Raw genomic sequence first — 57,671 nt, forward strand, 5'->3', positions numbered from 1 at the left:
AGTGTTTGCTTTCAGGATTAATGAATACCCCACAGGAACTTTTACTTCCTGTGGGGTATCAGATTGCGCAAAGCATGTTGCTGCACCGAGCAGCAACATACTAAACGTAAGACTTGTTTTCCTGTTAAACATTTGTATTAATGACCTATTAGTTAGCTACAAGTACTGGACTGATTATCGGAGCAGTTGGAGTATTCTTGATTGTAACTGTAAATGCACTAGATTTAACTACACCACTATCATCACTTGCTGAAATCAATGTGTTGGCTGGTAGATTGTATTTCGCGGTTGCTACATAGTAATGGGCACCAACTACAACCTCAGTAAGCAGGTAAGTTTCGCCAGTGCTTACTTTTGTCAGGCTAGTGATAATATTATCATTAACTATTGGCTTGAACCATTCAATTTTTGTTAGATCAGGTATTACGGTTGGAGGAGCAGTTTCCGAGCCGTAACTGATTGCTGCAGTTAGTGTTGACCTGTCATCTGCTTCAACGTTTTTACAGTAGGCATTGGTTCCAGTGATGGTTACGGTAAATGCCGGGAGTACATAAATAGTTATATCCTGAGCAAAATCCGGGTCTGACCAACAACCATCTACTACATCTTGCACACTTACTCTTACTTTGTATTCTCCGGGAGCAGTGAATGGATGAGTAAAGGCACTGGTTGTTTGACCCGTAATTACTGAAGCACTATTTGAAGGGTCAACTACTGTCCATTTGTATCCAGCAAGATTAGTGGTGGCAGCATTAATTGTTACATTTTTGTTTAAATAAGCATAATAAGTTGTCGCCGCATAGGAAAAATGCGCTAATAAAGTAAACACGATTAAAAGGGCTACTTTTCTGAAAATTGTAATTGTTGTTTTCATAACTTTTTTATTTAAAATTTATAAGTTTATTAGTTTGGTACTTGAGGGCTTATTGGAACTGAGTGTGGCTTGGGTAAAACCGTTACGATCACCGGAACACGTTCAGATTCAGCAGTACATCCAGATTTCGCCGTAGCAACATAGTATGTTGTTGTTTGTGATAAGGAAGGGGTAACATATGTGTTTTCTGTAGCAGGGGTTAGAGCTGTGCCACCAAAAACAGTTTCATACCACCTTAATTCATTTCCAGTTGATGGAAGAGTCGCCGTTAATGTAGCCTTGTTTCCTGCGCAAATAGTTACATTTTGTGAAGCAGGTGAAGGGAATTCAGGTTTATGGGGCGTACGTTGTATTTCGTGGATATTAAAAGCGGTTAAAAGGCTCAGGACGGCACTAGTCGAAACCTCGATTCTGTCAAAAATGGCAGATGGAACAACTGATACTGTATATGGTTTTCCAGCTTTTATTAGTGACAACAGGTCTAATCTAAGTAATGAGCTTAATCCGACAGTGGGTTCTATTTTAGTTGTGCCATTATAAAATGTTAACCTTAAATCACTAAGAAGATCTAAATTTACTAATGCGGCCGGGGATATTGAGAAGGTTACTGTTGCTGCATCACCGGGATTTGATAAGGAGGAAAAATAGGCTGTTTGTTTAAATGAGGTTAAAAGTGATACTGCAAAATCGAATGTAGAATATGTGCTGAGATCTCCATCAATTGCTTCTTTGGGCCTTAAAATTCCACCTCCCAAACTTACTCCTGGTGTAGCTACGGTTGTATAGTTTGCCGGGCTACAAGTCGGGTTAAGCATGTAGGCATAATAAAGATTAGCAGAGTTTGTTGATGTAATTCCAAGCAAACCAGTATCATCGGTGTCAACTGTGATTCTTATAGAACTGCAAGCAAGAGTGGGCGTAAATACATAGTCTCCGGAAGATGTGATGGGAAGGGTGGAAAATAATGAGGCAAGACCAACGGCTACTCCTGTACTATTGTATCCTTGAACTTTTATTTTGGTTAAGTTAGCTCCGGTTAGTTTAATAATAATAGGTGTTTGAGCTATTGGTGTATTGGCACCAGTAAAAAACAGATTTATAAAAGCATAAGAGGCGGCACCTTTGCCTCCACCAACTCCTGTTCCAGATGTGCCACTTGCTGCTGCAAGGGCCGCAGAATTTGTGAGATCAGCATCACTAGCGAATGCCGGGGATGTAACGGAAAAAGTTCCTTTGGTACCAGCACTTCCCAAGGCACCTTTAACTCCACCTTCTCCACCAAAACCGTCAGCATTCAATAATGCTGGCCCAACATATTGTGCATATACCTGCTGCCCTTTCACATCTCCTCCCCAGGTCACTATTAACGTTATAGTTAACAGTAACAAAAAACAATTTCTACCTATGTTTTTCAAACTGAACAGCGACATTTTATGAGAGGTTTCAGTTATTTTATTACCCTGCGGATAAATAAAACAACTTTTTATTTATGTTGCCTCAAACTTAATAGAGATTACGGGTTTAATAGCCGTTCAGTTTGTTCATTAATTCCCTAATATTTTAGCGATTTATTCCTGTTTGAAGTAGAGAAGTTTTAATATTCTCTTTTGGAGGTGTTTTTTGTGATTTATTTCTCTTTAAATGAAAAGTATTGAAATTTATTTTGCTTAGTTCTCAAAAATAGCAATAACTCTATTCAGGTTTTTTAATTCTGGAACGTGGATAATTCCTTAAAACCCCAGCCAAATAACTAGTTTTTGGGGAAAGATGTCCTCAAAAGACCACACAGTAAAAAAAAAGGAACAATATGCTGCAGTTAAGGAAAATAAACCGCTGAACACAGAGATACCGGATGAGTAAAACAAGAAAGGCCGGCAGCCATAAAATGACTGCCGGCCTTTCCATACCGTTAACTACAAAACCTTAATGGTCTAACAATGCTGCGGCAGCATCATCCAGGAACCAGGTTACGCTACCGTCAACTGGATTAATCAACTGTGTAGGATATAATTTAGGGTTTTTCTTTTGATCTTCAATCACATGTTTCACCGCTTTGGCTTTATTCTCACCAAACACTAAAAACGCGATGTTTTTCGCTTTATTGATCAGTGGAGCCGTAAAGCTAATGCGGTACGTAGAAAGTTTTTCAACGAATACAGAATCCACTTCTACTTCTTTACTGTTCAGGATAGAGGTGCCTGGAAACAGGGAAGCGGTATGTGCATCATCACCCATACCTAATAAAATCAGATCGAAACAAAGGTCTGCACCTTCGAAATGCGCATTAATTGCCTTCGTGTACTCAATTGCTGCCTTTTCAGGAGCAAGTGTAGTATCCACATAGAAAATCTGGTTTGCAGGAATCTCTAACAGGTCAAGCATTGCTCTTTTTGCCATTAAGCCATTATAGCTCTCATGATCAGGCATTACATTTCGTTCATCGCCGAAGAAGAAATATACTTTAGTCCAGTCGATTTTATCTTTATAGGTTGTAGCCAGCGAATGGTACAATTCTTTTGGAGAGTTACCCCCGGTCAATACAAAATTGAAATAGCCTTGTTCCTCAATCGCTTTATTGGCGATCGCAACAATATAATCTACTAAATCCTGTTGTAATTCCTCCTGGGTTTTATAAATCAATAAGTTCATTGGTAATGGTTTTATTCGCTAAAAGGCTAATTCCGAATCGGTGTAGACCGTATCAGAATTAGCCTCTTGAACAATGTTTATTTTATATTTTTTATTCGTCTTTCAAAGGTAGTGTGAACCAGTGGAAGCCATCTCTGGCAATCAGTGCTTCTGCATCTTCAGGACCCCATGAATCTGCCGCGTAATTAGGGAAGCTCAATGATTTTTTAGTCTCCCATGCATTCACGATTGGCATTAACAATTCCCATGCGCTTTCCACCTGATCTGCACGCATAAACTGCGTTTGATCACCAGTCATTACATCTAATAACAAGGTTTCATAAGCTTCCGGTGCTTGAGAAGAATAAGTACCTTTATAGTCGAACACCATGTCTACAGGGTTTAAAACCATGTCTAAACCTGGTCTTTTTGCCTGTACCTGTAAGCGGATACTCATTTCCGGCTGGATGCTAATGATCAACCTGTTCTGCTGCCAATGTTCCGTAACTGCTGAAGGGAATACCTGATGAGGCACATCCTTAAACTGAATGGTAATCAGCGAAGAAGTCTGGTATAAACGCTTTCCTGTACGCACATAGAAAGGAATTCCCTGCCATCTCCAGTTGTCCACAAAGAACTTAATTGCGGCAAAAGTTTCGGTATTAGAATCTGCAGCAACACCAGTTTCATGTCGGTAACCCGGCACTTCTTTTCCTTCAACCCAACCTTTAGTATACTGTCCGCGGACCGTACTAAACCTGATGTCTTCCGGACTAAAAGGACGCATTGCTTTCAACACATCTACTTTTTTATTTCTGATCTCGTCGGCGTCAAAGTTAATTGGCGTCTCCATACCGATCAGGCAAAGCAACTGTAAAAGGTGATTCTGGATCATGTCTCTTAACGCACCAGCACTCTCATAGTAACCACCTCTTTCACCAACACCCAATTGCTCTGTTACAGAAATCTGTACATGGTCAATATAAGTACGGTTCCATAGCGGCTCTAAAAACGAGTTCGCGAAGCGGAAAGCCATGATATTTTGAACCGTTTCCTTACCAAGGTAATGATCTATACGATAAATCTGTTTTTCGGTAAAGATGCCGGTAAGAATGGCATTCAGTTCTCTTGCAGTTTCTAAATCTCTTCCAAAAGGTTTTTCAATTACGATTCTGCAATTGTCCTCATCACCTGCCAGTTCAAAATCAGAAAGGCATTTAGCGATTAATGGGAAAAGGTTAGGGGCTACAGCCAGGTAATAAAGAACCTGCGTAGTAGGGCCAAATTTCTCTTGAAAATTCTGGATATTAGCTTTTAAAACACCGAAAGTTTCCGGAGCTTCCACATCTACAGGACTATAAGAAATATGTTCTGCAAATTTGCTCCACTTTTCTTCCTTCACCTTACCGGATCTAGAAAAGCTGTTTACACCGCCCATTAGTGTTTTTCTGAAGTCATCATCCGTAAGCTTCTTTCGGGCTGTACCAATAATCTCAAATTTTGAGGGCATAAAACCATCAGAATATAGATTGTAAAGTGCAGGCGCAAGTTTGCGCAAATTTAAATCACCGGTACCACCAAAAATGACGATTATGGTTGGATTGACGTTGATGCTTGTTTTCATTTGTGAAATTGTTGTATTAGTTCACTGGGTTATTTATAAGTTATTCTCGTTCCAGTTGGCATGGAAAATACCTTCGCTGTCTGTACGTTCAAAAGTATGCGCGCCAAAAAAGTCTCTTTGCGCCTGTGTTAAATTCAACGGCGAATTTGCTGTTCTTAACGAGTCATAATAGGTAAGGGCAGAGGCGAAACAAGGTACTGCAATACCATGGTTGATTGCCGTAACCACCACATTCCTGGTTCCCGGTAAAATATCTTTTAACTGTTTCTGGATACTTTCATCGGAGTATAAATGAGGAAGTTCAGGTTGTTTTTTATAGGCCTGATAAATATCTTCTAACAATACCGCTCTGATGATACATCCACCACGCCAGATCTGTGAGATCTCTTGCAGGTTCAGTTCATATTTAAATTCTATAGAAGCTTGCGCTAATAAGTGTAAACCTTGTGCATAAGAAGTGATCATTGCAAAATAAAGTGCTTGCTCTAAATGCGCTTCAAACTCTTCCGTGTTCTCTACTTTTTGCGAAGGATGAGGCAAAGCCGCGCCCAGGGCAACACGTAAAGACTTGAACTTAGATAAATCTCTGGCACTTACTGACTCATTAATTGTCGGAATCGGCAATTGTAAGTCCATAGAAACCTGAGAAGTCCATTTACCGGTACCTTTAGATTTCGCCTGATCTTTGATCACATCAATCAGGTAACCACCAGATTTCACATCTTTAACTTTGAAAATGTCTTTCGTCACTTCCAGTAAAAACGACTTCAATCTGCCGTTATTCCATTTGTCAAAAGTAGCATAAATCTGCTCATTGTTATAACCAAGGCTGTTTTTTAACAAGTCATAAGTCTCGGCAAGGATTTGCATAACACTGTACTCAATACCGTTATGCACCATTTTCACGAAATGACCGGAAGCACCAGGGCCGATATAAGCCACACAAGGATCACCGTTTACTTTCGCAGAAACCGCCTCAAGAATCGGTTTAACCGCATTGTAAGCTGCTTTATCACCACCAGGCATCATACTTGGACCAAATCTTGCACCTTCTTCACCACCAGAAATACCCATGCCGAAGAAATGTAGACCCTGCGCTGCAAGTTCTTCTGCTCTTCTGCTTGTGTCTGTGAAATGAGAATTTCCACTATCAATGATCATATCACCTTTATCCAATAATGGAACAAGCTCTTGAATTACACTGTCTACAATTGCACCTGCTGGTACCAAAAGAACAATTCTTCTTGGCAATTCCAGACTTTGGATAAAGTCTTCCAGCACGGCAAAACCTTTCAATTGATGTGCTTTTCCGTCCTCTTCCAGCTTCTTTAACATGTCAGGACTCTTGTCATAACCGGTTACAGAATAGCCATTGTCGGCCATGTTAAGCAATAAATTGCGGCCCATCGTGCCCAGGCCAATCATTCCTAAAGTGTACTTGTTCATTATTTGTTGTTGATTTTAGGGTGAGTAGTAAATACATGAAATTTCTCTTCCAGGTCCCATAACTTAGCACCACCCTTGATTCCGTCTTTATTGGAAACCAGTTTGATGTTAGGGTCTAAAGTAAAAGTAATCTCTTTTGAATTGCCACCACCGATATATAGGGTGTCGTAATTAAATACGGTTTTATAAATTTCTATAATGCGCTGCAAACGCTCATTCCAATCCTTCCTGCCGACTTTATTAAAGGCCTTATCGCCGATATAATCATCGTAATCCTTGTTTTTGCTGATTGGGAAGTGTGCCAGTTCCAGGTGAGGAAGGAGGTCGCCATCGTATAACAGGGCAGTACCGAAACCGGTGCCCACTGTAAATACAATCTCAAAACCTTTTCCGGCTGCTATGCCTAAAGCTTGTTGATCGGCATCATTTACCATACGCACAGGTTTGCCAAAGGTATTGCTGATCTGTTGAGCAAGATCTACGTTTTTCCATTTGTTCTTTGCCAGATTAGGCGCAGTCAATACCACACCACACTTCACATAACCAGGGAAACCAATAGAAATTTTAACAAAAGACTGGTCCAGCTTCGAAGACAGCTCTTTGATACATTTGATCACCACCTCAGGGGTAGCGTTTTTTGGGGTAGGAACTTTTGTATATTCAGAAAGGAGTTCCCCTTTAAGATCTAAAATACATGCCTTAATGCTGGTTCCACCGATATCAATGGATAAAATTTGACTGTTTTTCTCTGCTGCAGGCATGTGTAATTGATGTAAAAATAACCCGGGTGTATTAATAACACTCAAAATAACAAAAAATCGACCATTTAAAGATGCTAAACATCAATATAAAACAATAAAAAAACATTACCCTTGATTCAGGCCCTGCTGAATCTCTGTAAAAAGTAAGCCGCTTCCGCCTCCAAAGTGGTAGACCACAGGGGTTTCAGGCTTGATTTTCTTCAGATCGCCCTCAAGTTCCTTTTCAGCTTCCGGAGCCAGTCCTGCACCCAATAAAACGAGGTCAAAACTTCCGGCGCTAAAGCGGTTTACAGTTTCCTCCGCAGTAGCGGTTGCAGTAACTGTAAATTCTCCGCTTTTCTCTATCAAACGAGTCAGTGTTGCCAGGATACCCGGATGACAACACATGACCAATATTTCTTTCTTTTTCATGGATTTAGTAGTTCATAGGTACTTCCATCAACAATACTTCAGCTTCCGTTAAGGTCGTTATGTCCAGGGAATCGATTTCCCATAACCCGAAACCATCACGTTCCTCTAAATCCTGACCGTTCACGCGGATAGATCCTTTGATCACAAAAACATAAATTCCGTCCGCTGCATTTTTCAAAGGATGATCAATTTGCAATCCTGCCTCAAATTTTCCGATGTGAAACCAGGCATCCTGATAAATCCATACGCCGGCATCATCTTTATCGGGGGATAAGATCTGAATAAACTGATTCGGCATCAAAGTGGTGTCATAACGTTCCTGCTGATACCTTGGCGTTACATTCCGTTGATTTGGAAAAAGCCAGATCTGTAAGAATTTCGCAGGAACCTGATCTTCCTTATTGTATTCCTGATGGTAGATTCCGGTTCCGGCACTCATCACCTGGACTTCTCCGGGTTCGATAACCGCCACATTGTGCATGCTATCCTCGTGCTTTAAACCACCTTCCAATACAATGGAAATGATCTCCATATTGTCGTGAGGATGCTCACCAAATCCTGTTCCTCCATCTATAGCATCATCATTTAATACCCTTAAGGCGCCAAACTGAATGCGTTCCGGATTGTAATTCCCTCCAAAACTGAAGGTCTGAAAACTCTTTAACCAGCCATGATCTGCAATGCTGCGGGTGTCGGCTTTATGTAATACGCTCTTTGCCATAGTGCTATGTTTAAGTCAATTGAAAAACCAAAGTTCTGGCCAGTTCAATTTCTGCTTTACTAATTGTGTGTGCTCTGCCTGGATAAATGTTAACGGTCACCTGAGCATTCATTTCTTCCAGTATTTTTTTACTTTCATTTACTCTGGATACCGGAACATGCGGATCCGGATTACCAGTACTGATAAATACCGGCATCTGCTTAAAATCCCCCTGATAATGGTCTAATTGTTCACCAGGTAATCCACCTGTAAATGCAACCGCACCTCCATACCTCGCTGCATTTCTACTGATGAACTCTAAAGTCAGACATGCACCTTGTGAAAACCCCACAAAGTAGATTTTGTTTTGAGGAATTCCTTGTGCCTCAATCTCTTCTGTCAACTCTTTAATAACCGCTAACGCACTGGATAGTGCCGGCTCGTTTTCTGAAACCGGGGCCATAAAACTATAGGGATACCAGCTGTGATTTGTTGCCTGAGGAGCAAATAACGCTGCATCATTCACCTGTAAATGTTGATTTAAGGAAATGATATCTGATGCTGATGCCCCGCGGCCATGTAAAAAGATGATCGCTTTATCTGCCGACCCAACAGGTAATCCGGCAGTAATGATGTTTTTTTTATGGATATACATTTTAATCTAGTTTTGGTAAAATACCTTCAATGATGGTACGGTTGCTTTCATATTGAGCAGGTAGTTTCAAATGACTACCTAATTCTTCCAAAGGCTCATCGATAGTGAATCCCGGATTATCGGTGGCCAGTTCAAAAAGTACCCCTCCCGGTTCGCGGAAATACAGCGAATAGAAATAATTACGGTCGATTTTCTCCGTGATATTCAAGCCCAGTTTCACAATCTGATCTCTGAAATACATCAAAGTCGCCTCGTCTTTTACCCTGAATGCCACATGGTGTACAGAACCACCTGCCAGATGTCCAATGGTTTCACCTGGTGCTTCTACCAAATCAACAATTGCTGCATGAGCCACCGCATCTGTGATGAAACGGGAACGATTTACTTCTGTTGTCAATAAACGGTAACCTAATACACCCGTCAAAATTGCTGCCGTAGCCTCCATTTTATTGGTCGTAATGGTGATGTGATGAAAACCATGTGTAGCATGCGCTTTAGTTATAGCTGCGGTTTCCCATTGCGGCCTGCTGTCTGGCGTTTGTGCTTCCGTTAATTCGAACTTCAAGCCATCTGGATCTAAGAAGGTCAGGTATCTTTCTCCGAATTTCACTGCTGGTTTATTATAGATCACATTGTTCTCCTCTAGTCTCTTTTGCCAGAAATCAAGACTGCCGGCTGGAACGCTATAACCAATTTCCGTTACCTGTCTGGTACCTCTGCGGCCAGCGCCAATTCCTTCCCATGGGAAGAAAGTTAAAATGCTGCCGGGATTGCCATGTTCATCACCATAATAAAAGTGATAGGTATTCGGATCATCAAAATTAACGGTTTTTTTAACCAACCTTAACCCCAATACCCTGGTATAAAAATCATAATTTTTCTTTGCATTGCCTGCGATTGCAGTAATGTGGTGGATACCTAAAATTTCATTTTTCATAGCTCAATTATTAATTACACAACAAATTTACGGACTGGGATTTCCCTGGCTCTTACCATATCGTAAGAAATACTTTTTTTGATTACTTTAGAAAAGGAAAAACATAAGCAGCGCATTAACGGTTATTTAATGTCATGAAAGTTTCATAACTCTTGAGGCGGATTCCTATTTTAAAGATTCCTCCCTAAGTTTGTCGCTTGCAAAAAAAGACAGTACGATACGATGAAAAAGAATTTTATATCCAATTCTCCAGAATCAATACGGATGTTTAAGAGTCCGCTTTTAGAAGGTTTATCGAAAATCCCTTATTTCGTGCCACTAATCGTGTACGTCCCTGTAATCTTATATTTCTGCTGGCAAGCGGTAGTGCTGAACAATGCCCTTACTGCAATTGGTCATATCTTATTCGGACTTTTCATCTGGACTTTAACTGAGTATGTGCTGCACCGTTTTGTGTTTCATTTTTATCCGAAATCCGAATGGGGCAGAAGGATTCATTTTATCTTCCATGGCGTACACCATGATTATCCTAATGATGCCCAAAGGTTGGTGATGCCACCATCTGCCAGTATCCCCTTAGCTGCCGCTTTTTACTTTTTATTCCGTGCGATATTTCCTGTAAATATGCTTGATGGTTTCTTTGCCGGATTTATCATGGGCTACCTGTTTTATGACATGACACATTATATGTTACATCATGCTAAATTCAGCAACCCTTTCTGGAAAAAGTTAAAGCAACACCATATGTTGCACCATTACGATGATTCTACAAAAGGTTATGGCGTAACTTCCGATATGTGGGACAAAGTATTTGGTTCTGAGCTTCCAAAACGCTCCTAAAGACCCTAATGCCAAAAAAGCTTAACGTTTTGGCAATTAACACAAACTTTATATTTCAAATTCCTGCGTTCTTTGAATTGGCCACCATCTTTTATACGGCTGAACCAAATTATAAACGCATATAATGAAAACAAAAGTTTTAAGGGGCAAAGCAATGAGCAGCCTGATCGGCCTTGTTGCCTGTGGAATCCTTGCTGGTTTACCACAAGAATCAGTCGCACAAATTTTTACTGATAAGAATTATGTGAAGGTCAGTCCAAACGATACGGAAGCTGATATCATTAGAAAAGCAGCGAATGTAACGCCTTCTCCGAGACAACTGAGATGGCAACAATTGGAGCTCACCGCTTTTATTCATTTTGGGATCAATACTTTCACCAATAAAGAGTGGGGAGATGGTACCGAAGATCCTAAGATTTTTAATCCTGAAAAACTGGATACCCGTCAATGGGTGAAAGTATGTAAAGATGCCGGTTTCAAACAGGTAATCTTAACAGCGAAACACCATGATGGTTTCTGCTTATGGCCAAGTAAATACACGGAACATTCTGTAAAAAATAGCCCATGGAAAGATGGTCAGGGTGATATCGTTAAAGAAATGGCTGCCGCCTGTAAAGAGTTTGGAATCGGTTTCGGAATTTACCTCTCCCCATGGGATCGTAACTCCCCGTATTTCGGAAGCATGGAATACAACGATTATTTCATCAACCAGCTTACTGAACTCCTTACGCAGTATGGTCAGATCGATGAAGTATGGTTTGATGGTGCCAATGGCGAAGGCCCAACCGGAAAAAAACAAGTCTATGAATATAACAGGTGGTATAACCTGATCCGTAAATTACAACCAAAAGCAACGATTGCCGTTTCCGGACCGGATGTAAGGTGGGTAGGAACAGAAACAGGTTATGGCAGGGAAACAGAATGGAGTGTGGTTCCGGGAGATCAAATGATTCCGGAAGCCATTGCTGCAAACTCCCAGAAAGCAGATGGTTTTGCACCACGAGATATGATGGCTAACGACCTTGGCAGCAGAAAGGCGATTGCCAAAGCGAAAAGCCTGGTCTGGTACCCTGCGGAAATCGATGTGTCTATCCGTCCGGGATGGTTTCATCATCCGGCAGAAAATAATAAAGTGAAAACTCCTGAAAAATTAATGGACATCTATTACAGCTCTGTTGGCCGTAACGGCGTGTTGCTGTTGAATATTCCACCAGATATAGAAGGACTGATCAATGAAAGTGATGTAAATGCATTAAAAGGTTTCAAAAAACAACTCGATGAAACCTTTGCCAATAATGTATTGAAATTTGCCAAATTGAACGGAAGTAACGCTACGAAAACGGCCGCTTTATTTGATGGCAAAGACAGTTCTTACTGGAAAATGACGAGTAAAACTGAGCCATATGTGATGGAGTTTAAAATGGATAAACCTCAGAAATTTGATGTGTTGCTGTTGCAGGAAAATCTGGCAATAGGGCAAAGGGTAGAATCGTTTGTATTAGAATATAAAGAAGGAGATACCTGGAAAAAAATCATTGATGGAACAACGATAGGTTACAAACGTCTGCTGCGTTTCCCTGCGGTTACCGCTGAGGAAGTCAGATTACGAATTCTTTCTTCGAGATTGCAACCCGCAATTGCTGAAGTAGGGCTGTACCTGCGTCCGTCATCAACTGCTAAGTGATTTTAAAGGAGCATTATTGAAAAATTGAAGACCTTTTAATAAACGCAATATCCTTTTGAAAAGAGGGGTGTTCCGCTTATAGGTTATTATTTGTCTCTTGGGTTGGCGGGGCCTTGCTCCGGCCTTGTCCGGTACTTGCTCCGCTTTTGAAGGGCTTTGTGCCTTAGCAGCCCCTGATCAGGCTTTTGTCAGGTTTCCTGCAGCTTCGGGCAGTCCAGCAGTTGAATATAAGGTTTTTAGGAATTGCAGACGATTTTCAGGATAAGCCAGACACCTTTAGGAAAAACCGGCCATAAAGGATATTATATGAAACACAAAATAAACCAAAATAAACCAAATGAAGAGAACGATTTTTTCTGCTTTAAAAATTTCAGCCTGCTCGTTAATCCTATTTAATGTCATTGCTGTAAAAGCGCAAACTGTTGGGCAAGGGCCTAAAGTCTGGACAACCGCAATTAACAGCCTTGCGAAAAAAGATTGGCTGCTGAATAACTCCGCCTACCCGGCAAAAATATATGCTGTTCCGGAGAAAAAGGAGTTGGTGCTCGACAATGGGCTCCTAAAAAGAACATTCAGAATCAGTCCTGATGTAGCCTGCGTAGATTTCCTCAACCAGATCACCGGGCAGCAGTTGCTTAGAGCCGTAAAACCAGAAGCACGTTTAGTAATTGACGGCCGCAATTATAATGTAGGAGGTTTGTATGGCCAAAAAGAAAACGCTTACCTACTGCCTTCCTGGATTGATGATTTTAAGCCTGGCGACAGTAGTTTCCATTACGTTTCCCATCAGATTACGGAACTTAAACCTTTCCTGAACTGGAAAACAAAAATGTGGGCCGGGAATAAACAACAGGCCGCCGGAAAAGTACTATCCTTTTCCTACAAATCAGATTTACCGGCATTGAAAAATATTCAGGTACAGGTAAATTATGCCATTTATGATGGTCTGCCTTTAATCAGTAAATGGTTAACTGTTAAAAATACTTCCGGTAAAACAGTGCAGCTGGACCAGGTCGTAAATGAGGTGCTGGCTGTGGTAGAGGAGGAGAGTGCTGTTGTTGGAGCCGCTTCGCCGGACAATAAAACTGCCCGTGGGATGAAAGTTCCACAAGGGATTTACCTGGAAAGTAATTTCGCTTTTAACAATGCGATGCGTTACCCGATCAGCGACCAGAGTACCCACTGGAAAGTCGATAAGTCGTATACCTCACAAGTGAATTATGATTATCAAACCCCTTGTTTATTAGAAGTCCACCCGACCAGAAATATCGGAGTTCAGTTAAAGGACGGAGACACTTTTCAATCTATCCGTACCAACGAGTTATTGATGGACAGCTATGACAGGGAAAGAAGGGGACTTGCGATCCGGAAAATGTACCGTACCACCATGCCATGGACTACCGCAAACCCGATTTTTATGCACCTGGTGAGTAAAAATGATGCGCAGGTGCGTACTGCAATTGATCAATGTGCGGCAACAGGTTATGAAGCCCTTATTCTGAGCTTCGGGAGCCATTGCAATATGGAAGATACCACTGCTACTAATATCAATAAATGGAAAACACTGAGCGATTATGCCCATAGTAAAGGAATATTTATAGGAAGTTATTCCTTGTTCAGTTCCCGGAAAATTAGTGATGCCGATGATGTGATCGACCCTAAAACCGGTAAACCAGGTGGTGCTTTTTTTGGAAATGCACCTTGCTTTGGTAGCAACTGGGGACTGGGATACCTGAAAAGTTTGAAAACTTTCATGACTAAAACCGGCTTCGATATCTTCGAAAATGATGGTCCTTATCCGGGAGATGTTTGCGCCTCTACCACGCACCCTGGTCATGAAGGCCTGGAGGATTCTCAGTGGAAACAGATGGAATTGCAAAAAAGCCTGTACCATTGGTGTAATGAGCAAGGGATTTATGTAAATGCACCCGATTGGTATTTCATGGATGGCGTTAATAAAATCGGGATCGGTTATAGAGAGGTGAATTTCTCGCTATCGCGTGAACAACAAATGATCCTGAATCGCCAGAATATTTTTGATGGTACCTGGGATGAGATTCCTTCCATGGTATGGGGATTTGTTCCCTTAACAAAATACCAGGGTGGTGGACCGGAAGCTGTATTAGAACCTTTAAAAGATCACCTCAAGGATTACGAACAATTGATGATGCAGTATTATGGTGCCGGAATTCAGGCCTGTTACCGTGGTCCAAGGTTATATGATACCGAAGAAACCAAACAAACGGTGATCAAAGTGATTGATTGGTATAAAGGTAACCGCGAGATTTTGAACTCTGATATTATTCATTTGAGAAGAGCAGACGGCAGAGATTGGGATGGACTAATGCACGTGAATCCGAAGCTGAAAACCAAAGGGATGATCTTATTGTACAATCCGCTGAAAGAAGAAATTCGCAGAGAGATAAAAATTCCAATGTATTATACCGGTTTGAAGAACTCAGCTACTTTACGCGTTCAAAATGAGACATCCAGGAAATACACCCTGGACAGGGATTATAATATTACACTTCCAGTTGTCATGAAACCAGAAAGTTATACCTGGATCGCAATTAACGAATAAAGTCTAAACGACCTGCACGAATGAAAAAGAAAGCAATTGCCATCAGGGTAATTGCTTTCTTTTTTTCTATTATAACCATCAGATTGTGATATCAATTGCTGGTTTTATACTGTTATGGTTAACACATCCTTTCGATACTAGAGATTTTTGGCAACATAAAGCAATTGGAAAGTTGAAAAAATTGAAAACTGCTGTCTTAGCTCAGGAAAATAAAGTGTTTCGGTTAAAAAAGATAAACTAAAATTTACATACCCTCCTTCGTCAATTTCATATTGACAAATCATCCTGCGTTTTGCAAGACGATCTATAAGCGAAAGTCAAGATATTCACCTGGTGATTTAGGCTTTTGTTCTTTTTAGTTCATTTAATTTTGCAATACCCATAAATAGGTAAAATTAAAACGCATTGACTCACAGTGTATTAGGTAAAGTTTTTGCAATGAACATCAATTATTTTACTATCGTTACAATAATATTCCATTTATCTATATTAGCTTTGCTCTCAAACTGATATTTTTTGTATGGTGTTGACTTTCCAATATATACAAAAACGCAATCGCCTTTTTATTTAATATTGTTGTATTCGATATGTTTCCAGTAAAGAAAAGAGAACCACAGCGCTATAAAAATGACTATAGTCCAGGAGATTTCCTGCTACACAAATGGCAGGTTATTCCAGGGTACCCATAAAAATTTATAATTAATCCAGAATGAATAAACCCCAAGGCCTGTAAAGAGGCCCAAACTGGGTTGAAATCTATATTATCACGATCTACATTAACAATACCGTAATCTCATGAATAAAACAGTTAAGCAATACTCCATGCTTATTGGGTTGCTATTTGCATTTGGTGCTGCAAAAGCTCAGGTAGGAATAGGTACTAACGCTCCGGATGCCAGTGCGCAGCTTGAAGTGCTCTCCACTTCTAAGGGTTTACTTATTCCAAGACTATCCCTTATTCAACGTGAAGGTATCAATAATCCTGCCAATGGTTTGTTGATCTATCAAACAAATAATCTTCCTGGTTTCTATTTTTTCAATAACGGACAGTGGCAACGGTTGGTAAATAGCTCTGAATTAGGGACTGGTGGTACCGGAACTAGCGGGAATACCATTTTAAGTGGCAATGCAACTCCTTCAGCAACTATTGGTACCAATGGTGATTTTTACCTGAATTTGGGTAATAATAGTCTATATGGACCGAAAACTTCTGGTACCTGGCCTAATAACGGGGTTTTATTAGTGGGTCCAAAAGGCGACAAAGGGGATAGAGGCGACAAAGGGGATAGAGGCGACAATGGGGAAAAAGGAGATAAAGGGGACAAAGGAGAACCGGGGAATTCTTTACCTGGTACGGGAAAAACAGTCAGCTCTTCTGGTACAATCGACATTACCAATGGAACAGGTGCGGTGTTAACGGATCTTAAGCTTGATCTGGCTGATAACGCAGTAACTTCTGCAAAGATTGCCAATGGTTCCATTGCAAACATCGATTTAAATAAAATTAACATTCCTTTAAGTGGATTCGGTGCTGCGGCAAAGAACGTTTCTATGGGTGGTTTCAAACTGACAAATCTGTCAGATCCAACTAATAATCAGGATGCCGCAACTAAAAAATATGTAGATGATAAATTGGCTGCGGGTGGGATTTTACCCGTATTGAGTTTCGATAATTTGTATAACCTGTCTATTATAGGCAGTAATACCGTGAGTTTATCCGATTTAAACCAAAGTTTAAGTCTGGAAGGTACGGTGCTTTCCATCTCTGGACCAAGAAATAGTCGGGTAGACTTAAGTGGTTTAGTAGGTAGTGGAGGTGGTACCGGCGGTGGCGGAGGAACGGGCACCGTTAAATCAGTAGCTGTAGTTTCTGCAAATGGTTTAACAGGTTCAGTATTAAATCCTTCTACTACACCATCCATTACTTTAGGGACTTCTATCGCTGCTCCTGTATTAAAAGGGGCAAATGGAGCGATAGAGGCGGCAACAACCACAGGAACAGGTGGTATGGTAGTGCTTAATGATGGTCCGACTTTAAAAAACCCAATCATTAGTGGTGTAATTACCGGTAACCTGAATGGTACTGCAACCAATGTAACTGGTGTAGTTGACATTGCCAATGGCGGAACAGGTGGAAAAACAGCTGCCGAAGCCATCACAAATCTGGGTTTGGATGGCGTTCTAATTGGCAATGCGCCGATTACCGGGAGTACCAAAACCAAAATCACGTATGATGCTAAAGGTTTGGTAACTAAAGGAGAAGATGCAACTACTGCAGATATTAAAGAATCTGCGGATAAAAAATATGTGACTGATGCGCAGTTAAGTATACTGAATAATACATCGAATATAAATTCAGGTGACCAAATTGCTATTGATGTTCCGGTAACGCCAAATGGCGGTTTATCGGCTAGTAATGTGCAGTCTGCATTGGAAGAATTACAGGCAAAGATCAGCACTTCTGCAGGCGGTGGTTTAACTGCTGTGAAGCATGATGCGACCTTAACCGGTGATGGTAATGCCACTAATTTAGGTCTAGCAGATAAGGCAGTTAGCCTGACTAAGATGGCGGATATGGCCAGCAACTCCTTATTAGGTAGAACATCAGCAGGGCCAGGTAGTCCGGAAGTGATCACGATGGGCCCGGGACTTACGCTAAATGGAGGAGTGATTTCAGCGGATAATCCGGATGCGACTGCCACTGCTAAAGGTAAAGTTAAACTAGCCGGTGATTTAGCCGGTACAGCGGATTTACCTCGCGTAGCTGACAATGCAATCACTTCTTCGAAGATTAAAGATGGTGCAGTACTAGATGATAAAATTGCCAGTGTGAGCGGTTCTAAAGTAACGGGTAATATTACTGGAAGTGCAGCAAATGTGACCGGAATTGTTGGTGTTGTAAATGGCGGAACAGGTGCAAATACACCAGATGGTGCCAGAAAAAATCTTGACTTAGATAAAGTAACTAATACCAGTGACGTTGATAAACCAGTAAGTACGGCCCAGGCACTGGCATTGGGATTAAAAGAAGATAAATCAAATAAAAGTACAGATATCGTAGCTGATGCCACCTCAGATATTTTATATCCAAGTGTAAGAGCGACAAAAGATTATGTGGACGATAAAGTAAGAGACGCCGTAATTGGAGCAGGTGGTGTGCCTGATGCTTCTACTATAGTGCTGGGTAAAATTCAGCTAGCCGGTGATTTAACAGGTACAGCTTCTAATCCAGCTATTGCAGTCAATGCGATTGTGACTGCGAAAATTAAAGATGCAAACGTGACAGATCCTAAAATTGTTTCGGTAAGCGGGACTAAGGTAACAGGTGATATTTCTGGAAACGCATCTAATGTAACAGGAGTGGTTAAAGTTGTTAATGGTGGTACAGGTGCCAGTACTCCGACAGATGCTAGAATTGCATTAGGATTAGGTAATGTTGACAATACAAGTGATCTCAATAAGCCATTAACTCAAGCCACAAAAGACGAACTTGTTAAAAAAATCAACCTGACCGAAAAAGCAACAGCGAACGGTGTGGCTACATTGGACGGAACAGGTAAAGTTCCCGTTTCTCAAATGCCTGCAATGCCTTCTGGTACTGTGGATGTAGTCGATTCTGAGGCGAAAATGTTGGCATTAAGTAATGCGGATGTAGGTAGTACGGCGATCAATACAGTGGAAAGTAAAAGTTATGTGTTGAGGGCAAAGCCAGCTTCAACGTTATCCAATTGGGTAGAAATTCTAACGCCTTCTTCTGCTGCTTTAGTGAAATCGGTGAATGGACAAGTTGGAGTGGTAGATATTACCAGAGCAAGTCTGGGATTAGGAAATGTGGACAATACCAGCGATGCTGCTAAACCAATCAGCACATTAACTGCCGCAGCCTTAGCATTAAAACAAGATGTAGCGAAGATCAGTAATACTTTCACTGCGGATGGGACTTCCACCGTTAAATACCCAAGTGTAAAAGCAGTTAAAGATTACATCGATGCTGCCGTGGTAACTGGGGGAGTAGCTGCAGCGACTCCAACTGTAAGAGGTATTTTGAGATTGAACAATGACTTAGGAGGTGATGCTGATAATCCTGCAGTACTTTCAGTTGGTGGTGCTACTGCTTTGAATATTGCCAGTTCAACCGCAGCTGTAATAGGCGCCAGTTCTTCGGCCTCACCAAATGCGCTGGTTAAAAGAGATGCTACAGGAAACCTTGTAGGTAATATAACAGGAAATGCTGCTACAGCAACAACAGCTACAACGGCCAGCAAACTGGCTCCAGGGAGTAAAATCAATGGGGTGCTCTTTACTGGTGCAACTGATATTAATCTTCCTGTAACGGCGGATCCTTTGAAACAAGATAAAGATCCAAATTTGACTGCTTTGGCAGGTGTAAGTGGTACCGGGATCCTGGTCAAAACAGCTTCAGGTGCAGCAACTACGCGCACGATTACTGGTAATGGTATAACAGTAGCGAATGGTGATGGTGTAAATGGTAATCCAACGATTTCATTACCAAACTCAGGTGTTGCTGCCGGAAATTATACTGCAGCAAATATTTCAGTAGATGCACTAGGTAGGATCACTGCCGCGGCAAATGGCTCTGGAGGTGGTGCAGCTTATACCTTACCTGTGGCAACTACTTCGGTTTTAGGTGGTGTTAAAGCAGGTGGAGGTGTAGCTATTGACGCAACTGGTGTGATCTCGACTAAAACTGATTTGAGTTATCTAGCCGATCCGACAAATGGAACGATTAAAAGTACAATCGGTGCCATTAATGGTACCTCTGCGGTAATTCCTGCAGGCTCGATTTCAACAGCAAGTTTAATGTTGCCTGGCGATAAAAGTAAACTGGATAAAATTCCGGTTATTACTACGGCTGATAAAGACAAAGTATTAACGGTAAATGCAGCTGGAACAGCCGCAACATGGGCTCCCAGCGCTGCACTCCCGGTAATTACTGCCGCCGATAAAGATAAAATATTAACAGTGAATGCAGCTGGAACGGCCGCAACATGGGTGCCTGCACCAACAGGTGGTGGTACTGGTGGTGGTGGTGCTGGGCTACCTAAAATATATTCTCCACAAGGTGCTCCCTATGCGATGGTAAAATCGATCGGTGACGGACAGGTTACCATAGAACAAAGCGAGGGGCCAACCCCTGGAGTCAGAAATGTATTCACGGTTACTATTCCTGCCGGGGTATCCCTAAATACGCTAAGATTTAATATTGATAATCCATTGATGGGGAGAACTGCTGCTGAAGGCCCCCCTGTAGTGCTGGTTAGAATTAAGGATTTGGGTAATACGGTCAATACTTCTGATAATGATCTTTGGGCACCTTCTTCACATGGGATAATCATTAGACCTAGTCCAGGACTTGCTTACCCATACAGGGCTTTGAGTAATCTGAACCCCTCAAACGTTCTCCTGGTTGTTGAAAGTGCTACAGGTGGAGTATTGAGTTTGAAGTTACAGACTGACGCCATTAAGATTTACACCTTTATTTTAGGTTATTAATAGATGTTTAGAAACCTACTTAAAGAATTGAATATGAACATAAATAAATGCTTCGTTGTTACATTTTTTCTGGTATTTACGGCATTACTTAGTCATGCACAAACACCATTTTTTGGCAGGTTTTATTTAAGTGGTGCGTCTGAAGTAACTTCCACTCCAAGCTCGGATTATTCTATTGAGGGTACATTTACCGATCCTGGTTATGTTTTAACTATTGAGGATATTTTGGTAGGAGATATCATAGTTGATAACAGTGGATTAACTTATAGGATTGATAAAATAACCAGTAAAAAGGGAGATCAGGTTACTGTAGATGTAACTTATCTTCGGGGAGCGGCTAATGAATGGGCTAAAGATCCAGCGATTTATAATACTGGCGCTATATACCGTCCGACCAGCAAAGGATATGCATTAGATTTTATAGACCAGGAGTTTGTCAATGACAGGATAAGAGTCAGTCTGCAAAACTCAGCAATTCAGGATATTGACAGAGACATTCGGGCATTCAAATCAGGTACTGATGCCGAAATCCCTAAAGACCCTAAATTCGGTGATATTTTTTATAACGTTACCGACAAGAAACTTTATGCTTTTACCGAAAAAGGCTGGGTAACTTTAGGTGGCGGCGTTATCGCCAGTGGTGCTAAATCCGAGTTCCCTACTCCTGCAAAAGCAGGAGAAATGTTCTTCAATAAAGACGATAACAATACCTATATCTATAACGGGACGCTTTGGTTTAAAATATCCACCAATGGTTCTACTCCAACCGGAAATACCAATCCGGATCCTTCGGTCGTAAGTGTTAGAGAAGGAGATTTATTTTATAACGATGCCGACAAAAAACTTTACGTATACAACAAGACCGCCTGGGTTTCTCTGGACAATGTACTCGATGAAGGCCATATCTTTGTTGGTAATGCTTCAAGCGAAGCGGTTTCTGTTCCTTTATCAGGTGATGCAGCCATTACCAGCGCAGGTAAACTAACCATTAACAATTTAGCCATTACCAACGAAAAACTGGATAAAACCAATATCCCTTTGAGTGGTTTTGGTTTCCCTAATGCGGATATCCGCATGGGTAATGGAGCAACCACTTTTGCAATCAAGAATCTTAAAAGTCCGTCGGTAGCAACAGATGCGGCAACGAAAGGCTATATCGATGATTTGTTTAAAAACCCATCGGCATTGGTACTCGAAAATAATAACTTATTTGTAGGTAATACGGCTAACATCGCGACAGCAGTACCAAAAATCATGATCCCTATTTCCGGATTTGCAAATGCCATGGCGGACGTACATATGGGCTTGCCAGGACAGGGAGCCAAATATAAAATCGTCAATATGGCTGAGCCTGTAGATCCACAGGATGCAGTAACTAAAAATTATGTGGATACGAGGCCAATCAACCCAACTAAAATTACCCTTACAAAAGGAAGTTTCTTAATCGGTGGCGATCTGAATCTGGCAGTGCCGATACTTAAAAGCGGGATTTCAATCACCGGATTTGCAGCGCCTACTGCTGAGCTTTCAATGGCCGGTTTTAAATTAACCAACCTGAAAGCGCCTGAACTTGATTTGGATGCAGTAACTAAAAAATATGTAGATGAAAAGGTGATCACACCTTCCGGTTTATCTCTTACTGCCGGCAACCTTTTTGTAGGTGATGCTAATGGAAAGGCTGCGGATGTATTAAAAAGTACAATTCCATTAAGCGGATTTGCAGTTCCGAAGGCTGATGTGTCTTTCGGTGGTTTTTTACTGACTAACCTTGCGGAGCCTAAAGTAGAGACTGACGCCGTAACAAAGAAATATGTAGATGGTCTTTTTAAAGTGCCGGAAACATTATTGGCACTTCCGGAAGATAATATGTTTGTAGGAAATGCAACAGGGAAAGCAGCAGCCATACCTAAAGTACAAATTCCTTTGAGTGGTTTTGCCCCGCCAATCGAGCATATCGCAATGGGAGATGCCATTACGCAGTTTCAGATCAATTTTATGGCCGATCCGAAACAACCACAGGATGCCGCAACAAAAAAATATGTAGATGCAAAAGTGGCTAATCCTTCAACTATGGTATTGCCAGCCGATCATATCCTGGTAGGAAATGGAGTAAGTATAGCAGAGGCCGTAAGAAAATCAGACATTCCTTTAAGTGATCTTGGAGCTCCGAAAAAAAATATCTCTTTCGGTGATGGGACAACCAATTTCAAACTGATTAACCTTGCCGATCCGGAAACAGATCAGGAGGCGGCTACAAAAGCCTATGTAGATTCAAAAACTGCTGGAACTGGCCTTCCTGCTTTATCATTAGGGAACTTCTTTATTGGTGATGCCAATGGTAAAGCCTCAGAAATAGCTAAAACGGCCATCCCATTAAGTGGATTTGGCGCAGCAATAAAGGATGTAGAATTGGGTGGTTTTAAACTAAGCGGACTTTCTGACCCGGCACTGGCACAAGATGCGGCCACTAAAGCTTATGTAGATTCCAAAACGGCTAAAACACCGCAAGAGCCAACAGCACCAATAACAGCAGTTGCCGGAGATACTTATTACAATACCACAGACCAACATTTATATGTGTACAATGGAACCGAATGGATTCCGATGGACAACAAACTGGACGACGGAAATCTATACCTGGGAAACGCAAAAGGCATTGCGACCTCAACGCTAAAAACAGCAATTCCATTAAGTGGGTTTGGCGCAGCAATAAAGGATGTAGAATTGGGTGGTTTCAAACTAACCGGACTTTCTGACCCGGCACTGGCACAAGATGCGGCGACTAAAGCCTATGTAGATTCCAAAACTTCGAAAACACCACAAGAGCCAACAGCACCAACAACAGCAGTTGCCGGAGATACGTATTACAACACCACAGATCAGCACTTATATGTGTACAATGGAACCGAATGGATTCCGATGGACAATAAACTGGATGATGGAAATCTATATGTAGGAAACGCAAAAGGCATTGCGACCTCAACCCTTAAAACCGCAGTTCCATTGAGTGGATTCGGTGCAGCAGTAAAGGATGTAGAAATGGGTGCTTTTAAAATCAGCAACCTTGCTGATCCTATCGCAGAACTGGATGCGGTCAACAAAAAAACACTGGATGCAGGATTAACCGCTGCGGTAGCTGCTGCAAAAGACAACCTTGGTAACCATACTGCAGTAGAAAACATCAAGCTTGGCGCAAACGCAATTAGCGGGGACGGCGGCGCAAATAAAGGGATAACTTTTGAAGCAGACGGAAGTGCAATTTTTGCGCAGAGTATGACGATACGCCAGAATTTCTACACCCCATCAGATCGCAGGTTGAAAGACCATATCGAAACCCTGAGCTCCACACTTCAAAAGATCGATCAGATCAGGGGAGTAAGGTTCGTCTATAAAGATCAAACCAAATATGCAACAGGTCCGAAAATCGGTGTAATCGCTCAGGAACTGCAAAAAGTATATCCGGAAATGGTGACTCAAGGCAAAGATGGCTTTCTGAAAGTAGACTATACGCAACTTACAGGAATCCTGATTCAAGCCGTAAAAGAACAACAAGTAGAAATTGAGGAATTGAAAACGCGAATGAATAAACAACAGGAGCAGATCGATCAGATCCTTAAAAGATTGAAATAATAAAGAATTGAAGCGATAATGATGACCATAAATCCATTTAAAAGTGTAATCCTGATTGCAGCCTTATCGGGCATGATGTCTCTTACCGCAGGAGCCCAGGATGTCAGCTTAAAAATACATTTATCGGGCGTAGCCAAAAGTAAGATCAGCTTGCTTTCTTTAACTGGTACGTCCATTAAAACGGTACTGGAGCACCCATCAATTGACAAAGGACAAACGGCAACACTGACCATTCCAAAAGTACTGTTACCCGCAGAATTTGTCTTGCGTTTTGATTTTCAGGAATTGGAAAGCAGCAACCCTTATCCTTCGGAAAAACACATTTTCATTAATGATCAAAACCTGGAATTGTGGGTAAAACCAAAAGCCCTGAACAATCCGGATAGCACCTATTTCCAAAAGGACGAAAAGGAAAATACCTTGATGACCCGCTTCGCCATGGAGAACTTCAAGAAAAGAGAACAGCTGGGATTACTGCAGAACTTTCTGATGAATTATGACCAGCCGGCTTCTCCATTTTTCCTGCAGGGTACTACAGAATATGACAGTAGACGCGGGCAATACAACAAATGGATTGCCGACCAAACCGAAAAATATAAAACCAGCTTTGTAAGCAACACCTTCGTCTTTCAGCACATTCCACCAATCGTTTGGAAAGGCACAGCAACCGACCGCCTGAACAGCGTGATTGCGCATTACTTTGATGGAATGAATTTCAAAAATCCAGCCATCCTCAAAACAAATGAGATCAAGGAATGGATGAATAAATACGTGAACATCTACGGATCAATGTCCACAACAATGGAACTTCGTGACTCTCTGTTTACCCTTGCCGGAAAACGAGCCATTGAAAAAGCAAAACCGGGAAACCCTCAGGTTTACGGCTGGATGGTAGATTACTTCTATAACGGATTTGAAAGTTTCAACATGACTGCCGGTATTAAAATGCTGGAGCCCTACCTGAATGATCCAACCTGCCTGACGAGTAAAAGAAAAGCAATTGAGCAACGCCTGAAAGGGATCGGGACCTTAACCGTTGGTTCCATTGCCCCGGACTTCAACTGGAAATCAGGCTCCGGTAAAACCATTCCTTTCCATGATTTCAAAACAGAAGCCAAATATAAACTGGTGCTGTTCTGGTCGGCCGACTGCCAGCATTGCAAGGAGCTCATGGAGCAATTACATCCCTGGTATCAGGGCGCTGAAAAAACAGAAATGATGGACGTTTTTGCCATCAGTCTGGATGAAACAGAAACAGAGATTCCTGCCTGGGAAAAGGCAAAAGTTAAACTGAGTTCCTTCAAACATAAAAGAGCAGAACAGGGAATCAGAAGCCCTGAGGCTGCGGCTTATTTTGTGCTCTCCACGCCAACGATGGTATTGGTAGATGCCAAAACAAACAAAATTGTAGGCTTGCCGGAAACAGTAGCACAGCTGGAAGCAGAAATGAAATAATAAACCCTAAACAGGGAATAAATTACAAAATAATGAAAATAATCGCATCACTTGTTATCGGATTTCTGCTCTTGCTAAGCGCAGAATTGAAGGCGCAGTTAAAGGTGAATTCAGAAGGTCTTTTTATTCAGAATGGTACCGTATTCAGTACGGAAGGATTAACGCTGGTCCCAACCAACGACTGGTTCCTGAATAACCTGAGCCTGAGTAAACAACCTGGCGTAGTGATTTTTCCGAAATTCAACAGCATTCAACGGATGTACAGATTCAGCAGGGCGGTAAATTTTGAAGGAGAACTGGCACTCGCCTATGAAGATGTGGAACTGAATGGCAATGAAGGCAAAAACCTGGTGTTAACCTATTCGCCGCTAACCAGCAACAATGCTAAAGATTTCATCCAGGTGAAGGAAAGTGTGGTGAACACGGACGAGCGATATATTGGTCAGCTGTTTGCCAAAGCAATTCTCCTTTCGGATTTAACCGCGGTAAGTATGACGGCTTCGGAAGCCAAACCTTATGCCGATCTGGAAGGAAACAATATGATCAGCCCCAATGGGGATGGTAAAAACGATACCTGGATCGTTAAAAATATCGAGCTCTATCCAAACAACGAATTGAGGGTTTTCGACCGTGAGGGTAGAATTGTATTCAACATGTTTGGCTATGATAATTCCTGGGATGGGTTGTTTAACGGGATTCCACTACAAGAGGATACCTATTATTATATCCTGACCATAGATTCCGGAAAACATAAAAAAACAGGGTTTATTTCTATAGTAAGAGACAAATAATCAGATAAAATTGATCATGATAAAATTAGTAGTGCGGAGGATTTTAGTAAGCGGAGGTATAATGATTGGGCTTTTAACAGCAGGGCAGGATGCCGCTGCTCAAATCAGACCTTTGGGTGCCCAGTATTATGAAAATCAATACCTCAGCAACCCGGCATTTGCAGGGATGACGGAGGGGTTAAATGTAAATATGAGTTACCGAAATCAATGGAGGTCCATCCCGGGATCACCGGTAACCATGGCCGTAACCGGTGATTATCGCTATGAAAAAGTAGGACTGGGTCTTTCCATTTACAATGACAATGCCGGATTAATCGGACGTACCCGCGTGATGGGAACTTATGCCTATCACTTGTCTTTAAATGGCGATAACAGAAGTCTGCATTTCGGGGTTTCCCTGGGTATGATGAAAGAAAAGCTGGACAACAATAACATTGTCGCATCACCAGATGACATTTCTGCACAGAACTTCAATCAGCGTAAAGGGTTTATTGATGGTGATTTTGGGATCGCCTTCACCAACGAGAGGTTTACCCTGCAAGGTGCCTTACCCAACCTTAAAAAATTCATGCAAAAGGACGATCAGAATACCGTAGATGGCTCTACTTATTTTGTGGCCGCTTCCTATAAAATCGGGACCACCCTGGATGTGATTTCTATAGAACCAAAGATCAGTTTCAGAGGGGCAAAAGACATCGATAACATCTGGGACCTGGGTACAAATGTGAAATTGGAAAACAACATTCTTTCTTTTCTGGGCATGTACCATAGCGATAAGAGTTCTACGTTTGGCGTAGGTGTAGCTTACGACAGGTACCTTATTCAAGGCTATTACACCTCTCAGCTGGCCGGCGAACGTCAACGTACCGGTGGCGATTTTGAAATCAACATTAAGATTAAACTATTCAACGAAGGAAAATAAACCATACTTCATTTAAAAAATACTTATAGCGCGCTCCTTGAACAAGAAACTGTATTCCGTATTCCTATTTTTACTTTTTCTTGGAAACGCGGCCTTTGCGCAATCCTATTTCCGCGTTCTAAACGGTATCCCTCATTTAGCTGTGCTGGATCAGCAAACGATCCTTCCGGCTAAACAAGGGATGCTGATTTTCAGTAGCGTTCAGGCAAAACCTTTAATCTATAACGGCAGCAGCTGGGAAACTTTGTGTACCAATACCATGGACACGGTTAGTCCGGAAGATTATTTTATGGTTAAAGAAGGGATTTCCTATTTACCGGTATTGAGCAAAGACCCGGCAAACAGCAATACACAGGGTACCATCTATTTTTCTTCCATCCATAAATCGGCCATGATCTATAATGGCCTGACCTGGGTCAGGATTCAGGACCTGAGCAAAAGTATATTTACACCAAACAGTGGTTTCACTGCAGGAGCAGAAGCTCAGCCTTTTAAGCTTCCCATCTTAGCAGATGATCCATTGAAAAGCAGCGTAATTGCAGGCGCTTTTTACCTCAATGCAACTTCCACTGCGCTTCGGTATTTTGATGGCGTTGCCTGGCAGGACCTGAAATGTATGGCCGAAGTCCTGACCCTTGCAGTAACCGATATCAAAGGAATCAGTGCTCTTGGTCAGGGAGAAGTGATCAGTAATGGAGGCGCAGAGATCACTATAAGAGGGTTTTGCTGGAGTACAAATCCAAACCCTGACATTTCTCTAAGCACCAAAACAGTAAGCAATATAACCGGCAGCGGATTAGGTGTTTTTACCGGCGAGCTGAGCAATCTGCTTCAAAATACCACTTACCATCTGCGCGCTTATGCTACCAATAGCCAGGGGACAGTTTATGGGAAAGATAAAGTTTTCACCACCCTTTACGACCTGCCAACGATCATTACTTTACCTGTAAACACCATTACCAGTATCGATGCCCGGAGTGGTGGCGATATCAGTGACGATGGAGGGAGCCCGGTTTCTGCCCGTGGTATCCGTTGGAGCATCAAAGGAGATCCTATGAATGACCCGGATGCCATCCTAACCAACGATGGTTCCGGAGTAGGGGTTTTCCCTGGTTCTATGGTGGGCTTGTTAGGCAATACAACCTATTATGTCAGGGCCTACGCTGTCAATGTAATGGGCACTGCCTATGGTAATTTACTGAGCTTTACGACCCCGCCACCAGTACCACCGGCATTGAGTTCGGCAACGGTAAGTGTGACGGATATCACCGATCAATCTGCCAAAGGAAAAGTTAATATTTTAAACAATGGTGGGGCCATTGTATCTGAAAGAGGATTCGCCTGGAGTACCGACCGCATCACCTGGATTCATGGTACTTCGGAAACCATTAACCCGACAGATATCGGAGTCTTTATCGGAAACTTAACCAATCTGATTTCCGGAACTACGTATTACGCCAAAGGCTACGCCAGCAATTCTGCGGGAAGGTCTTATACTTCTGAAACCAGTTTTGTAACGAGTGGAAAGGCCTTGATTACAACCACCAGGCCAAATGGAATCACCGGCGTATCAGCTTACAGCGGAGGTTTAATCAGCACCAATGGCGGAGCACAGATTACCGCAAGAGGGATTTGCTGGAGCACCAATACGCTGCCAACTATCGACCTGCCTACTAAAACGGAACAGTCGGTCACAGGTGATGGTAGTGGAACCTTTACCAGCCAGATTAAAGATTTAACTCCGGCAACTATTTATTATGTTCGTGCTTATGCCGTGAATGAAGTGGGCGTTGCTTATGGTAATGAAGAGGTATTCCATACGCCAGACTATCCGGTTGTAAATACACTTACGGCGGGCTCTTTCTTTAACAATACGGCTAAAGGTAGCGGCCAGGTGATGTCAGATGGTGGAGCAGCAGTACTTTCCCGTGGCGTGGTTTGGAGTATAGCAGAAAACCCTACACTAAACAACAGTGCAGGCAGCAGCAATGGTAATGGTTTAGGAGTGTTTAGTAGTACGATCACTGGTTTGGGAGTCAATGTGATTTACCACTTTCGGGCCTATGCAACCAATGTGGTCGGTACGGTTTATGGCGCGGATAAGACTTTTATCCTCCTTCCCGGAATTCCTGAATTGAGTACGCAGCCAATTTCTGCCATTACCAACAGAACGGCAACAGGGGGTGGAATAATCACCAGCAATGGAGATGCTGACATTACTTCCAGAGGAGTTTCCCGGAGCAAAACAGGAGATCCCGGAGATCCCCAAAATCAACAGACAACAGTAACGACCAATGATGGCCCCGGCACCGGAACTTTTCAAAGTTTCCTAAGCAACCTTATGGGGAATACCACTTATTATGTTCGTGCTTATGCAGAAAACAGATTTGGAAAGGCTTATGGGGATTTGCTGACTTTCGTTTCCGCGCCCGCACAAGCACCTGTTTTAACAAATAACACCATTAGCGTCACAGACATTACAGATACCAAAGCCATGGCCCGTGCATCGATTCAGGACCATGGTGGGGCCGCCATACTTTCCAAAGGAATTGCTTTTAGTACCGATAGGATTAATTTCCAACACCAGGAATCGACAACAGTTATCCCTGATGATATCGGTGGATTTAATGTGCAACTCACCGGGTTATTGCCTGGCACAGTGTATTATGCGAAAGGGTATGCGAGCAATAGCGCGGGGACAACTTATACCAGGGAATTGACTTTCAGCACGCCGCTCTATATCAGCTTAACCACTTTGCCGGTTACTCAGGTAAGCAGTGTAAGCGCGACAACAGGTGGTCAGATTGTAAATCCCGGCAGTTCAGGAATCACTTTCCGTGGCATCGCCTGGGGAACCGCACCAAACCCGGGTATCGCTGATCAGGTGGTTGGTAATAATGGTAGCGGCGAACAGTTTGTGAGTCAGCTGAACGGATTAACCGGTAGCACTACTTATTTCGTTCGTGCCTATGCAGGGAATAGTGGCGCAGTAGTTTATGGAAATCAGGAAAGCTTTAAGACAGCTCCGGCAATATTACCGGAAATCAATACCCTGAAAATAGAAAATATTGGAGGGATAACTGCCTCAGCCAGCGCAGAAATCGTTAATGATGGAGGAAGTATAATAACCTCAAGAGGGATTTGCTGGAACACCACGGGCGATCCTGAAATCACAGATGGCAGCCAGGAGAATGGTTCAGGTAAAGGAATTTTCTCTACACCAATTACAGGATTAAGTCCGTTAACCAAATACTATGTGCGCGCTTATGCCATCAATGATATAGGCCTGGTATATGGAAACGAATTGACCTTTACCACTGCCACAACATCTACTTTGAGCACCTTACCCGCGAGTTTAATTACAGCCAACTCGGCCAGCAGCGGGGGTAATATCATTGCCGATGGTGGAACGCCGGTATGGCAAAGGGGTATTTGCTGGAGCACCGAAGCGTTGCCAACTATAGCAGATGCACATACAACCAGCGATGCTGGAACAGGAGATTTTGTGCAGGTTTTAACCGGCCTGACCGGAAATACCAATTATTATATCCGTGCCTATGCCATCAATAGCGCAGGTATTGCCTATGGCGATGTACAACAATTTGTAACGGCGCCTCCGGTATTGGCTACCCTTACTACAAATACGGTGACCAGCGGGCCACAAGGAACTACAGCGATCAGTGGCGGGAAGATTCTGAGCAATGGAGGCGCTGTCATCAGCGACCGTGGTTTGGTATGGAGTACGCTTAAAGGATTTGATCCGGAAGCTTCCGCTACCAATAGGCTCAATACCTCCGGATCTGCTGATTTCCAGATGACCATGACCGGTTTATTGCCTGGCACAGTTTACTATGTGAGGGCATATGCAACCAATAGTGCCGGCATCGCCTATGCAGCCAATGAAGAAGCATGCAGGACTTTCGGTTTACCGGAATTGACTACCGATGAAACGGCATTAAATACCATTACCAGCATGACGGCTACCGCCGGGGGAACGATTTCCAGCAATGGAGGTAGCGAGGTAACTGCCAGTGGAATCTGCTGGAGCACATCAGCACAGCCAACGGTTGATCATGACCATAGCGGTTCCGGGCCAGGGATAGGTACTTTTAAAATACCTATCAGTGACTTATTGGGTAATACAACCTATTACATTAGCGCTTATGCGGTCAATAGTGTAGGAATCGCTTATGGCACAGTGAAAACTTTCAAAACTTTGCCAGCAATTTTGGCCACACTAAGTACCAGTCCAACCGTGTTGACTTCAGCAACTACCGCTACTGCCGGTGGTCAGATTTTAACCAATGGAGGGGCAGTAGTAACCACTGCCGGGGTAATTTGGAGTACTGATGCAAACTTTAACCCTGATACTGTCAGGGTAAATAAAACCTCAGAAACTGGTCGTTTTGCCGGCAGCTTTACCGCGAATTTAACCGGATTAGCAGAACACACGGTTTATTATATACGTGCCTATGTGATCAATAGCGTGGGTATTACCTATGGTAATGTGCTCAGTTTTATCACCCCGCAAAAACCAGTATTAACCACCACTTATGCCATAGCTACCGGAAGTACAACTGCAAAGACCGGAGCAGAAATCAGCAATGACGGCGGCTCAGCTATTACTGCCCGTGGAATGGTATGGAGCTTAAACCCGGTGTTTAACCCGGACACCATCACCGTAAATAAAATTGATCATGGAACTGGCAATACTGCTTTTGAAAGTCTGCTTAAAAACTTAAAAGCGAATACCACTTATTACGTGCAGGCCTATGCTATAAATGCAGCAGGCAGCAGTTACGGCAATCTGCTTAGCTTTAAGACAGATCCACCGGTATTGGCCACACTAAGTACCAATGCTGCCATCGGAACTACCGGAACTTCAACAGTTACCGGAGGAAATATATCAGACGATGGTGGGGCAGAAACCACCACCCGAGGGATGGTGTGGAGTACCCGGTCCGGCTTCAGACCAGATACGGTAACTCATCAAAAAACGGTTCAACCAGGTAGCGGAACAGGAAGTTTTCCGGCTACCATCAGTGGTTTGAAACCAGGGATTACTTATTATATCCGCGCTTATGTCGACAATAGTGTAGGTACTGCTTATGGAAATGAATTGAGCTTTACCACATTGATCATCCCTGCATTAACCACCAATCCGGTTAGCGTTTCTTCTGCCGGGGGGACGGCTATCAGTGGGGGTACGGTGATTTCAGATGGAGCTACTACCATCACCAACCAGGGAGTTGTATGGAGTACCACAGCTAACCCTACGTTGGGAACGGCTAATGAAACCAGATATGATACCGGTTCCGGAAGCACGTTTAGAAGTGCACTGACTGGATTGACACCTGTTACAACGTATTATGTGCGCGCTTATGCCAGCAATAGCGAGGGTACTGCTTATGGAAATGAGCTGACTTTTACAACACCAGCTATTTTAGCTACACTAACAACGAGTTACATTACTGCTTCCTCTAAAACCAGCGCTACTACAGGTGGCCGGATCAGTAATGATGGTGGCGCAGCAATCACCGATCGTGGGGTAGTCTGGAGTACCGACAAGAGCTTTAATCCGGATACGGAATTATTAAACAGAACCAAAGATGGCCAGGGAACGGGAACCTTCAACAGTGAAGTTACCGGTTTGAAAATGAGCATCACTTATTTTGTCCGGGCCTATGCGGTGAATGCTGCAGGTACGGCTTATGGTAATCAGGTGAAGATTACCTTATTCCCAACGGCACCGGTATTAAATACGACAGAAGTGACTGGATTGGGTGGTTTTTCTGCCATTAGTGGCGGAACAATTACCAGTGATGGTGGTGCAGATGTGATCCAGAAAGGACTGGTTTGGAGTACCAAAACCAATCCAACGATTTATGATAAGATCTCTTACCATTGGTATGGGCCAGAATCCTTTACTTCTACCATGACAGGGTTAACCCCTAACACTTTATACTATGTGCGTGCTTATGCCCAGAATAATATCGGCGTTGCTTATGGGATAGAGCGGAGTTTCCTGACCAATGCTTTCCCTACTTTGTCGGTCAGCACCGCAGTTACGAATATCAACGCTACCACTGCCACCAGTGGTGGTGACATTACCGATGATGGCAGGTCGCCGATTTTGACAAGAGGGGTAACCTGGAATACAACCGGAAATCCAACCCTGGAATTGAATGCTAAAACAGTTGACAATACCAGTACCGGAATCGGAAAATTCATCGCTCATATCAGCGGACTAACCGAAAGCAGCACTTATTATATCCGTGCATATGCCAGCAATGCAGTAGGAACTACCTACGGAAGTCAGGTTTCTGCGACCACCTTAGCGGTGAGCTTGCCAACGATTCAGACGAGCAGTGCAACTGAAATTAAGAGTAGTTCTGCGCTTTCCGGCGGTCACATTACAGACGATGGAGGCATGCCGGTTACGGAACGTGGCATTTGCTGGAGTACCAGTCCGGACCCAACCACAGCTCTGGTTACCAAATTGAAAGATACAACCGCAGGTACGGGCAGTTTTACCCTTAAAATTGCCGGCCTGACTTCAGGTACCACCTATTATTTACGCGCTTATGCAATCAATATAAAGGGAACTGCTTACGGAGATCCGCAACAGTTTACGACTGCGAAGCTACTTCCGGTGATCAGTAAAGTTCAGATTACTGAAATGACCAGCACTACGGTAAAGGCAGGCGTTGAAATTATTTCTGATGGTGGAGACATCATTTCTGCCAGTGGCCTGGTATGGAACACAACCGGTAATCCGGAGATCGGAACCGATCATCTGATCGCTGGTGAACTTCAAAAAGGAACTTTCAGCAGGTTAATAGCAGGTCTGGAAGAGGGCCCGGTCTATTATATCCGTGCTTTTGTAACCAACGGTGTTGGGACAGTTTATAGCGATGAGGTCAGTACTTTTAGGGTATGTCCGTCTAGCTTTACCATCATGCACGTGGCAGGATTAAATGGGGCACCGGTAACGAAAACGGTTACTTATAACGTAGTGAGCAGCAATCTTTCCGGCTCAGCAAAATGTTGGATTACTCAAAATCTGGGTGCCGATCAACCGGCTAATTCTGCTGCTGATGCCAGGGAATCTTCTTCCGGATGGTATTTCCAATTCGATAAAATCCAGGGTTATAAATCTGATGGTCCGGTAAGAACACCTGCAAGCCCATGGGAAGCAGGGAAACAGGATGCCGCAGATTGGCAGGCAGCAAACGACCCTTGTCGATTGTTATTAGGGTCAGGCTGGCGTTTGCCAACCGGTACAGAGTGGAGTAATACCGGCGGTGGTACGAAAAAATGGCTCGGCCTGAATGATGCTTACCAATCCGAATTGAAGGTTCATGGCGCAGGTATAATTATGATTACCACGCTTAGTTTAGATCGCATTGGTAGTGAACACTATTTCTGGAGTAGCAGTGCCGGCGGTGCTACGCTAGGCAATGCCCGTTATGCTACAGGAACTGCTTCAGACATGATTGCGATGAATAAAGGTTATGGTGCATCGGTACGTTGCATTATGGAAAGTCCGGTTATAACCGCTCCTTCAGTTGGTAATGTTACAATTTCTTCCATGGCCACGAGCCAGGCAGAGGTAACAGCAGGTGTTGCATTAGACGGTGGAAGCCCGGTAACCACCAGAGGTCTGGTGTGGAATACTACCGGAATGCCAACACTGGCGGATCAGGTAGTCGCTTCCGGAACAGGAGTAGGTGTTTTTAAGCAGACTTTAACCGGACTATCCGAGGGCATAACTTACTTTGTTCGTGCCTACGCCACTAATCAATTAGGAACAAACTATAGCGCAATTCATACCAGTTTTAAATTATGTCCTTCCTTTACCATTCAACATATTGCCGGAATCAATGGTGCTCCCGTAACTAAAACCGTTACCTACAATGCGGTCAGTACGGACATCTCTGGTGAGACAAAATGCTGGATTACACAAAATCTTGGAGCGGATCAACCTGCGGTAAATGCAACTGATAATACAGAAAGCTCAGCAGGCTGGTATTGGCAATTCAATAAATTGCAAGGGTACCAATATGCAGCTAACGGAAGAACACCAAACACGCCATGGATCACCAGTATTATTGACAATAGCAACTGGACATCGGCCAATGACCCCTGTGTGCAACAACTAGGTTCAGGATGGAGAATGCCAACTATTACTGAATGGACTAATGCCAAAGCAAATACAAAAAAACCCTGGACTAACCTCTATGATGCCTATAATTCAGAATTGAAATTACATGCTGCAGGCTTTCTGCATTACATGACCGGGGGAGTAGACCGCCGTGGGACAGAGGGGTATTACTGGGCCAGTACACAAAGTACGCCTTCCCTTGGTGGAAATATTTACTTTGCTACCAACGTTAGTGGAATCGCCTATTTCGATAAAATTTATGCCTGGTCGGTGAGGTGTCTGAGAGGGCCGTTAGAATCCTCAGTGCCATCGGTAGGGAAGGTGGTGATTCCCGCTGCAACGATCCTCCAGGGCAACGCCCAAAGTAAAGCCTTAATCATGAATGATGGTGGTATGCAATTAAAAGCAAAAGGTTTTGTCTGGAACAACACAGGTAATCCGGATTTGACAGATCAGGTGATTTCGGCAGATGCGTCTGCTTTTGAAATGACGGGGAGCCTAACCGGTTTGATGGAAGGCAGCACGTATTATGTACGCGCTTTTGCCACCAATAATTTAGGCACGGCTTATAGTCCGGAGGTGACCAGCTTTGAAATTTGTCCTCCTTCATTTACTGTGCTTCATGAAGCAGGTGTAAACGGTGCACCAGGTAGTAAAACCATTACTTATCCTATTGTGAGCAGCGATGCTTCGGGAACAGCAAAATGCTGGATTGCCCGGAATCTTGGTGCCACAAAACAGGCCACTAGCTTAACTGATGTAACAGAGGACGCTTATGGTTGGTACTGGCAGTTTAACCGGGCACAAGGCTATGAATATAATGGGGGACGTACTCCGGCAAGCACATGGAATTTTACAAATACAGAAAATAGCGATTGGACTGCAGGGACTGATCCTTGTAGCTTACTGCTTGGTGCAGGTTGGCGTTTACCTACACAAATGGAATGGGCAAATACTGCTGCCGGAACTCAGAACTGGAAGACAGATGCAGATGCCTATGCTTCCAATTTAAAACTACATAAGTCAGGCTTTTTAGCAGACTTAAACGGGACATCCGGCGGACGTGGGATTTCCGGTTTTTATTGGAGCAGTACGCAAAATAAAACCGATAATGGGACTGCCTGGTACCTGTCCATAGAAAATAACAAAAGTGAAATCGCAGGAAAAGGAACCAAGCCATCGGCATTGCCGGTTCGCTGCCTGAGAGATCAAATTATAAAATCAATACCCACCATCAGTACTGCGTCTTTTTCAAGTCTCAGCACTAGCGCTGTAGAAGTAAAAGCAACGGCATTAATGGATGGAGGAATGACCATCATGGATAGAGGTTTTGTCTGGAATACTACCGGGAAACCAACGATAAATGATCATCAGCTGGCCAGTGGGAATGGTATCGGTACTTTTAATAACACCATTTCCGGATGGGTAAAAGACCAGAGTTATTACCTCCGTGCTTATGCCAGCAATGCTAAAGGAACGGCTTATAGTGACATAGATACTAAAATTAACCTGGGCTGTGTTCCAATAACCATTAACCACCTGCCGGGGGTAAAGGGGGCACCGGTAGCTAAAACGGTAACTTATAAAACCTGGGAAGACCTTGCCGGAGATGCTAAATGTTGGCTTACACAAAATCTGGGCGCAGGGGAGGAAGCAAGCGGATTAACAGATATAACTGAAACTAATATAGGTTGGTATTGGACATTTAACCGTTCACAAGGATATCAGCATACAGCAGGTGTTAGAACGCCAGCTACACAATGGGTAGCTGGCAATGCAGAAAATAGCGACTGGCTGCCGGCTAACGACCCATGTAGCATTATGCTTGGGGTAGTATGGCGCATTCCTACCGCTACAGAGTGGAGTACAGTAGCCCCCCGGTTTTTACAATTGAAATTAAATACAGCAGGCTTTCTGGCCGATGCTAATGGTACTTCTGGTGGACGTGGTGTTTCGGCCTTTTACTGGAGTAGTACACAAAATACTGCAAATACGGCTACTGGATTATATATGTCGGCCGCTTCCGGTTCGGCTCAAATCGTATCTGGCGGAACTAAACCCTCAGGATTGCCGCTTCGCTGCTTAAAAAATTAGATTAAAAAACCAGGAACTGTTCTGTGAAGAAACCCTTGCGTGATTTACTTTTTTTGGCTGGGATAAATACTTTTTCTGAGGAGTAAATTACCTGTTTTTAGGCTTAAGTACCTGATCTGTGGGTGCTAAGGTTTGGATTGAACTAATTCTTTTTAAATTTAGTTAAGATCAAAAACATATGCAACTTGGAAACGCTGTAAGAATTCAGAGAGTTATCAAAGGCTATACGCAGGAATATATGGCTGAAAAGCTACATATTTCTCAAAACTCCTATTCCAAGCTGGAAAGAGGTTATACCTGTCTGACTGTAAAACGACTTTACGAAATCGCTGAGATCCTGGAGATCTCTATTCAGGTTATTCTTCCTCAAACAGCGTTTAATTATTCGGAGAGAGTTTAGTACTGCTTATTTTGCCAGATATTTTTTTTATCCGGTAAAATATTTGCGTTGTATCCGGGTCAGGATTCCGATGATGGTTTTTTGAAACACTGCACCTTTATTCTTTCCAGATGTCTTCGCGTCACATTAAGATAAGAAGCCAGTAGGTCATCTTTTACATTTTGTAGCAGGCCGGGGATCTCTTTGGTTAAATGCTGGAACCTTCTTTCCGCATTCTGAACCCTCAGCATCTTTTCTCTCGCATTCGTTTGCAGCTGCTTTTCTTCCATTAATTTCAGGAACAGTTTAGCGATCTCATTGGAGGCTATGTATATTTTTAACCAGGTTTGGTAATCCAGCGCAAGGAAGCTGCTGTTTTCCAGACATTCAATGTATTCCTGACAGGGGGCCTGAGAAATGAAATTATTGGGAATGATAAATTCATTTGGCCCGGCAAACCAGGTGGTGACCTGCTGCTTTTCTCCTTTATAATAACCGCGTAACAGCCCATGCTGGACAAAAAGTATTTTGTTGGGGATTTGCTCGGCACTACAGAATAACTGATCCTGTGGTAATGAGAAGGGCTGAAAACCATAGTTGAATAAATGGAAGGTCTGATCGCTGACCGGACAAAGGGAGCCGATCTTCTTCCTCAATTCCTGGCGGGAAGGAGGGATGACCATCTGTTTTAAAAAAGCATCAACAGTTGTTAAATCGATCTTTGGAAATGATTCTTTACCATACATCATTTCATAGAAATAGAGCGCACGTTTATCCATGAAGATTTATTTTTTTAATGATTAGATCAAACCTAAATATACTTCTTTTAACATGACATAAATAAGGGGTTTTATTTATGGGCTCCGGGAGTTTTTATCAGCACAGCGGGTGGAACCCACTGTGCTAAAATCCCAATTGTTTCATGTTTGCTTTTATAGTACCCGAGCGTTATAAATTTATGGTTATACCTACTCTTTACAAGGTTTTCGGCGATTCCCTTTGCCTGATTCTTGTGGGTACCAGGCATCTCCCATTATTTAAGAACAAGTTAAATAGGAAATGCACTGATTGTCTGGACAATTGTCACAATTTAATGCGACAATTGTCACTTTTTATGATGAACTATATTTTTATAAAGTCATTTGCCAGTAGCTGACATCGATCCATTTATTGAATTTATAACCGATTTGACTCAGGTGTGCCACCTTGCTGAAACCCAGTCGCTCGTGCATTCTGGTGCTTTTTTCATTTGGCATCAGGATACCGGCAACGATAGAATGAATTTTCATCTCGCGCAGTTCCTCCGTCAGTTTCCTGTAAAGGGCTGTACCTGTTCCTTTATCTATGGCTTCCGGATCTAAGTAAATGACACTGCTAACGGTAAAACGATAGGCAGGGTTTTCTTTCCATGCAGTAGCATAGGTATAACCCAGAACTTGTCCTTCTTTCTCATACACAAGGCATGGGAATTTGGAAAGCACAGGAGCTAGTTTATCCGCAAATTCTTGCGCATTCAAGGCTACTTCGTCAAAAGTAAGTAGTGTATTTTCCACATAGTGATTGTAGATCTCCCTCATCGGGTTAAGATCTGATGGTTTAAACTGCCGGATCATTTTAAGGAAATTGTTGGTTTGATGCTGGGATCAAAGGTACATAATTTATTTTACTGCTGCCGCCTCATTGACCTGATGAATGATAAGGTCCAGGTTGATAGCGCTTTGCCTAAGGTATTTTATCAGTTCCTGCTGCTCATTCGCATTCTTTTCTTCCATAAGCAATTCTGATAAGGCCAGAATAGAGGCCACCGGCTTTCGGATTTCATGAGAATTAAACCAGGAAACAGCCTTCAGTTTCCGATGCTGCTGGACAATCAGGTCCTCCCTGTGCTTGCTGTCGTCAATGTTGTTTTCTACAGAAATGTATCCTTCCAGTCCGCCTTTGATATTAAACATAGGAGAGATATTAAATTGCGACCAATACGCTTTTCCTCCCTTGGCATAATTAACAAGTTCTCCGCTAAAAAAAGCCTTATTGTTAAGGGCTTTTGTCAGTTTATCCACGATTTCAAGGTCGGTTTCCGGGCCATACAAAAGTTCGGCATGTGTTTTTCCCAAAGCCTCCTGCATCGTATATCCGGTAATGTTCACGAAGGCCCGGTTTACCCAGGTAATGTTTCCCGCAGGATCAGACATGATAATCAGGTTATTTATCTTATCAACGATCTCCCCGATTCTCTTTTTATCCGCTTCGGCAATCCTTTCCCTTTCTTTTCTGATCAGATAATACAAAAGAAATCCGGTACCCAGAATGTAAAGGATTCCTTTCAGGGAGGCCATGAACCCGGATACCCGGGGACTAAGATCCGGGCTTAAAGAAATTAGAAGGTAGTCACTAGATGTGATCCATAAAACACCAAAGACGATATATATGATAGGAATTCTATAGTTTCTTGTCTTCAAACTTCTGATGTTGCTTTAGAATAAATCGGGATAACCCACTCAGCTGCAAATGTATTAAAAAAATGAAACCCGGATTAAATTTATGGTAATCTTATTTAACAATACAAAGTTGAGCCGCTTGTCAACACGGAATTACCACTGGTCAATATTATTTCCTCAGCGCCGGAATCCTGACGTTCTTCGCCGAAAATATTTAAACATTGATACAGAAAAACATGATGAAATTTTTTAATTACGGCCTTTTGCTATTTATACTATTGATCAGCTTAGAAAGTAAAGCCCAGGAATTATCGGGCTTCAGACTAAAAGCAGAATACATTCCTTTGTCCAGATACATACCCGAAACTAAGGTTGGGGAAACCGGGCAGAAAACCGAACAGAAAAGCGATATGAGAAGACTGGAAGGTGCAATCAGCATTCCATTATCCATGAAAGTCGATTCATTGGGAAGAGCCAAAGTATGGGCAGTAACACTTGGAGGTTCTTATGCGAAGATAAAAAACCAGAATTATGAAGTACAGTTATTTCCAGACGAGCTGCTCAATGCCAGCGTCGGACTGATGCACCTGCGTCCATTGGGCAAAAGCTGGAACATGTTGTTTATGGCTTCGGCGGGGGTATACACCGATCTGAAAGGGATTTCTTCACAGGATATCCTGGTGATGGGTGGCGTGATATTTATCAAGCAATTTAACCCAAATCTAGCCCTGGGTGTGGGGCCGGTAGTGTCCAATACTTTTGGGATACCCATGGTATTGCCTGCCATTTTCCTAAACTGGAAAACCAATGGTAAATTCCAGGTCATGGTGAATTTTCCGGAAAAAGTAGAATTGGCCTATAAAGCCAGCGAAGGTATCAAGCTGAAAGTGGTAGCCGAAGTCAGCGCGATGACAGCGGATGTGGGCAGAAAAGACAAAGCATTCTTGTCCTACCTGCAAGTGATCTCCGGATTCCAACCCGAATTTAAGCTGAACAAATCACTGAGCTTACAACTCACCGCAGGTGCTTCCCTGTACCGTTCAATGGAATTTACCAGCAGGAAACTGAAAGATTTTTTCAAGGATAAGGGAGACGTTAATCCGCCGCATTTTGAGACCACAGCTTATGGAGCCGTAGGCCTCAAATGGAATTTAGGAAAGCGTTAACGGCTAATGAGTTTATTGTAAACCACCTCTTTTAATAAGTCCTCCCTACGGTGTCTGGAAATTGGCAGCTCATGTTCGCCAATGAAGATTCTTCCTCCCGAGACTACATCAATTTTAGAGATATTGACCAGATAAGATTTATGGATCCTGAAAAAGTGATCCGCTGGCAATATCTCTTCCAGGGAGACTAAGGTTTGATGAATGATCAGTTCCTGGTCTTTAAATTTTAGTTTGGCATAGTTCTGCATCCCCTCCACATATAAAATATCCGCCCATTGGATCTTTTTAAAACTATCTTTCTGACGCACAAATAAGTAAGGGTCCATCGCCTGCGGCTGTTTTTGTAAACGCTGCAATTGGTGCATTTGCCGGGCTTTGGTAGCTGCCTGATGAAAACGCTGAAAAGTAATTGGTTTGAGCAGGTAATCCACAATTTGCAGACGGTAACCGTCTAAAGCATGCTCGGAATAAGCAGTAGTGATAATGGTTAAAGGTGGGTTTTCCATGGTTTCCAGCAATTCCAGCCCTGATAAGTAGGGCATATTAATGTCCAGAAACAACAGGTCTACCTGGTTCTTATGAATAAAATCTGAGGCCTCCATTGCCGTTCCGCAAGAACCTGCCAGCTGGAGGAAATCTACCTGATCAATGAAATCTATAATTCCCGTCCGGGCAATAGGCTCATCGTCTACGACCAGACATTGCAATGGCAACTCAACAAGGTGTTTAGTAACCGACATAATTTACTTTTTGATCTAAATGAATAACTAAAACAACTTTAAAATGGGTGTCACTACGTGTGATTTGTAAGTCGTGCTGCTCCGGATAAAGAATCTCTAAACGCTTACGTACATTTTCCAGCCCAAGACCACTACTCTCGTTTTTTCTTGCCGGCTTAGGCGAATTTGAATTCTCTATGGTAAAAGTTAGCTGCTCATTTTCCTGGTTTAAAGACAAGCGGACGAATCCTTTTTGTGAAGGTAAGCGGGAAACGTGTTTAAAAGCATTCTCTACAAATGGAACGAGTAAAAGCGGGACAATGTCCCGCTTTCCATTCGTAATATTCCATATACAATCCACCTGAAGCTCGTCGCCCCAGCGGATTTTTTCGACAGAGACGAGGTTCTTCAAATAGGTGACTTCTTTTTCCAGTGCAATGGTTTCCCGGTTACATTCATACAACTGATACCTTAAGATGTCCGAAAACTTGACCAGTAAAGTAGAAGCCAGATCCACATCTTTTTTCATGAGAATATGCAGGTGATTCAGCACATTAAACATCAGGTGCGGGTTGATCTGGTCCTGTAAAATTCTCAGTTGTGCTTCCAGATGCGCCTGTTGCAACAAGGTATGTTTTTGCGCCATTTTATAGTGCTCCTGGTAAAATTGAAAACCACAGGTGGAGCCAATGATCAGTAAAGCAGAAGGGATCGTTCTTAAAAATACCACCAGATAATCCTTGTTTTCCGCTAATTGTGCCGCAGTATCGTACTTAGTCCCATGGATACTTAACCAATAAGTGCCATAAAAGATCCCTCCAATTGCAGCCGTTAAAACTACCGTTGCAATGACGGTTTGGAAGACAAATCCCTGCATTTTACCCTTTTTTAAAGCGAAAGGTAGAAACACATTACTCAGCGAATGGGCAATGACGGCAGAACATAAAACGATCAGTGCCGCAGTGCCAAAGGTATTGAGTGTAGGGTAATCTCTTTTCAATTGAGACCATAAGGTTAAACCCAAAAGGATCCAAAAGCCAGAGATAAAAACAAGTGGTTTATTTAAGTGGAATTTTTTCATTACGAGGATGATGTAAATAAGGCGAAGGATTAAAAAATCAGAAATCCTACACTAGCCTGAAAGGACTGAGGACGGGATTTAAATGTTTTATCGATGTCCGTTAAAGCGCCTTCATAACGTAGGTCAAAAGTAAGCTTTCCTAAATCAATTCCTGCACCTGCCTGATAACCTACATTCGATTTTTTGAATTCCCGGAATGCAGGATTGAGTTGCTTAAGAACGGAGGTCTTGTCATTTATAGTATAGCTGTAAACCGCTCCACCAAATACCCTCAGGTTCATTTGTTCTGTACGCAGAATCTTATATCCAACTAGCAAAGGAATGTCAATACTAGTCCATTTTGCTTTCTGATCGTTTGCCGCATTGAAGTCCAGTTTACCTGATTTCTTGCTGTACAGCAATTCTCCCTGCACATAAGCACGACCAAGATCTATTCTGGTAAAGGCACCTGCCGAGAATCCTGTAGCATATTTACCCGAAATTCCAGGTGCAGAAAGGGAAAGTTTGCTGTAATTCGCACCAGCTTTTAAGCCTACATGAACCGGATTGGAGTCTTGAGATTTTGCAGTGTTCGCCAATAACATTAAAGCAATTGCAGGCAATAAGAAATGTTTTTTCATTTGATTGATAATTAAGTTTAATCAGGAGGCTTTTCAAAATAGCGGCCTTCCTTTGTCCTGCAAAAAGGGGCATAAATAGAAAGAGAAAGAAAATAATTTGATGAAGGGTAAGGGAGTGTTGACCAGCGGTAAGAAATGTGGTAGATTGCTTCTCAATTTTCGATACTTATGTGTGCTAAAAGAAGATCATCTGTCCGGCTATGGTATTATGTTATGGCAGCAACGGTATTGCTGGTGTTGAGCATCGTTTTATGCCATCATTATCAGAAAGTAATGCAAGCTGATCTGGCTTTTAAGGAAGAACAACAACAATATCGGGTCTATAAATCTCCATCCGGAAAAAGGAGCGTCATCAGGCTGGCCGATCATTCCAAAGTAATTCTGAATGGCAACAGTACCCTGAAAGTACCCCATGCTTTTCCTGAGGGAAACCGGAAAGTAGTGTTGTCAGGTGCTGCTTATTTTGAAATTAGCGGGAATGCCCGACTCCCTTTTATATTGGAAACTTCGGATATGAAGGTTACGGTATCAGGCGCAAGCTTTTATATGCGCGCTTATCCGCATGAATCCGGACAACAGCTGGAACTCCTCAGTGGAAAGTTAAAAGCTGAAAAAGCGTATACCTCTGATATCGACAATACAGCGGAGATCCTCCTTCCCGGAGAGATGGTGATGTTGAACAGGTCTGTAGACCTGATGGAAAAGGAAACTTTTAATATTCAACAGCGGGAATCCTGGATCAAAGGACAGCTTAAATTTAATAATGCGGGCTTTAGCGCGGTCGTTACCGCTTTGGAAGATTGGTACGGACTGCCTGTTGAAATCCAGGGAGTGCAGAAATCAGCAAGGAATTTCTCCGGGAATTTCGGCAATCAACCTTTAGAACAGGTGCTCAAAATGTTCTGTTTAGCGGCCAATTGTAATTTTAAAATAGAGAAAGCGCAGGTTATTCTTAGCTTAAAATAAATTCATCAAATTCCCGGGCTATAAAAGAAATTTTAGTCGCTATTTTGCCATATAAGTACCGTTTAGGTAGTTAGGGCTTCCATATATGGAATTTCAATCTCTTTAACCAGGGAATATTCTTTATCTTCAAAATTCCATTCCAAAGTGACTTTCCATTTCCCTTCAGTGATTCCATCCAGGGAAATCTCAAGAGTTCCCTCGGCATCACTGCGGAGGTATTTTATGATGGGTTCTTTAATGACTTTGTCTTTATTCAGAAAGAATACTTTTACCGCAACCTGGTGCTCAAAACACATGTTAATCTTTGCCATGGTGCTCGCTGTTTACTTAACTGTTTTTTTTATGTTAAGGCTTAACTTAGAACGCATTATGGTTGGAAATGTTTTGGCGGGAGTTTCACGGAAATGTAATTATCAGGTTCAGTAGAAGAACCTGAATTTTCGGTTTTGTCATTTTATCGGTTTAGCTGCTCTAATTCCAGTAGATATTGTTTTCGCCAAAGCCCTCCTCCATAACCGGTTAATTTTCCATCAGTTCCAATCACACGATGACAAGGAATTAAAATAGCGATTTTATTCATTCCATTTGCATTGGCGACTGCCCTTACTGCTGTAGGGTTACTGATCTTATCTGCCAGTTCTCCGTAGGATGTGGTTGTGCCAAAAGGAATTTGTTGCAAAGTTTGCCAGACTTTATTTTGAAATAAGGTACCCGGTGTAACCATGGGAACAGTAAATTCGCTTCTGTTACCAGAAAAATATTCGCTCAGCTGATGCGCTAACGTTGAAAAATGAAGGTTATCTCCCTGGATTATGGTTGCATTTAATGATTTTGAAAGGCTCTTAAGCTCCGTTTCCAGCATTCTCCGATCGGTAAACTCCAACAAACAAATACCTTCATCAACAGCACAGGCGCACATTGTTCCTAAAGGGGTTTCTATTCTGCTGAAATCAATAACCATTTTAGCTTTACTGTTTTTAGGTGAAACCCCAAAGATATTCTTAAAGGAATCTCCAAATCCACTTAGGGAATCGAAGCCGGAATTAAAAGCTGTTTCCGTTACTGAGCCACCGTTCTTTATCTTTTTGAATGCTGAATTTATGCGGAACATTCTTTGATAAGCCTGAAAAGTGAGGCCATGATTCTTTAAAAACCATCGTCTTACTTTATTTGGTTCTATACCTCTCTTTACCAGGTCGTAATCTTTAAACTTAATTCCAGGGTCTTTACCCAATTCATCAATTAGTTGTCTGATGTATGCTGGTGTTTCATTTAGTTTTTCCAGTGGACAACAAACCTTACAAGGCCGGTATCCTTTGGTTATACAATCTTTCGCGGTCTTGAAAAATTCAACATTCTCCTTTTTAGGCTTCCTTGCCGTACAAGAAGGCCTGCAAAAGATTCCTGTCGTTTTCACTGCCGTATAAAAGATCCCCTCAAAGGAAATATCCTTGTCTAAGGATGCCTGGTACATGATGTCGTGTGTCAGCTCCATATTAAAATAATGTTGAAAAATTTTGATTGGGAACAAATGATGCGGAAACTTCGTTCATCTTTTGGTAAATATAATTATTGACAAAATTACCCATACTGATTCGTTTTATTCCAAGTGATTTTAGCCTGTCAAAATCAGGTAAATCAGGCATGCACATGACATTGATTGGTACTGAGGTTGTTTCTATAACAGATTTGATGTCTTTCTCGTCTGTCAGGCATGGTAGGAATATGCCATCGATAGCTGTACGTTCATATAATTTAATGCGGGCAATGGTTTCTGCCAAGGCGTTAGGTAATCCCAGTAAAAATGTATCACACCTCACATTGATAAAAACCTCCACATTATTTTCTTTTAGCATTTGAACTAACTGCTCAAGTTTGAGCGAAAAAACTGCAGCATCTGCTATGCTTCTTATTCCGTCCAGTACCAGAGAATCCTCTAAATTGATTCCAACAACCCCTAATTCGTACAGTTTATTGATATTTTCAAAAATGGTCTTCACATCCTTGCCGTATCCCGATTCTAAATCCACTGTTAAGGGTAAGGTTGTCCTGTCCAATATCCTTTTAATCATAAAAAGGTAATCCTGAAAAGGTATGTTTTCCCCATCTTCATAGCCAAAAGAAGTGGCAATGGCTGCACTTGAAGTCCCAATTGCCTGGTAGCCCAGGTTTTGGTAAATCAGCGCAGACTGAACATCCCAGACATTTCCTATAAGCAGCGGCTGCTCAGAATGGTGTAGTTTTTTGAATTTTTCAAATGGCATTGTCATATTTGTCTTTTTTTCTTGTTGCAAAGTACCTGGGTTAAAGTTTGCCCTGCAACCGAAAAATTAACAAGTATTTTTTATGTCGCCATAAATACAAAAGACTATTTGTTCCGCATAGCTCAAAGGAGAGCTTCAAATCAGAATTTGCTGCTAAAAATAGAAAATTATCATCCTTGACCGGAGATTATATAAATCTTTCCCGAAATCTTATAAAACTCTTCCTGCCTGATTAAGGTACCTTTGTATTAGAAAAAAGTAGAACCCTCATGAAAGAAAATATAGAAACGCTTACCCTTCCCGTTTTAGGGATGACCTGTGCTTCCTGTGCGAGCAGTGTCGAATCAATGGTTGGCGCACAGGAAGGAGTGGACCATGCGGAGGTAAACTATGCCACCTTATCGGTAAAAGTAACCTACCAAAAAGATAAAATACAGCCTTTGGATATGCAGAAAGCATTGCAATCTGTAGGTTACGACTTGATTCTGGAAGAAGAAGGTGCTAAAGAAAAACAGGAAGCGGTACAACAAAATAATTATCAGCAATTAAAAAAGAGGATGATTGCCTCTTCGATTCTGGCTTTGCCGGTTGTAATTATTGGCATGTTTTACATGCACATGCCCAATGGCAACTATTACATGATGGCATTAACGGCGCCAATACTTTTCATTTTTGGCAAGAACTTCTTTGTGAATGCCTGGAAGCAAGCCCAACATGGTCGCGCCAATATGGATACGCTGGTCGCGCTAAGTACTGGAATCGCGTTCCTTTTTAGTGTTTTCAATACTTTTTACCCGGAGTTCTGGTATTCGAGAGGATTAGAACCACACGTTTACTTTGAAGCGGCGGCGGTAGTCATTGTTTTCATTATGCTGGGGAAATTACTCGAAGAAAAAGCAAAAGCAAATACCTCATCAGCCATTAAGAAACTCATGGGATTGCAGCCGAAAACGGTTATACTGGTTAATGAAGAGGGAGAAAAGGAAATTCCAATCGCAGACGTACGTATTGGCGATCAGCTTATGGTACGTTCAGGAGAGAAAATTCCGGTAGATGGTGTCGTGTATCAGGGTAATTCTTATGTGGATGAAAGCATGATTACCGGGGAGCCGGTAGCTGTAGCAAAAGCAGAAGGGGATCAGGTATTTGCCGGAACCATCAATCAAAAAGGAACATTCCGTTTTAAAGCGGAAAAAGTTGGGGGAGCAACAATGCTTTCCCAGATCATCAAATTGGTACAGGAGGCACAGGGATCAAAGGCACCGGTACAAAAACTGGTGGATAAAATTGCGGGTATTTTTGTACCGGTGGTGATGTTGATCGCAGTGCTGACATTGGGCGCATGGCTGTTGTTTGGTGGTGAGCACGCTTTTACACATGGTCTGTTGGCGATGGTTACCGTATTGGTGATTGCTTGTCCCTGTGCTTTAGGTCTGGCCACGCCGACTGCCATTATGGTAGGAATCGGTAAAGGTGCCGAAACTGGTGTCCTCATTAAAAACGCGGAAGCACTGGAACTGGGCTATAAAGTAAATGCCGTGATTCTGGATAAAACAGGAACAATTACGGAAGGGAAACCTGAAGTGACTACCCTGGAATGGGCAAAAGATCTTCCTAAATCAAAAGAAGAGCTGTCAAAAGTATTGATGGCACTGGAATATGCTTCGGAACATCCATTGGCAGAAGCGATTGTCCGCCACTTAAAACAAGAAGGCGCTGGCACAGTTGAGCTGAATCACTTTGAAAGTCTGACAGGAAAAGGGGTGGAAGGCGTAGTTGATGGGGTTAAATACTGGGCTGGAAGTCATAAGATTTTAAAAGATCAGAACATTCCGGTAACCAATGCGCTGGCCAGCAAAGTGCTGAGCTTACAGGAAAAGGCACAAACGGTAATTTATCTGGCAAATGCGACACAGGTATTGGCGATTGTAGCGATTGCCGATCAGGTGAAATCAGGATCTGCAAAAGCGGTTTCCGCCTTAAAAGCACAAGGCATAGAAGTCTATATGCTCACCGGTGATAACCAGCATACTGCGGCTTCTGTAGCCTTACAAGCAGGTATTGACCATTATAAAGCGGATGTCCTGCCTTCCGATAAAGCGGATTTTGTAAAAGAATTACAGTCGCAGGGAAAAGTCGTGGCAATGGTTGGCGATGGCATAAACGATAGTCAGGCATTGGCCCAGGCAGATGTGTCTATCGCGATGGGGAAAGGTTCTGATATTGCCATTGATGTGGCCAGTATCACCCTCGTTTCTTCCGATTTACAACAAGTGCCGAAAGCCTTAAAACTTTCTAAACAAACGGTTCGCACGATTCGTCAGAACTTGTTCTGGGCATTTATTTACAACCTGATCGGGATTCCAATTGCCGCCGGACTGCTATACCCATTCAATGGCTTCTTACTAAATCCTATGATTGCCGGAGCAGCAATGGCCTTGAGTTCTGTTTCCGTAGTGAGTAACAGTCTGAGGTTAAAACTCTCAAAATTGAGTTAACAAATCGTACATCATTCAATTCTATATCAATCATTTTTAATTATAACATCAAATGGAAACTTTAAAATTCAAAACGAATATCAAATGTGGTGGTTGCATCACAACAGTTACACCACACCTGGACGGTCTTGCAGAAGTATTTAAATGGGAAGTAAATACCGATACTCCGGATAAAATTCTAACCGTTGAAAGCGAGTCAGCTTTAGATGCGGAACTGATTAAAGAGACGGTGAAAAAGGCCGGATTTCAGGCGGAGACAGTTTAGGTTCTTTATTTTCATACGGTAAAACGTATATTTGCAGGCGGAAACCAATAAAAAGGTTTCCGCCTTTGTATTACCTATGAAAAAAATCGGAGCTTTAAGTTTTGCTGCATTCTACCTGATGTTAACCACAGGGATGTTTGTGTGCCTGCTCCATTGCGCTATGGGAACGACGTTCACATGGGAAGATCAGGAGGTTCATGTGGAGACAAAGACAGCCAGTGTTCAGGGGCTTATGCTTTCTGAAGCAGACTGTGCCTGCTGTGAACACCATGGTGAATATGGGGTCAAAGAAAACGTCAAAACGGCTGCTACTACTGGATTAAAGGCCAGATATGTATTGTCGGCCGCTAGTCAAAGTATTTTTTCCTATCTCATTAAAGCAGAAAGTGCGGAAAACACCGGGGATTGGAGAGACCATAGCAGTGCTCCCGCCTTTAAAAAAACGCCCATTTACCTTTCCAACAGGGTACTCATCATTTGATCAAGCGGAGGATAATTTCCTCAATTGTCTTTTATTTATCGCCCGGCTGAAATCCGCCCGGGTTTTACCAGTCATTTAGCTTGAATACTCATGTTGTTACACATAAAAAATATGGTTTGTGAACGTTGCATTACTGCCGTTCGCCATCAAATGGAAAATTTGAATTTCCTTGTTGCTGATATTACTTTAGGGACAGTACAGATCCACCCTGATCCGGAAGACCGTCAATTACAAAATATCGCTTCTTCCCTCAAAATCCTTGGGTTTGAACTCATGGATAAGGAGAAAGATCAATTGGTGGAGCGCATCAAAACAGTGATCATTGAAGTCGTTCATTATTCTGATCTTGCCAATTTAAACCAGAGCCTGATCAGTATTATCGCCATGCGCGTGAACCGTGATTATACCTTTTTAAGCCGTTTATTTTCTGATTCGGAAGGCCTGACCATTGAAAAGTTCATCATCCATCAGAAAATTGAAAAGGTGAAAGAACTGATTGAATACGGGGAGCTCAACCTGAATGAGATTTCTATGAAAATGGGGTACAGCAGTAATGCCCACTTGTCTTCACAGTTTAAAGCGATCACTGGTATTGCACCAAGCAAGTATAAAGCGGAGGGCAAATCCTTAAGAACTCCTATAGATAAGATTAAAAATTAAGTATATTTAAACTAACCGGAAGCATTTCCTGAGGCTCACCGGTTTAATTTTATAAAAGAATTTCAGAATTATATAAAATTAAACCGGTTAATTTTGAGAACTTTGATTTTAATGAAGCGAATACTCCTTACCATAATAGCCACGTTCTACCTGGGAATTTCCAGTGGATCTACGCTGCACTTCCATTATTGCATGGGAGAGTTGGTGAGTTGGGGTATGGAACAGGAGGCGCGTGGCGAACTATGTGAGCTTTGTGGCATGCCTAAGGGTACGTCTACAGACAAATCTTGCTGTAAGGATCAAAAACAGGATACCAAAGTAGACCAGAGCCAATCGGCCAGTCAGACGGTATACCAGTTTAATCCACCCTTTCAGGCCATCCTTCCAGTCGCATTATTTCTGGATTATGCGGTAGAAATCCCTGTAAAAATTACCAGAGAGGCCTTGAGTAATGCGCCTCCTGACGGGAAAAAAGTGCCCGTCTTTCTGAAAAACTGTACCTATAGAATATAATACCCTTCTTTTTTCTTTCCTGACACCTTCGTGTCCTGGTTATGGCTTTGCCGTAGCCCATTTTTATTGAACCATTTTTTTACACTTATATAATTATCATGAAATCATTGAGATTTGCTATGGTGGTCGGATTGACCTTCCTTGGTGGTGCTGTATTCGCACAATCAAAAACTGAAAGTATCAAAGTATTGGGCAACTGTGGAATGTGCAAGAAAACGATTGAAACCTCTTTAAAGGTTCCTGGCGTGAGTTCTGCAAACTGGGATACAGAAACAAAAATACTGAAAGTAAGCTACGACAGTGCTAAAATCACCAACGATGAAGTACAGAAAAAAGTAGCGGCTGTGGGTTATGATACGCCTAAATACAAAGCTAAAAATGAGGTTTACGATGCATTACATGGCTGTTGCCAGTATGATCGTGAAGCTGGCGACAAATTGCCGAAAGCACCTGAGAAACACTAATTATTAATCAGGAAAATCTGTAAAAGCTAAGTCTGAGGGGGCGAATGCTTTTACAGGTGTCCTCCTGGCTGATGTAATTTTTCATTGGTTCAACATCATTATAATTTATAACAAAAAATGGTACATAAAATTATAGAATGGTCCATGCGCAACCGGTTTATTGTGCTGGTACTGTCTTTAGGGTTGTTCGTCTGGGGTATTTATGCCGTCAAGAAAAACCCGATAGATGCGATACCGGACCTGTCCGAAAACCAGGTGATCGTTTTCACAGAGTGGATGGGCCGCTCACCGCAACTGATCGAAGATCAGGTCACCTATCCGCTGGTCACCAATTTGCAGGGAATCCCTAAGATTAAATACGTTCGTGGATCGTCCATGTTCGGAATGAGCTTTATCTATGTCATCTTTGAGGATGATGTGGACGTGTACTGGGCAAGAGAGCGGGTGCTGGAACGCATCAGTACCATTTCAAAAACTTTGCCGGAAGGCGTAGCGCCACAGCTGGGGCCAGACGGAACAGGGGTAGGCCATGTATTGTGGTATACCCTGGATGCTCCGGATATGGATTTAGGCGAGCAGCGTGCCATTCAGGATTGGTATGTAAAGTTTGCTTTGCAAACCGTACCAGGCGTGAGTGAGATCGCTTCTTTTGGAGGCTTTCAGAAACAATATCAGATATCAATAGATCCCAATAAATTACTTTATTACAAATTGACTGCCCCGGAGGTGATTGCGGCGGTGCGTAGCAACAATAACGAATCCGGCGGCAGGAAGTTTGAAATGAGTGATATGGGCTACATTATAAAGACTTCAGGCTACCTGAAATCCATTAAAGAGATTGCGGATATCCCGGTGAAAAACCAAAATGGTACACCGATCCGGGTTTCCGATCTGGCTACGGTACAGATGACCGGAGAAACCCGTCTGGGGATTTTTGACCAGGATGGGGAAGGCGAACGTGCCGGAGGAATTGTGGTGATGCGCTATGGCGAGAATGCCGCAGAGGTGATTGAAAAGGTAAAAGCCAAAATGAAAGAAGTTTCCAAAGGTTTGCCTAAAGGTGTTAAGTTCGACATTGTGTACGACCGTGGTGAGCTGATTAAAGAGTCGGTAGATTCCATCACCAATACCCTGATCGAAGAGATGATTGTGGTTTCCATTATTGTCATCATTTTCCTTTTCCACTGGCGTAGTGCGGTGAGTATCATTATTCAGATTCCCATCACCATTGCCGCTAGTTTTATTCTACTGAATGCTTTTGATATTTCCTCCAACATCATGTCGCTAACCGGGATTGCCCTGGCCATCGGTGTGATTGTCGACAATGGAATTATCATGAGTGAGAATGCTTACAAACACCTTTCAGAGCGTTATCTGATCTGGGAGGAAGAACAACAAAAAACAAAGACTCATGATTAAGTGGTTAAAAAATAGATTCCGTAAATCCCCGGATTGGATTACGGAAGAAGAGCGCCTGGCGATCATCACTAAATCCAGTAAACAGGTTTCAAGGGGTGTTTTCTTTGCAACCATCATCATTATCACTTCATTCCTGCCGGTATTTATGCTGACAGGGCAAGAGGGTAAACTGTTCCATCCCCTGGCATTTACAAAGACGTTCATCATGATCGTTGATGCTTTGCTGGTGATCACTTTAGCACCGGTACTGATTTCTTTCTTTATGAAAGGAAAGTTCAGACCTGATAGTGCCAATCCCGTAAACCGGGTGTTGGAGAAGGTGTATGAACCGGTGATCAGAACGGTGTTGAACTGGAGAAAAACAACTTTAGCGATCAATATTATTGCTTTACTGATCACTATTCCGCTATTGAAAAATCTGGGCACGGAGTTTATTCCGCCATTGGATGAGCAGAGCATTCTGTTTATGCCGGTTACTTTGCCGGATGTTTCCAATGCAGAAGCGAAAAGGATTTTGCAGGTGCAGGACAAGATTATCAAGTCGGTACCAGAGGTGGATAAGGTACTGGGAAAAGCAGGTAGAGCCAATACGGCGACCGATAATTCTCCGATCAGTATGATCGAAACCATCATCACGCTGAAACCGAAAAGCGAATGGAGAGCGGGCATTACAAAAAAAGACATCGTTACTGAACTGGATGCAAAACTGCAGATTCCCGGAGTGGTGAATGGCTGGACTCAGCCCATCATCAACAGGATCAATATGCTGGCTACGGGAATTCGTACCGACGTAGGGATTAAGGTTTTCGGACAAAATCTGGATACCATTGCTTCCGTTTCTGAGCGTGTGAAAGCGGCGCTGGAAGGTACAGATGGCGTAAGCGATCTTTTTGTAGAGCCGATAACGGGTGGTAAATACCTTTCTATTGACGTGAAAAGGGAGGAACTGGCGCGTTATGGCTTAAATGTGGATGATGTGAACCAGATTGTAGAAACAGCATTGGGTGGTGCAACCATCGGAAATACCATTGAAGGGCGTCAGCGTTTTTCAATCAGTGTGCGTCTGGCTCAGGAATATAGAAATAGTGTAGAACAGATTAAGCGGATTCCGGTTCAGTCGAAAGGATTTGGCGAGGTGCCACTATCAGCCGTTGCTGACATTAAGTTTGAGGATGGTCCGCCGATGATTAGTTCCGATAATGCGATCCTTCGTGGAGCAGTAATGTTTAACGTGAGGGACAGAGATTTAGGAAGTACCGTTCAGGAGGCTATGGAGAAATTGAATAAAGAGAAAGGGATGCTTCCTGAAGGATATTTCCTGGAATGGAGTGGGCAATATGAAAACCTGATCCGCGGTAAACAGACGCTGATGTGGATTGCACCCGTGGTATTACTGATCATTTTCTTCTCTTTATATTTTGCTTTTAAATCGATCAGGGAAGCTTTCCTGAGTTTGATAACGGTTCCTTTTGCCTTAATCGGGGGTGCCTACATGATCTACTTCTGGGGAGTTAATCTTTCGGTAGGGGTAGCTGTCGGCTTTATTGCCTTATTCGGAATTGCCGTTGAAACGGGAATTGTGATGGTGATTTACCTGAATGATGCCATGGCACAACTGATCAAACTGAAAGGGAATTCCAGTGAGACGATCAGCAAAGAAGATTTAAGAGAACATGTGATTTATGGTGCTGCCAGAAGATTAAGACCGAAACTGATGACGGTTTCTGTGTCGCTGTTTGGCCTGGTGCCGGTATTATGGGCCTCGGGAGTTGGGGTAGATGTGATGCTGCCGATTGTCTTGCCGATGATTGGGGGTGTACTGACTTCTTCTACGCACATTTTGCTGGTGACACCACTGATCTTTTTGATGTCAAAAGAATACGAATTGAGAAAATATGGAAAACTGGAGGTTCACGATGTACAACATTAAAAGAATAGCAGCATTGGTATGCATGTTACCTTTTGCTGCGGTAGCAGTTGCGCAGGAAAAACCGGTGGTTTCAGCGGTTAAACCCGTGGTTTCACAAACGAAATCAGGGTCTTCACTGGAAAAGCCTGTGCTTTCGCTGGATACCATTTTGAATAAAATTGATAAGAATAACTTACTGTTACAGTCTTATGGACTGCGGGCAGAAAGCTTTAAACATACAGCCAATGCGGCTACGGCCTGGATGGCCCCTATGATTGGTGTGGGTACATTTATGACCCCATATCCAGGTCAGATGATCATGGATGAGGGGGATAAAGGTGCGGTTATGGTACAACTGGAGCAGGATATTCCTAATCCGGCGAAATTGAAAGCCAATAAAAAGTTCATTGAATCGAAAGGAAAGGTCGAGAATGCGACCAGAGGTGTGACGCTTAATGAATATAAAGCACAGGCAAAGCGCCTGTACTTCGGCTGGCTGGTTTCGATGCAAAGAATTGCCGTATTGAAAGAGAATGAGAAGATCATGCAAACCATGAAAAAGGTGGAAGAGATCAGGTATCCTTTTAATCAGTCGAAATTAAGCAGCGTTTATCGGGCCACCGCAAAAATTGAGGAGAATAGAAATATGATCCGCATGATGGAAGGCGATATGGCCAAATCTAAAGCCTGGTTAAACAGTCTGATGAACAATCCCGGTAATATGGATTTCGCAATAGATTCCACTTATCAGCCAACTTACGTGCCTGCTTCGGCAATTGACACAGGGAGTCTGGCGATGGTGAGGAAGGATATTGAGAAAATGGATTTCAGCATTCAATCGATGAAATTAAACATTGAGGCCATGCAGAAACAGGCAAAACCAGATTTTAAACTGCGGTTTGACCATATGTCGCCATTAACGAAAATGATGCCCAAAGCCTTTAGTGTGATGGGAATGGTGAGTATTCCGATTGCACCATGGTCTTCGAAAATGTATAAATCAGAAGCCAAAGGAATGGGTTATGAAGTGTTGGCAATGGAAAAAGAAAAAGCAGCCATGCTCCAGGAAACTCAGGGAATGTTGTACGGGATGCAGTTCGAGATCCAGTCCATGCAAAAACGCATAGAGGCGATGGAAAAGACGATCATTCCCACTTTGAAAAAGACCATGGATGTGAGTATGCTGAACTACAGGGAAAACAAAATGGAATTACCAGAAGTGATCGGGACCTGGGAGGCTTTGACCATGATGCAGGCCAATGTATTGGATGAGAAACTGAAACTTTATTTAATGATCGTAGATTATGAGAAAGAATTATATCGTTAAGCCCGGCACAAATAAACGTGTCATCATGGGACTGGCGGCGATCAGTATGTTGTGGTTGAGCGCGTGTAAAGAGAAAAAGAAGTTTGATGCGCATCATGATCCGGCGACTGTCAATGTAGACAGCAACCTTTCCCATTTATTGAAACCTTCCAATGAGCAGGTGGTTTCTCCGCTTCCGGTTATTAAAGCGGAATATGGATCAAAAATCTTTACCGAAGAGGTACAGGGAATGATCAATTATGACACGAGAAACCAGCACAATATTTCGAGTAAAATCGGGGGAAGAATAGAGCGGTTATGGATTAAATACAATTACCAGCCGGTGAAGAAAGGGCAGTTGATTATGGAGATTTATTCTCCTGATCTGGCTGCAGCACAACAGGAATTGCTGTTCATTTACCGCACTGGAAATGATCCGGTAATGTTAGATAAAGGGAAGCAACGTTTGTTGTTACTGGGTATGACCCCGACTGGAATCAGCGCTTTATTGAAACGTGGTACACCGGATTACCGCATTCCGGTGTACAGCAATGTTTCCGGATTTATCCTGGAGAAATCTGCTGCTGCGGTAGCAAGTCCGGCAGCAGCTTCGGCTGCCCCTGCGGGTGGCGATGGCATGGGGAGTATGAGTGGTGATGCGGCGGCTGCGGCCACGCCAACCAGTCCTGCGGCTCCGGTTAATTCTCCGGTGTTATTAAGAGAAGGACAGTATGTTGCTGCAGGTGCGTCACTATTTACAGTATACAGCTCGGATCAGCTGGTGGCAGAGTTTTCTTTGAAAGCAGCATTGG

The 57,671-nt window shown here is 42.7% G+C and carries 42 protein-coding genes (2 of these 42 cut by a window edge); 22 read left to right on the plus strand and 20 right to left on the minus strand.

What is annotated here, in order from left to right:
• From OQX61_RS22610 to OQX61_RS22660, 11 genes are all read right to left on the minus strand, one after another.
• Positions 1-132: the beginning of a gliding motility-associated C-terminal domain-containing protein gene (locus tag OQX61_RS22610; RefSeq protein WP_265844100.1), read on the minus strand. It extends 810 nt beyond the left edge of the window; only the first 132 of its 942 coding nucleotides appear in the window; the start codon lies at positions 130-132; its stop codon lies beyond the left edge, outside the window.
• Positions 133-148: 16 nt separating this feature from the next.
• On the minus strand, positions 149-874 hold the full coding sequence (locus OQX61_RS22615; RefSeq protein WP_265844101.1) for a PKD domain-containing protein: 726 nt from the start codon (positions 872-874) through the stop codon (positions 149-151).
• Between the two features lie 29 nt (positions 875-903).
• Positions 904-2,289: a hypothetical protein gene (locus OQX61_RS22620; RefSeq protein WP_265844102.1), complete on the minus strand. Its 1,386-nt coding sequence runs from the start codon at positions 2,287-2,289 to the stop codon at positions 904-906.
• 508 nt (positions 2,290-2,797) lie between these two features.
• Positions 2,798-3,523, minus strand: a complete 726-nt coding sequence (pgl, locus tag OQX61_RS22625) for a 6-phosphogluconolactonase (protein ID WP_265844103.1) — start codon at positions 3,521-3,523, stop codon at positions 2,798-2,800.
• Positions 3,524-3,614: 91 nt separating this feature from the next.
• Entirely contained in the window at positions 3,615-5,126 is a 1,512-nt protein-coding gene (zwf, locus tag OQX61_RS22630) for a glucose-6-phosphate dehydrogenase (protein WP_265844104.1), read from the minus strand.
• Between the two features lie 33 nt (positions 5,127-5,159).
• A complete protein-coding gene (gndA, locus tag OQX61_RS22635; RefSeq protein ID WP_265844105.1) occupies positions 5,160-6,572 on the minus strand; it encodes an NADP-dependent phosphogluconate dehydrogenase in 1,413 nt (470 codons plus the stop codon).
• Positions 6,572-7,333 carry an ROK family protein gene (locus tag OQX61_RS22640; RefSeq protein WP_265844106.1) on the minus strand — a complete coding sequence of 254 codons (762 nt, stop codon included), beginning with the start codon at positions 7,331-7,333 and terminating at the stop codon, positions 6,572-6,574. The genes gndA and OQX61_RS22640 overlap by 1 nt, the downstream gene beginning before the upstream one ends.
• A 105-nt stretch (positions 7,334-7,438) precedes the next feature.
• Entirely contained in the window at positions 7,439-7,744 is a 306-nt protein-coding gene (locus OQX61_RS22645; RefSeq protein WP_265844107.1) for a hypothetical protein, read from the minus strand.
• A 4-nt stretch (positions 7,745-7,748) separates the two neighbouring features.
• Entirely contained in the window at positions 7,749-8,465 is a 717-nt protein-coding gene (locus OQX61_RS22650; RefSeq protein ID WP_265844108.1) for a pirin family protein, read from the minus strand.
• Positions 8,466-8,475: 10 nt separating this feature from the next.
• On the minus strand, positions 8,476-9,099 hold the full coding sequence (locus tag OQX61_RS22655; protein ID WP_265844109.1) for a dienelactone hydrolase family protein: 624 nt from the start codon (positions 9,097-9,099) through the stop codon (positions 8,476-8,478).
• 1 nt (position 9,100) lies between these two features.
• A complete protein-coding gene (locus tag OQX61_RS22660; RefSeq protein ID WP_265844110.1) occupies positions 9,101-10,036 on the minus strand; it encodes a ring-cleaving dioxygenase in 936 nt (311 codons plus the stop codon).
• Positions 10,037-10,258: 222 nt separating this feature from the next.
• Here OQX61_RS22660 and OQX61_RS22665 point away from each other — a divergent pair, with 222 nt between their 5' ends.
• The 10 genes from OQX61_RS22665 to OQX61_RS22710 all read left to right on the plus strand — a co-directional run bounded on the left by OQX61_RS22665 (position 10,259) and on the right by OQX61_RS22710 (position 38,111).
• A complete protein-coding gene (locus tag OQX61_RS22665) occupies positions 10,259-10,876 on the plus strand; it encodes a sterol desaturase family protein (protein WP_265844111.1) in 618 nt (205 codons plus the stop codon).
• A 124-nt stretch (positions 10,877-11,000) separates the two neighbouring features.
• Complete coding sequence (locus tag OQX61_RS22670; RefSeq protein WP_265844113.1) at positions 11,001-12,560, plus strand: alpha-L-fucosidase; 1,560 nt, start codon at positions 11,001-11,003, stop codon at positions 12,558-12,560.
• Positions 12,561-12,897: 337 nt separating this feature from the next.
• Positions 12,898-15,141 carry an alpha-galactosidase gene (locus OQX61_RS22675; RefSeq protein WP_265844114.1) on the plus strand — a complete coding sequence of 748 codons (2,244 nt, stop codon included), beginning with the start codon at positions 12,898-12,900 and terminating at the stop codon, positions 15,139-15,141.
• 795 nt (positions 15,142-15,936) lie between these two features.
• Positions 15,937-20,655, plus strand: a complete 4,719-nt coding sequence (locus OQX61_RS22680) for a hypothetical protein (RefSeq protein ID WP_265844115.1) — start codon at positions 15,937-15,939, stop codon at positions 20,653-20,655.
• A gap of 33 nt (positions 20,656-20,688) precedes the next feature.
• Positions 20,689-24,285, plus strand: coding sequence for a tail fiber domain-containing protein (locus OQX61_RS22685; RefSeq protein WP_265844116.1), 3,597 nt, complete (start codon positions 20,689-20,691; stop codon positions 24,283-24,285).
• Between the two features lie 18 nt (positions 24,286-24,303).
• Positions 24,304-25,740, plus strand: a complete 1,437-nt coding sequence (locus OQX61_RS22690) for a redoxin domain-containing protein (RefSeq protein ID WP_265844117.1) — start codon at positions 24,304-24,306, stop codon at positions 25,738-25,740.
• Positions 25,741-25,772: 32 nt separating this feature from the next.
• A complete protein-coding gene (locus tag OQX61_RS22695) occupies positions 25,773-26,531 on the plus strand; it encodes a gliding motility-associated C-terminal domain-containing protein (RefSeq protein WP_265844118.1) in 759 nt (252 codons plus the stop codon).
• Between the two features lie 16 nt (positions 26,532-26,547).
• Positions 26,548-27,453 carry a PorP/SprF family type IX secretion system membrane protein gene (locus OQX61_RS22700; protein WP_265844119.1) on the plus strand — a complete coding sequence of 302 codons (906 nt, stop codon included), beginning with the start codon at positions 26,548-26,550 and terminating at the stop codon, positions 27,451-27,453.
• Positions 27,454-27,490: 37 nt separating this feature from the next.
• Positions 27,491-37,711 (plus strand): hypothetical protein, encoded by a 10,221-nt coding sequence (locus tag OQX61_RS22705; protein ID WP_265844120.1) that lies wholly within the window; start codon positions 27,491-27,493, stop codon positions 37,709-37,711.
• A 178-nt stretch (positions 37,712-37,889) separates the two neighbouring features.
• Positions 37,890-38,111, plus strand: coding sequence for a helix-turn-helix transcriptional regulator (locus OQX61_RS22710; RefSeq protein WP_265844121.1), 222 nt, complete (start codon positions 37,890-37,892; stop codon positions 38,109-38,111).
• A gap of 59 nt (positions 38,112-38,170) precedes the next feature.
• On the opposite strand, the gene OQX61_RS22715 is transcribed toward OQX61_RS22710, so the two are convergent.
• From OQX61_RS22715 to OQX61_RS22725, 3 genes are all read right to left on the minus strand, one after another.
• Entirely contained in the window at positions 38,171-38,869 is a 699-nt protein-coding gene (locus OQX61_RS22715) for a Crp/Fnr family transcriptional regulator (RefSeq protein ID WP_265844122.1), read from the minus strand.
• Between the two features lie 351 nt (positions 38,870-39,220).
• Entirely contained in the window at positions 39,221-39,703 is a 483-nt protein-coding gene (locus OQX61_RS22720) for a GNAT family N-acetyltransferase (protein WP_265844123.1), read from the minus strand.
• Between the two features lie 45 nt (positions 39,704-39,748).
• Entirely contained in the window at positions 39,749-40,549 is an 801-nt protein-coding gene (locus tag OQX61_RS22725) for a PAS domain-containing protein (RefSeq protein ID WP_265844125.1), read from the minus strand.
• Positions 40,550-40,764: 215 nt separating this feature from the next.
• On the opposite strand from OQX61_RS22725, the gene OQX61_RS22730 reads away from it, so the two are divergent.
• Positions 40,765-41,694: a DUF6268 family outer membrane beta-barrel protein gene (locus OQX61_RS22730; protein ID WP_265844126.1), complete on the plus strand. Its 930-nt coding sequence runs from the start codon at positions 40,765-40,767 to the stop codon at positions 41,692-41,694.
• On the opposite strand, the gene OQX61_RS22735 is transcribed toward OQX61_RS22730, so the two are convergent.
• The 3 genes from OQX61_RS22735 to OQX61_RS22745 are packed head-to-tail and all read right to left on the minus strand — an operon-like array spanning position 41,691 to position 44,114.
• A complete protein-coding gene (locus OQX61_RS22735) occupies positions 41,691-42,434 on the minus strand; it encodes a LytTR family DNA-binding domain-containing protein (protein WP_265844127.1) in 744 nt (247 codons plus the stop codon). The genes OQX61_RS22730 and OQX61_RS22735 overlap by 4 nt on opposite strands.
• Entirely contained in the window at positions 42,421-43,494 is a 1,074-nt protein-coding gene (locus OQX61_RS22740) for a histidine kinase (protein WP_265844128.1), read from the minus strand. The genes OQX61_RS22735 and OQX61_RS22740 overlap by 14 nt, the downstream gene beginning before the upstream one ends.
• A gap of 29 nt (positions 43,495-43,523) precedes the next feature.
• Entirely contained in the window at positions 43,524-44,114 is a 591-nt protein-coding gene (locus OQX61_RS22745) for a porin family protein (protein ID WP_265844129.1), read from the minus strand.
• 213 nt (positions 44,115-44,327) lie between these two features.
• On the opposite strand from OQX61_RS22745, the gene OQX61_RS22750 reads away from it, so the two are divergent.
• Positions 44,328-45,080: a FecR family protein gene (locus OQX61_RS22750; protein ID WP_265844130.1), complete on the plus strand. Its 753-nt coding sequence runs from the start codon at positions 44,328-44,330 to the stop codon at positions 45,078-45,080.
• A gap of 62 nt (positions 45,081-45,142) precedes the next feature.
• Here OQX61_RS22750 and OQX61_RS22755 read toward each other — a convergent pair whose 3' ends face one another.
• The 3 genes from OQX61_RS22755 to OQX61_RS22765 form a co-directional block, all read right to left on the minus strand.
• Positions 45,143-45,391, minus strand: a complete 249-nt coding sequence (locus tag OQX61_RS22755) for a hypothetical protein (RefSeq protein ID WP_265844131.1) — start codon at positions 45,389-45,391, stop codon at positions 45,143-45,145.
• Positions 45,392-45,534: 143 nt separating this feature from the next.
• Positions 45,535-46,575, minus strand: coding sequence for a methylated-DNA--[protein]-cysteine S-methyltransferase (locus tag OQX61_RS22760; RefSeq protein WP_265844132.1), 1,041 nt, complete (start codon positions 46,573-46,575; stop codon positions 45,535-45,537).
• A 1-nt stretch (position 46,576) separates the two neighbouring features.
• Positions 46,577-47,350 (minus strand): isocitrate lyase/phosphoenolpyruvate mutase family protein, encoded by a 774-nt coding sequence (locus OQX61_RS22765; protein WP_265844133.1) that lies wholly within the window; start codon positions 47,348-47,350, stop codon positions 46,577-46,579.
• Positions 47,351-47,613: 263 nt separating this feature from the next.
• Here OQX61_RS22765 and OQX61_RS22770 point away from each other — a divergent pair, with 263 nt between their 5' ends.
• From OQX61_RS22770 to OQX61_RS22815, 10 genes are all read left to right on the plus strand, one after another.
• Entirely contained in the window at positions 47,614-49,842 is a 2,229-nt protein-coding gene (locus OQX61_RS22770) for a heavy metal translocating P-type ATPase (RefSeq protein ID WP_265844134.1), read from the plus strand.
• 52 nt (positions 49,843-49,894) lie between these two features.
• On the plus strand, positions 49,895-50,107 hold the full coding sequence (locus OQX61_RS22775; RefSeq protein WP_265844135.1) for a heavy metal-associated domain-containing protein: 213 nt from the start codon (positions 49,895-49,897) through the stop codon (positions 50,105-50,107).
• Between the two features lie 76 nt (positions 50,108-50,183).
• A complete protein-coding gene (locus tag OQX61_RS22780; RefSeq protein WP_265844136.1) occupies positions 50,184-50,588 on the plus strand; it encodes a hypothetical protein in 405 nt (134 codons plus the stop codon).
• A gap of 90 nt (positions 50,589-50,678) precedes the next feature.
• Positions 50,679-51,248: an AraC family transcriptional regulator gene (locus OQX61_RS22785; protein WP_265844137.1), complete on the plus strand. Its 570-nt coding sequence runs from the start codon at positions 50,679-50,681 to the stop codon at positions 51,246-51,248.
• A 111-nt stretch (positions 51,249-51,359) separates the two neighbouring features.
• Positions 51,360-51,761 carry a hypothetical protein gene (locus tag OQX61_RS22790; protein ID WP_265844138.1) on the plus strand — a complete coding sequence of 134 codons (402 nt, stop codon included), beginning with the start codon at positions 51,360-51,362 and terminating at the stop codon, positions 51,759-51,761.
• A 98-nt stretch (positions 51,762-51,859) separates the two neighbouring features.
• Positions 51,860-52,225: a heavy-metal-associated domain-containing protein gene (locus OQX61_RS22795; protein ID WP_265844139.1), complete on the plus strand. Its 366-nt coding sequence runs from the start codon at positions 51,860-51,862 to the stop codon at positions 52,223-52,225.
• Positions 52,226-52,342: 117 nt separating this feature from the next.
• A complete protein-coding gene (locus tag OQX61_RS22800; protein WP_265844140.1) occupies positions 52,343-53,644 on the plus strand; it encodes an efflux RND transporter permease subunit in 1,302 nt (433 codons plus the stop codon).
• Positions 53,637-55,574: an efflux RND transporter permease subunit gene (locus tag OQX61_RS22805; protein ID WP_265844141.1), complete on the plus strand. Its 1,938-nt coding sequence runs from the start codon at positions 53,637-53,639 to the stop codon at positions 55,572-55,574. Before OQX61_RS22800 ends, OQX61_RS22805 begins: the two co-directional genes overlap by 8 nt.
• Positions 55,540-56,880 carry a TolC family protein gene (locus OQX61_RS22810; protein WP_265844142.1) on the plus strand — a complete coding sequence of 447 codons (1,341 nt, stop codon included), beginning with the start codon at positions 55,540-55,542 and terminating at the stop codon, positions 56,878-56,880. Before OQX61_RS22805 ends, OQX61_RS22810 begins: the two co-directional genes overlap by 35 nt.
• Positions 56,858-57,671, plus strand: the 5' portion of a protein-coding gene (locus tag OQX61_RS22815) for an efflux RND transporter periplasmic adaptor subunit (RefSeq protein ID WP_265844143.1). The gene runs 425 nt beyond the window's last position; only the first 814 of its 1,239 coding nucleotides appear in the window; it begins with the start codon at positions 56,858-56,860; its stop codon lies off the right edge, out of view. The genes OQX61_RS22810 and OQX61_RS22815 overlap by 23 nt, the downstream gene beginning before the upstream one ends.

It is taken from the genome of Pedobacter sp. PLR, assembly GCF_026239675.1.
Classification (GTDB): domain Bacteria; phylum Bacteroidota; class Bacteroidia; order Sphingobacteriales; family Sphingobacteriaceae; genus Pedobacter.

Bases quoted from the DNA above. Each gene is read 5' to 3' on its own strand.
- OQX61_RS22795 (WP_265844139.1), top strand. From the start codon at position 51,860: ATGAAATCATTGAGATTTGCTATGGTGGTCGGATTGACCTTCCTTGGT.
- zwf (WP_265844104.1), bottom strand. From the start codon at position 5,126: ATGAAAACAAGCATCAACGTCAATCCAACCATAATCGTCATTTTTGGT.
- OQX61_RS22715 (WP_265844122.1), bottom strand. From the start codon at position 38,869: ATGGATAAACGTGCGCTCTATTTCTATGAAATGATGTATGGTAAAGAA.
- OQX61_RS22650 (WP_265844108.1), bottom strand. From the start codon at position 8,465: ATGGCAAAGAGCGTATTACATAAAGCCGACACCCGCAGCATTGCAGAT.
- OQX61_RS22700 (WP_265844119.1), top strand. From the start codon at position 26,548: ATGATAAAATTAGTAGTGCGGAGGATTTTAGTAAGCGGAGGTATAATG.
- OQX61_RS22750 (WP_265844130.1), top strand. From the start codon at position 44,328: ATGGCAGCAACGGTATTGCTGGTGTTGAGCATCGTTTTATGCCATCAT.
- pgl (WP_265844103.1), bottom strand. From the start codon at position 3,523: ATGAACTTATTGATTTATAAAACCCAGGAGGAATTACAACAGGATTTA.
- OQX61_RS22775 (WP_265844135.1), top strand. From the start codon at position 49,895: ATGGAAACTTTAAAATTCAAAACGAATATCAAATGTGGTGGTTGCATC.
- OQX61_RS22760 (WP_265844132.1), bottom strand. From the start codon at position 46,575: ATGGAGCTGACACACGACATCATGTACCAGGCATCCTTAGACAAGGAT.
- OQX61_RS22720 (WP_265844123.1), bottom strand. From the start codon at position 39,703: ATGATCCGGCAGTTTAAACCATCAGATCTTAACCCGATGAGGGAGATC.
- OQX61_RS22800 (WP_265844140.1), top strand. From the start codon at position 52,343: ATGGTACATAAAATTATAGAATGGTCCATGCGCAACCGGTTTATTGTG.
- OQX61_RS22765 (WP_265844133.1), bottom strand. From the start codon at position 47,350: ATGACAATGCCATTTGAAAAATTCAAAAAACTACACCATTCTGAGCAG.
- OQX61_RS22735 (WP_265844127.1), bottom strand. From the start codon at position 42,434: ATGTCGGTTACTAAACACCTTGTTGAGTTGCCATTGCAATGTCTGGTC.
- OQX61_RS22695 (WP_265844118.1), top strand. From the start codon at position 25,773: ATGAAAATAATCGCATCACTTGTTATCGGATTTCTGCTCTTGCTAAGC.
- OQX61_RS22785 (WP_265844137.1), top strand. From the start codon at position 50,679: ATGTTGTTACACATAAAAAATATGGTTTGTGAACGTTGCATTACTGCC.
- OQX61_RS22680 (WP_265844115.1), top strand. From the start codon at position 15,937: ATGAATAAAACAGTTAAGCAATACTCCATGCTTATTGGGTTGCTATTT.
- OQX61_RS22675 (WP_265844114.1), top strand. From the start codon at position 12,898: ATGAAGAGAACGATTTTTTCTGCTTTAAAAATTTCAGCCTGCTCGTTA.
- OQX61_RS22670 (WP_265844113.1), top strand. From the start codon at position 11,001: ATGAAAACAAAAGTTTTAAGGGGCAAAGCAATGAGCAGCCTGATCGGC.
- OQX61_RS22810 (WP_265844142.1), top strand. From the start codon at position 55,540: ATGGAAAACTGGAGGTTCACGATGTACAACATTAAAAGAATAGCAGCA.
- OQX61_RS22805 (WP_265844141.1), top strand. From the start codon at position 53,637: ATGATTAAGTGGTTAAAAAATAGATTCCGTAAATCCCCGGATTGGATT.
- OQX61_RS22665 (WP_265844111.1), top strand. From the start codon at position 10,259: ATGAAAAAGAATTTTATATCCAATTCTCCAGAATCAATACGGATGTTT.
- OQX61_RS22645 (WP_265844107.1), bottom strand. From the start codon at position 7,744: ATGAAAAAGAAAGAAATATTGGTCATGTGTTGTCATCCGGGTATCCTG.
- OQX61_RS22710 (WP_265844121.1), top strand. From the start codon at position 37,890: ATGCAACTTGGAAACGCTGTAAGAATTCAGAGAGTTATCAAAGGCTAT.
- OQX61_RS22730 (WP_265844126.1), top strand. From the start codon at position 40,765: ATGATGAAATTTTTTAATTACGGCCTTTTGCTATTTATACTATTGATC.
- OQX61_RS22640 (WP_265844106.1), bottom strand. From the start codon at position 7,333: ATGCCTGCAGCAGAGAAAAACAGTCAAATTTTATCCATTGATATCGGT.
- OQX61_RS22615 (WP_265844101.1), bottom strand. From the start codon at position 874: ATGAAAACAACAATTACAATTTTCAGAAAAGTAGCCCTTTTAATCGTG.
- OQX61_RS22740 (WP_265844128.1), bottom strand. From the start codon at position 43,494: ATGAAAAAATTCCACTTAAATAAACCACTTGTTTTTATCTCTGGCTTT.
- OQX61_RS22745 (WP_265844129.1), bottom strand. From the start codon at position 44,114: ATGAAAAAACATTTCTTATTGCCTGCAATTGCTTTAATGTTATTGGCG.
- OQX61_RS22655 (WP_265844109.1), bottom strand. From the start codon at position 9,099: ATGTATATCCATAAAAAAAACATCATTACTGCCGGATTACCTGTTGGG.
- OQX61_RS22685 (WP_265844116.1), top strand. From the start codon at position 20,689: ATGAACATAAATAAATGCTTCGTTGTTACATTTTTTCTGGTATTTACG.
- gndA (WP_265844105.1), bottom strand. From the start codon at position 6,572: ATGAACAAGTACACTTTAGGAATGATTGGCCTGGGCACGATGGGCCGC.
- OQX61_RS22690 (WP_265844117.1), top strand. From the start codon at position 24,304: ATGATGACCATAAATCCATTTAAAAGTGTAATCCTGATTGCAGCCTTA.
- OQX61_RS22790 (WP_265844138.1), top strand. From the start codon at position 51,360: ATGAAGCGAATACTCCTTACCATAATAGCCACGTTCTACCTGGGAATT.
- OQX61_RS22755 (WP_265844131.1), bottom strand. From the start codon at position 45,391: ATGGCAAAGATTAACATGTGTTTTGAGCACCAGGTTGCGGTAAAAGTA.
- OQX61_RS22780 (WP_265844136.1), top strand. From the start codon at position 50,184: ATGAAAAAAATCGGAGCTTTAAGTTTTGCTGCATTCTACCTGATGTTA.
- OQX61_RS22770 (WP_265844134.1), top strand. From the start codon at position 47,614: ATGAAAGAAAATATAGAAACGCTTACCCTTCCCGTTTTAGGGATGACC.
- OQX61_RS22660 (WP_265844110.1), bottom strand. From the start codon at position 10,036: ATGAAAAATGAAATTTTAGGTATCCACCACATTACTGCAATCGCAGGC.